Raw genomic sequence first — 41003 nt, 5'->3', positions numbered from 1 at the left:
CCCCCCGCCGTTCTTCAATCAAACGTCACACCGTCACCGGCCGATCCACATAGAAGGGGGCGGTCTCGCCATCCACGGCCAGCAACTCCCCCTCCAGCTCGATCTCGATGGGCTTGTCGCTCATAAAGTCCACCGCCTTCTTGGGGGACAAGCTGGCACGGGGCACCGTCAATTTGATGGCCTCGCCGCTAACGATGCTGCGGCCATCAAGCAGCAGCCGAGCCTTGATCTCCGGCTGGATGTTGCCCGCAATGCGGGTACCGGTCACCGCGTTATAGGTACCGCTGACCGTCAGGCTGCCACCATCGGCTACCGAGCTACCTTTCACCGCCCGCACCAGCCCGAGCGCATAGTTGACCTCGATATCGGTACCCACCACCAGCGCGGTGACCCCTTCCTTGATGGCCAGACCGGTTGACGCAATATTGCTTTTGCCGAGCTGTGCCCACTTCGGCCAGGCGGGCAGAACAACCGGCAGATCAGTCAGCGTCCCGGCCCCCTGATTGATGGGGCTCTCCAGACCCATAAAGGCGGCGGCCAGCAGCACAGGCGGGATCTCGGTGGTCTTGATGGTGACCATGGCAGGCTTGGGAATGTGGTAGTTCTCCCGCGCCTGACCATATTGCCCCTTGCGCTTGCTGGGAATGGAGATCTTCTGGCTGTCGGGTTTCACTTCCAGGCTATCCACATCGATGGGGCCAATCACCCCGGCCGAGACCCCGTTGGTAAAGGTCTCGATAAAGAGATCCCCTTCCAGGTGCAGTGTTTCGCTCATTATCGCTCTCCTTTGAATTTCACTCGGGTAGTAAAGGCAAGCGGCAGATAGGCTGCACCGCCGCTGTAACTGGGTTTGACCGGTGGGGTGACCCGGCGAAAGGTACTGTCACCACATGCTCGCCCACTGACGGCCTGCAGGATGCGGGCAAGCCACACTCCGGCACTGACCTCCCTGGGGCTGGCACGATGCACCAGCACCAGCAACCAGAGCTGATCAAAGCTGCTAGCCCGGCCTGACTGAGTGCCTTCGCTCTCACGTTCACCCTGATAGACCACATGCACCGCCGGACTGTGCTGGCCCAGATTGGCGATGGCTGCCACATCGGTGGCCACAAACACCTCCTTGAGCCCCGCAGATTTGAGGGGGGTCAACAGCTCACGCAGCCGCTCGCCCGCCTGCAGGTAGTCGAGTTCGGTGCCAGACGGGTTGGCGGGTTGGCTCATAGAAAGCCCCCCTTGTCTCGCCCCTGACTCCGGCCAAAGACGCGCCCATCCGAGTGCAGTTGAGCCAGGTTCTGGCTCTCCAGGGTGGCACCATCGGATGCCAACCCCAGCGCTAGCTCCCCCTTGCCAACCGATTTCAGAAAGGCCAGTGCCGCCTCGTTGCGCTTGGCTATCTGCTCCGGTGCCTGTTCACCATAGAGACGGTGACGGGCAATATCGGCGCAGATAGGTACCAGGGCACTCGGGATATGGGCCAGCGGCAAAGGATAGCGACCCGCCAGATAGCCATCGATCAAGGCGCCTGCATCCTGCAGGGCGATGGTGATAGCCGCCTGATCCAGCTCACCGGTCGGCGTCATGGCCAGACGCAGCAACTCGGCCTCGCCAAAGCGGAGCACCATGTCATTGACGCTGGCATACATATCACTGCTCTCCGTTCTGGCCAGATGGCTGCTCATCCTTGACCGGGTATTGCATGTCGGTCGCCGCGATCGCCGTCACCAGTTCGGCCTTTTTGAGCTTGGCCGCCTCCGGGATACCCATCTGCAGCGCCAGCTCGCGCAGCTCATCGACCTTCATCTCGGCCAGCTGCGTGACCTTGCCCGCTTGGGTGGCGTCACTATTCTGGGTGGCAACACCGGCCAGATAGCCCGAACCGGTCAGGACGCCCAGTGTTGAGTCCAGATCCCCAGGCGCCGATGGTGCATCACCTGCCTGAAGGCTGGCGTCTTCAGCCAACCTGACGACCACCAGACGCGGGTCGTTCTCCAGGGTCGCGCACTGCTCAGGCGACACAACCATCTCAGACTTGCCCGGTACAATCGGCAGGCCCGCGCGAAAATAGACCTGACGAACTGTTGACCCTGTTTGGCAAAAAATGCCCACTCGAATAGCCAGTTCCATCTCTTGTTCCATCTCATGTTGTCCTCGTCGAATCTGATAGAGAGGCTGTTTAAACCGAGGGTTAAACAGCCACAACACAGGGTTAGAGGTAGTCAGCCACCACCAGCTCCAACTTGCCTTTCAGCTCGTTGCTGCTGCTGTTCGCCAGCTCTCGCTCCAGCATCTGGGTCGCCAGCTTCTCAAGGGAGGGCGGTACCACCAGCAGAGTGGCCTTCACCCCGAGCTTGCGGCCACCATCGGCTTGAAACTCCCGCATTTTGGAGAAGGAATCCCACAGGTTGTCGGGGGTCAGCGCCCGCTTGTTGGCAAAGGCCAGTTGCCAGAAACCAAAGCCTGCGGCATCACGGCAATCGACCCCGTAACGGAACTCCTTGCGGGTGAATACCGCTTCGTCATCGACCTTGGTCATGGCAATCAGCTGCGGCGACTTGCGATCCTGGAAGATGACCGGCTTGAGGGCGCGGCTGGTATCGAGCAGGAACCAGGGCTCCCCCTGATAACCGGCATCCACCACCACGTTGGCGCTCAGAACAGGGGTACCGGTGCCATCGGCCTTGGGATAGACAGGGTGCTCGGTGTCGAAGAAATACTGGCCGTCATAGCAAGGTGTGGTGAAGCCAGCGCCCAGCAGACCAAAGCAGAGCTCGTCGGGGTGGATCCCCGCCGCCAGGCCCATCTCTTGAAACAGGGGGGCATAGATACCCAGCTCGTCATCTTCGATATCGTTGCGATCGACCGCCACGGTGGCCTCGAAGTCTTCGTTGACGATCTGGTAACCGTGCGCCTTCATCGACTCGATCACCCGATCACCGACCCACTTGCGCAGACTGGGAAACTTGCCCAGCCAGCCATAGGTGTTGGACTTGGTGGTCGATTTGATCACGGTGGCGATCTTGGTGTACTGGGCAGGTGCTTCACCCTTGGCGTCTTCAAAGTTCTTCTTGAAGCCGGTGAAGAGGGCCTGCAACAGCGCGGGAGTAACAATGGCCATACGGGTGTTCCTTCTCTGGTTAAACAGGTTGGTCTGGCGGTCGCGTTCGTCCGATTACGCCGCTACGCGGCTAAGCGAACCTACCGGCCTTTTGCCTTGGCAAACTCTTCGTAACTGATACCGAGTTGATCGGCGGCATACTTGTCATCCGCCGAGAGCACTGCCTCTCCCTTCTTCTCGGGCAGGGTCACCTGAGTGGTCTGGCTGGCGGCCAGGGCGGCAATCGCCGGACGGGGCTCCAGCAACGCCTTGAGGGCAGCCACCCCCTTCTGGGCGGCATAGGCGGTCAAATACTCCTCTTCTGCTGCCACCACCTTGCCCTGGGTACGGGCGTCCTTGATCAAGGTCGCGGTATCCGTGGTCTCAACCTTGGCGCTCAAGGTGGCGACTTCCGTCACCAGGGCGTTATAGGTCTCCACCGGTACATACTTGGCCAGGTCAATCTGGCCACCCTGCACTGTGGAGACGGTCGCCTTGAGCGCAGCCAGCGAGGTGCGCTCAGCAGTGAGAGCTGCCTCCAGCTCCGGCGCCTTTTTGGCAATGGCCTGCAGGGTATCCAGAGCAGCCAGAGCGGCAATCCCCTGCTCGGCAGTAAACTGGCCATCGGCACCCGGCTGGATGCCGAGTTTGCCAAGCAGCGCGATCAGGTGTTCGTTCATGGATTTCTCCTGTTGTGCAACATGGGATGAGGTGGCCAGCTGGCCGGGTTGGGTAGACATAAGGCTTGAAGCGGGTAACGCACTCAAAGCGGCAAGCGCCTGCATGCCCACCACACCGGGGTCATTGGTAATGGCGGTCATCCGCAGTTCCAGCGGGCGGCCCTGGGCGTCATAGGGAAAGACGGCAGACAGGAATCGGTACTCTTTGGCAGCCACCAGGGCGGCAGCCCGCTCCGTCCAGCGCGGCTTGATAAAGAGCCCCTGCCCTTCGCGCCATGCAATCTCGTCACTGTTGTACCAACCGGCCGCAGGGGCTGGCTGGCCGTTCTGGTCAGTCTTGAGGGTCTGGTGGTCGTAATCGATCAGGATGTCTTGCCCAAGGGCTTTGGCTCGAGCAATCAGGGCAGCAGCGATTTGCCCGTCCAGTTGCCAGTGACCACTCGCCACATCGAACGGACGACCATCACGGGCCTTGAACGGGCCGACCGGCAGCAGCTGGTACCAGCCATCGCCTTGGGGGGTGAGCTGCGCATCGAGCACCGCCAGCCGCTCCCCACTGACGGGGTTGGCTTGGAGGATGGCCACGAAGGGCGCGGAGTATGGGGTCTTGGATATGTTCATGCCGCCATAGTGCGGCGGCATGAAGGGGGATGGGGTTTATGGTGGCTTAGAATACATTTCACACACCCCAAAAGCATAACATATTGATATACAAGAAATTTTATTTTAATATTTTTATCAAACACCAATATGTATTTTCTGATTCTGGTACTTACTATGAACGAAAGTGAAAAATGTCGGTTATGCAAAAACCAATCAAAATTACAAGTGTCACATGCAATTGGCAATGCCGTATTCAAAAGAATATCAAGAAAAAGTTCGGGAAAAGCTATTTTATTATCCAATGACATTCATGAAGAAAATAAATATAGCAGTGATAGTTGGGCTGAACACATGCTGTGCAGAAATTGCGAGGCACTATTAAATGATAATTATGAAAAATACGGTTTAGATGTATTAAGGGGAAAAATTGGGAAGTACAACAAAACGGAAGCAGGTATTATGTTTTCAGGGTTAAACCTACAAAAGATGAACATGTACTTTCTCTCCATACTATGGCGCATGGCATGTTCAGGGCATCCCAACCACTCTAACGTATATATAGAGCCATCAATTAAAGAAATATTACGACAAGCCCTTATAAATAATTCACAAATACCAACATGCCAGATCTCTGTAAAATTGAGCAGGCTAATAGATAAAACTCCAACTGGAGGTTTTAGCTTATCTAATTTAAAAGATATAATTCTTGCCCCATTAATAAGGGAAGGCTCAATTTGTTTCATTTACGAAGGGTTTGTAATAGAGTTTTTTATACCTGGATTGAAACGTTCGTTAAGCTCACAAGCAGGAGTTATCAGAAAACGACAAAAATATCTCTTTGTTCCATTTGTTCACTTTTCCGACATTACAGAGCTTTTTGAGGTGATGCTAGTCGCTTATGGAAAGCAGATTGAAGGAAAAACTACTGTCCCTATGGGAAAAAACCAAAATGAATACCAATAAACTAAACGATAAAATCTCATACCCTGAATTGTTCACTTTACAGCAATCTAAAACCACGCTATCAATTGACTGCCGCTGTATCGTAAGGTGAGCGGTGTAAGGCTGATCCGGTTGTGCCGGTCAGTACCCGCTCTGAGCCTATACAGGCCGACGGGACTTCAACTTGAACCGAAGTCCGCCCGGCCATTCTCCAATCCATACCGTCACGGACTTCAATATCAACCTTATTGAGGTCACGACCATGGGTAACATCGCCAAACAACGCCATCAGGCTGCCGTTCGTCAATCCTTTCACTGCTTCTATTGCGGACTGCCGATGTGGGAAGCCTCCCCTGCCGCACTGATGCAGCAATACCGCCTCACCCCTGCCGAAGCCCGGCTATTGCAGTGCACAGGGGAACATCTGCAACCACGCGGCGAAGGTGGCTCGAACCAGACCACCAATATCGTGGCCGCCTGTCGGCACTGCAACGGCACCCGCCACAAAACGCCCAAGGTGCTATCCCCTGAGCTGTATCAGAAAAAGGTGCGGGCGCGGGTGGGTAAAGGCGGCTGGTTTCCTAAAGGGATCACCAGCAAGGTCAAGGGGAACAAAACCAATGGTGTTTAAGGCTGTTTAACCGCGCCAATGGCCAACACCTTGCTATCAGGCTGACCACCCACCCTGGCGGGTGATACCAACGCAGCATGGCGCATCACAAGCGCGCAGTCCAAACAGGGCTCCCATGGGGAGCCCATTTAATGTTCGATGCCTACCACATCTCACATATTATGCTTGCTTTGCCAAAGAGATTAAGACTCTGACAATCTGTAAGACATTGAGTTACTACCAACTTCAATAATCTCAATGGTTACACCATCCATCTTTAACTTTTTATCTGCAGGATTAAATTTAAACTCTGCAGTATTAGGTGGTAGTGCATATATTTGTGCCTCTGGTTTTTGATATTGCGTTACAACAGTATTGCTATTTGTTGTACCAACGGCACTGTAATTATTTACATTGAGCGTTGAAAATGAATTAGTGTTTGCCACAACACTATTCCTACCATATCTGGTGAATACACTCTCATTGGATTGGATTTTTACATCTGTAAATCTCAAGACTGCCATACCGTCAGAGTCAAATCCCATAAAGCGCAACTCTGACATGCCTTCTTGGACTTTCCCACCATAGATGTCAGCTTTGCCAAATACATTTGGCAAATCGCGAGTCTTGTTTACTGCATAGATTTCACCACCTACATACACAGTCTGAGGTTGATGAAATGCTTTTGAGTAATCCTTATAGTGCTGAATTTGAGCACACCCCGCCAAACTCAACATACAGACAAACAAGAATAATATTTTTTGCATTAAAATGGCGCCCCACAACAATTAATCGCCGCCTAATAATGCAATAGCAAGAAAGTAATTAAAATGAAAAGTGCAGACTCACATAAGCACCGTACAGGGATTATTCAGCTTTGTTATAACAACAACACCAATGATGATTAAATGTATCAGGTTAATTGTGCTGGTTCGACATATCCAAATAAAGGCTCAACATATCCAACACACTCTGTTTATCCCCTTCTGACAGCCCCAGAGCACGGCGCTCTGGCAGGTTGATCTCGGGACGGCCGAACTGTTGGGCGGCACCGTATACCATGGGCGTACCGAAGTAGAGAGAGCGGGGATCGGGCTGGGCAGCCAGCAATTCTGGCAAAGCGCTGACCGCCGCCACACCGTTCCCCTGCTCCAGTGCAGCGAGCCGTGCCAGCAAGCTGGCCAGATAGTCGCTCGCCTCCACCAACCCCACCATATTGAGCGCACTCTCGTTATTTGCCATCTGATTCCCCCTGCTGCTTGTTGTGCCAACGACAAACTGACGTTACCGCCCCCTCACCCCAACCCTCTCCCGCAAGGGGAGAGGGGGCTAAAGAAGAGCGGGGGCTAAAGAAGATCGGTCGCTAATAACAGCCACCGCCATCACCCCTCCCCTTTATCAGCTGGCGGTTTGCTGGCCGACGTAGCAGCGACCAGTTGCGGCTCATCGGGTTCAGCCTGCGGGATCTGCATCTTCTTGTGAGCCCAGTCGAGCGGGATGCGCATGCCGCAGGCGGCCAGCTTGGGCAGGCTGTCGGCATAACGGCAGATATCCTCCGGCTCGGTCACATCAAACTCCAACCGGGGGCTACGGCGCGGCCCCTGATAGCTCTTGCCGTTCAGGGCATAGAGGGGATAGACCAGATCGCGGGTCAGGGTGGCGGCCAGCTGGCGGAGATCTGCATCCCGTACCTCCTGACGCACCTCGTTATGGACATTACCCAGAGCATTGGTCGAGCTCTTGCCGTCGGCCTGCGAGGTCAAGGTGCCCCCCAGAATGGCCTTGCTCATGGAGCGCTCGCACCACTCCATCATCACCACAAAGGGATCGGCCTGACCGCTGGCGGCGTTTTGGAACTCAATCTCCATCCCGCGCGGGATAATGCCCCCAGCGTTATGACCGATGGAGAGCACCGCCTGCAGCAGGGTAGCCTTCTCTTTCTCGGTCGCCCCTTCCGGGTATTTGCCAAGGCGCACCGGCAGGCCGTAGATCTCCAGAAACTCGGCAAGATCCCGCACGCTGTAGTTCTTGAACAGAAACGGCCAGATCAGGGTACGGACAAGGCCGGTGCGGGCCAGATACCCCGATTTTGACTTGGCCTTGTGCAGCAGCCAGCCAAAGGGGTTGAGGGCAACCCCTGCCTGGCTGCCGTCTCGCAAGCGCAGCTGATTGCGATCGTCGGGGTGGGTCTGGAACCAGGCAGGGTCGCGCCAGACGATGCCCTTGGGGATCTGCAGCCCCTCGACCATCTCCCAGCCGCTGAACTCCTGGGCACTGAACCCCTTGAGGATCCCGTCGGTGGCGTCAAAGATGGCATCATCCAACCAGGTGAAGTCCTCCAGCAGCTCCCGGATAAGCTCGGCATCGCGCTTCTCGGCCGGGGCCGCGTTGCGGGGCGGCTCGATTGTCCAGCTCACCCCCAGCAGAGCGCGGCGACGTTTGCCGAGTTCACTCTGCAGGTGGGCGTCTTTCTCCTCCATGTCTTCGGCCAGCTCGCACTGGGCGATCAGGTTGCCCTGTTCTGCCTCCTTCAATGCGGCTGCCGCTCTGCTCGGGGTAAGCCCCACCGTGGGGTGTTCGCTGTAGTGACGGCGCAACTGGGCAAGCGCCGCCGAGTTCTCGGTCTGCGGATCCTTTTCAAGCCGCAGGGGATTGCCGTTGATATCGATGATCCTGCCCATTACCAGGCCCCTCTCTCGAACGAATGATGGTTATCGCCCCTTGCTTCATCGCGCTTGTTGGGCAGTGGGGTGAACTCGATAGCGCCCCCCTCCATCCAGCTGGCTCGCACCGCCATGGCCAGCGCCACCGCAAAGTCACCGTGACGCTGTTGACCCCCTTGGCCGGCGTGTTTGGAAAGAGAGCGGCCCTTGTCGATCTTGGGAATGCCATTGATGACCTGGATTTTCCCCAAGTCATCCTGCACGTCTGCATGGCGCGGGATGGTCAGGTTGCCATCCTCAAACTCTGCCTTGAGCTTGGGCATCCACTCCCGATACCAAGGGTCATTGAGCATTACGCACTCAATCATCCCGGCACCCCAACGCAAGCGGGCAGCCTCTGCCAGATAGCCGCCGTTACCGGTGGCATCGAAGGCCGCCGCAGTGAAACGGTGCAGCCCAATCAGCAGGTAGAACAGGATCTGGCGTTGGCTCTCATAAGGGGCATTGACCAGCTCCACCACAAAGGGCACCTGTTTGCGCAAATTGGTAGCGATGGAGAGCGGCACGAACACCGACAAGTCCCCTTTGCGGGCGAAATCTTCTCCCAGCACATGGCGACAACTGCGATCGAGCGCTTCCAGACAGGGCTTAAGGTTCTCCTCGCACCAGATATCCACCACTGCCTTGCGGGTCTCCTCGCTCGAGAGCTCGAAGTCTTTGGGGGCGGTAAAGCGCAGGATAGGGATATCCGGTTGCATCGCCCGCTCGATCAGGGTGCGCTTGATATAGACGCCGCTGCTCTGCTTGGGTACGCAGAAATACTCCTCAAGGGCATCCTCTTCGGTGGCGGTGGCCTTGAGCAGCCCCGCCTTCCAGGCGTCCTCTGCTTCCTGTGTCCAAAGGCCGCCCTTGACCTGGCAGATCCGGCGATAGAGCCCCTGGCGGCAAGCATCGTCCAGGCTGATGGTATGGATGGAATACTCTTTGCGGCCCGCTCGGCTGTCGTTGATGAGCTGGTTAAACAGGTTATCGACGCCGTTATGGGTACTGATCAAGCGCACCTTGGCGCCCCACATGGTCAGCGCCATGGCGGCCTTCAACACCTCGGCCAGTCGGTCGTGGAAAGCAGCCTCGTCGATGGTCACATTGCCCTGCATCCCCCGCAGGTTGGAGGGGTTGCTGGAGAGCGCCTGCACCTTGAAACCCGAGGCGAAATAGACCACGAAGGTGAGGATCGCCTTATCCTCGTCGTCGGTGAATACCTCCTCCTGGATCTCACCGGCTGCCTTGTTGTACGCCTTGGCCCACATCGCTACCGCATCGATAAACTCGCGGGCCATCTCCTTGTTGCTACCCACATAGAAGTGGTGGCAACCCCCGGCCGTCTTGGTCTTGGCGGCCGTCAGAGCAGCATCAGCAGCCTCCGCCCAGGTGATACCGGTACGGCGGCTCTTCTCGGCGATCTTGAGCGGGCTCTCGTCGGCAATCCAGATCCGCTGGTACGGCAGCAACACCTCGTCGGGGTTGTATTCGGTACCCAAGGTCTGGGCCAACTGTTGGGCGATAGGGGTCTGAGCAATGGCAGTCATCAGGCAATCCCCAGGATTTCGCGACGTATCTCGGCGGCGGCTTCACCACTCAAGCCCGCCTGAGTCACAATGGCTTCGGTCTTGGCTGCTATCTCTTCGGCAAATGCCTGGCGGATCTCCTTCTCCCGCTTATGACTCTGCATGGCGGTCGATTCGAGCCGCTGGGCCGCCAGCATGGCGTTTTTCAGCATGTCGATATCCACCGCCTCCTCCGGGTTCTGCACCTGAGCCAGCATCGCCTTGAACAGCTGGGAACGGCCCAGCTCCAGAATAAGCTTGGTGGTCTCCCCCATCGGCTTGTCACCAAGCTGGGAGGTTAAGGCAGCCGTGGTTTCACGCAAATCCCGCAGGTGCTGGCCGACCTGTTCAACCTGGCTGGCATGACGGCTCAACCCGGAGCGGGAGAGCTTGAGATCATCGGGCAGCCCAGCCTCCTCGATCAGGCCGTTGATCTCATCCAGGATGGCGGCCTGACTGTTGCCCTTATCCCGCAGCATCTCGTTGAGCGCGTTGCGGATGGACTCAGGCAGCAGCCATACCTTGCTGGCGCGGCCTCGGGTCGGTTTATCGGCCATGGTCAATCCTCCGCCCTGGGCTTCTTGACGCCGGGCACCGTTGCACGGCCCTCTGCCGCGTCCTGCCCCCGACCGGTCAGGTGAGCCACCTGCACAGTGGCCAGTCGCTCGATGCGTACCAGCCCCTGCTCTTCCAGCCAGGCCAGCAGGGTCTTCACCCGATCCCGCGTCACCCGACCGGTACCCAGCTGGTCGAGGCAGTCATTGAGGATTGACTCGTTGGCGGCACCACCGATATCCAGCAGGGAGCGCAGGATCACCAGCCGCTGCTGCGCGTCCAATATTTGTTGAATGCTCATGGCTTCTCCTTCTGTACGGCGGCGAGCTCATTTTCCAACAGCAGATCGGCAAGGCGGCGGGCTTGGCGCAGCTCCGGCTTCACCTCCCGCAACTCCCCCCGCAGCTCGCTGATCTCCAACTGCAGCTTGTGCAGCTCACGCTCGCTCGGCAGATCAGCCAGTACCTGCTCAACCCGCTGCACTCTCTGCACCAGAGCAGTGAGGTCTTCGCGCTTGGCGTAGGTCTTGGAGAGCAAGATGATGACCACCAGCCCAACCAAACTGGCCAATGCATAAAGAGGCCCCCAGTTCTTAACGATGAAATCCCACACGGGTAGCCTCCTTGCGCTCATACAGGGTCTGGCACTCGATACAGCGCTCGGCACCAGGCTCGGCTGCAAGGCGGGAGGTCGGGATGGCTTCGTCACAATCGCAGCAGATACCATCGCCGTGTGGCCTTGCCCTGTTCTGGTGGGCTTCGATAATGCGCCCAGTCCGATCGGCATCGGCCAGCTGGGCACGGTCTATATGGTCTGTCACATGACCTCTCCCGGAGCCCATCCCATTAGGCTATTTCACTTGCCATTTTGGCCCTGGGCAGTGCTCGAAAGCCTCACGTACTGCGTGTACGCTGCGGTTTCTGCGCGCTGTCAGAGACCAAACTGGCTGCGCCAATCACGCCTACTGGAACAGGCTCATACAGTGTTCTAACGGACGGTATGAGTCGCCTTGATGCGGCCCCAGATGGCGAGCAGGCCACCCACCGCACTGGCCAGATCCACCAGAGTGGATGCCAAGCTGGCTTGGGTACCCGCATCGACCGGCACACCGAACAGACCCGCAATACCGGCCCCCACGGCAATCACACCACCGATCACGGTGCGGCTTTTAAAGGCAGACTTCGCTTGAGGTAACAGGGAATCAGGCATGATGGACTTCCTTCTTTTTGGGGTGAAATAACGGAGGTTGGCAATGACGGGCACGGGCCCGCAGGCGATCCAGTTCGGTCACCGAACGCCAGCCTTTCTCAAACAGGGATTGACGGGTCTGGTGGTGGCTATAGAGCGGGATCGCCTTCGGGTCAGCGATCTGATTGGCCAGAGCGGCCTTGAGATGGGCTTTGCGCCCATCCTTGAAGCAAGCGAGGTAACGGGGGTTCTTGAGCTCAGGAATGCCAAAGCAGCCCGCAGCCTGGATCGCGGCCGCCGCCTTCTGTTGCTTGATGGTCAGCACGCTCATGCCACCACCTCGCCAACCACGTCGGAAAGGAGGTAGCTCTGCAGACGCAGCAGCCGGTTGATCCAGCCATCGGCATTGGCCCATTGACTCGGGTCTTTGCGCACAATGCCGTGCATGAAGCTGGCCCGCTGCATCATCAGCGCCAGCAGGAACGGGCCTTCGCCCTTGGCGCCCAGTTGCTGTTTGAGCCTACCAATCGACACCGGGCCAAGGCGGCCATCTGCCATCACCCCCAAGACCTGCTGCAGCTGTTGGATGGCGCGTTTCGGCCCGTGATGCACCGCTGCATCAAACACGGCGATAGAAAGGGCCGGGCTTAAGCTCGCAATCAGGTCACAGCGGGCGGGAGCCCAGTAGTTCTGGCGGTAAAATGGCTCGGTATGGGCGGGGGTCAGATCACCGATAGCGATATCGGGTACCCCATCCCGATCGAGGTCGGCCATGCCGTCCTTCTTGCCATCGGCGGCATCGGCGATGCCGTACTTGGTATGACCACCACGGTCGGCGGGATGGTTGACTTCGCCCCCTTCCACATCGGGACGAAGCAGCCATTTAAGTGCGAGTGATAACATAAAGGCCCCTCGGTGAACTGCGTTATCAGCAGCGTACCGAGGGGCCTCTATGGCATGGGTTTATGGTGGGTTACAGCTAGCAAGCAACCTTAAAAAATGAGGAATTTCACCTCACTAAGCGCTCACATTTTTCACTCATTTCCTGGCATTTAAGGAAAAAACGCTCAGCAGTTTTGATACTCTCAAGAGCATCACTTTCACTCACATCACGATTCAAGTAGTAATCGGCAATGACTCTTTTCCCTTTCTGCTGCTGAAGCATCGCTGCCAAACCTCGCAATACTGCTTTATCATAAGGCTCATCTTTAGCAGGATTTTTAAGGTATTGAATAAGACCGTCATGTGCATGTGCACTGTAATTTGGAAGCGAAACCATTTTTTCCTGGGCTTCATGAAAGATTGCGTAATATGAGCGAGCTACAGCATTTCTGTATCCAATTTCATCGGCTCTTTTGGCGGAATCAATGGCAAAATCGAGAAAGTTTTTACTCAATACAGACACTTAACTCCCCCTATTCTACCGAGCAGCACAACGAAACCAAGCTGTTGCAGGAATATCTAATAAATTGTCTAGCTCAGCAACTTCCATGGCTAAATCATAATTCATATCAGAGACAACATCAGGCTCACAACGGTCGACTTCGAAACAGACCATAGCTAATCCTTCACCTACACCAAGCCCAGAGCTATTTATAGACTTCCTATACTTGGTAGCAATACGAAGACAAGCCTCTGATAAGCGATGTATATCTGCCGCTTTCACGCCGAGTTCAGCTTCTAAATTTTGTAAGCGACCGATGAAGGCCTCTGAAGTTGTTACGATATTTTCCCCATGTTCATTGGGATAATACTTGCGAAGTTTGCGTGAGAAAGTGCGAACCTTCGCATCATCAAACATCACTTTGGCCGACTCCCAAGCTGTTTGTACCAGATCCGGGTCCTCAAACTGTTCTGCAAACAAGTATGCATGTTGAAGAAAGTCAGTATTGCGGCCAATCCGCTTTAGATAGGTACAGAAATTGATACCTACACGAGGTTCGTAAAATCTCTCCATCGCTACACTGAAGGACTCAATCGCATCATCCTCTTTACCCATTGCACCAAAACACAGCGCTGTAAGCTGTAAGGATGCTACAGGATTTTCAATAGAGCGAATCTCACGCTTAATCTTTGCAGCTTCCCATTCAGGCATGATTTGCCCTGCATCAATGTATGCTGTCAAAGTAGTGTGCAGTTCTGATGTTTTGGGGAGTGGTGCTGCCATAAGACCTATACGATCAGATGATTGGGAGACTAGTTTGTATCTGTTGTACAGTACCCTCTGGGGTAAAGACAACTAAGAATAGGCGAGGATTCTACATAGATCTCATTCGAACAACTACAAAAGTTATCGCAAATGCTGCCGAGACGCCCCGAAACCAAGTTAGATTCTGATGAAGATCTTCAAAGAGCCTGTGGGCTATTGACGATCAAACAAATCAGGTTGAAACCTTCGCCGAGCCAGCACATCAATATTCCGCCCATTGAACTCATCCCAGATGGCTCTGTCCCGCAGTGCAGCCTTGAGATGTTCCCCGGTAGGGAGGTAGTAGGCTCGGCCCCCCATGTAATGGGCCTGTACCAGCGCCAACTTGCGGGCCTGAGCCTTGGCCAGATCCGGCTCCATCCCCCCTCTGACCAACTCGCAGGCCAGCACATCGACCAATTCGGCCAGGGCTTTGGGCCATTTGGCCGTCAATTCGGAGGCAGGGATCTGGTCGAGGCGATCGACCAGTTGCCCCAGTGAGGCGTGATCATCGGCAAAGAGATCCTGATTCTGTTCCATGACTCCCCCGGCAAAACAGAAAAAGCGGTGCGCCGATTAGAACACAGGCCATTTTATGCGCACATTAGTTGCACTGCAGCCAGCCACCATGGAATCAACTGCCATGTGTGAGTCCCTTACCGTGACCGAATTAACAATGTCATCAATTTGCCATTGAACAGGTATGAATTGGGTATACATTACTTCTCTGCGTGTTTTTTTGTAGCCATATGGAGATATGTAATGAGTAAGGAAGCTATCTATAAAAATCTGGAATCTTTGGCACCGGTCGTAAAGGTACTCGGGGAAGTGGACAAAGCCTTAAACGATAAGGAACGAATTGATTCTGACAGTGATGATATCAAGGAAGTGCTGGCTGCCGCTGGCGGTGTCGGTGCCGGTGCGGGTATTGGGTTTGCAGGTCTTTATTTCGGCGGCGTAACTGGTCTCTCCGCTGCTGGCATTACCTCTGGTCTGGCTGCAGCAGGTGGCCTCGTGGGTGGCGGTATGGCTGCAGGTGTAGCTGTTCTGGCGGCACCTGCCGTGCTGCTGGGTGTTGGCGCTTACGCTTTCGTATCACAACGTAACAAACGCAAGTTGAAAGAAAAGAAAGAGATGTTGCTGCAAGAAGCGATGAAAAAGCAGAACGCCATCATTTCAGAACTGCGCAAATCCTCAGACGACAACAAAGCAAGGGCAGACTATCTGACCAAACTCAACACACTCCTGCAATCAATCATCATTGACCTTGAGGGTGACTTGAAGGTGGCTGCCTGATGAGCAATGACAAGGGTGATTATCTCACCGATGGATTGAGGGTTGCAGTTCATCACAAGCAAATGCTTGATCAACTGGGCTCCGAACATGATGAACAGCGTCATAGCCTTGATGCTGCGATCAACTCCAGTGAAGCCTTGCTCCGACGCTTGGGTAAGGCATTACCGGTAAAGGACTCCAGCACGTCAAACTCTTTGCACGTAATTACCCCTGTCAGGACAAAATCATGGGAAGAAATCCTTGCAGAGGCTAAACAAGCAATACCTGCTGAGGTCGATTTTAATGATGTACTGACGCCAGCGGAAATTGATGCTGTATTGGCAAAACATCAGAAACTCGGTGAGCACCTGGGTTGGCTCGGCAGCCTTGATCGATACGATGTTGCACTGGCTGTTTCTGCGGGCATCCTCTCCGGGCTTATCGATATCTTTCTTGTCCAGGTGCCCGCACATCCGGGGTTTTTGGGTAGCCCTGCTTCGGAAGGGGGATGGCTATCCAACAAGGTCAAGGAGCTTTTTGGCGAAGTTCTGCCACCAGAAAAGATCAAAGAGCTTGAGGGGTTGTACAAAGTCTCTTTCGATCCCTCAACTAGCAAAGGTCTGGAAGAAGCGGTTGCTGGATTGGGCCCTCGCACCCATCGTTACCAATCATTGGGACATGACCCCATCCTAGGTTTCATTTTTGGGGTCAAAGATGTGTTGTGCGGTGAATTTACTGCCATTGATAAGTTTGGCAACGTGATTGTCCAACAAACTGCTGCGCCATTACTGGAGGGGGAGCATTTTATTATTAGGCTCCTGGAGGCCATCAGAAAAGTTGGCGGTCATCTGGCATCAGATGTAGCAACATCAGCAGGCCTGCCCGCCCCCCTGATGCCCCTTCTCTCTTTCTTTCAATTCGGAACGATAGGAAAGCAAGGCTACACCATCGCAGAAGTTGCAAGACAGATGTATCGCAGTGGATATGACCTGCGTCATTTCATTGCGGCATCAGTGCCATTGGCGATCAGTGAATTGATTGTTCGGCTTGGCTTTATGGTGAGAAAGCTCAATGCAGGAGCGACACTGGCCGAGGCATTTCCCAATGCAGCGCATCCGCAACTTCGTCGCCAGCTGCTGATTGCACATGGTGTGGCCGGTGTGATCAATGCAGGCAAAGTGACAGTGACCAGCAACCCCTTATCTATTAGCTGGCCACTCGTTTTAACGCTGCTGCGCTATGGTATGCCAGAAATGATGTATTTGATTTATGGCCAAGAAAAAGAGAGAGCAAAGCTGGTTGAGACCGAGATAATGACTGACTACAGAGCCATTCATCAGGAGCTGGATACACAGCTTAAGATGCTCCCTCACATCGTGATATAGGCTTGGTAAAATGCAGCCCCGCATCGCGGGGCTTTCTTAAAGGTAAATATATTATCTTGCAGACCACTTCTTCAGCGCCTCCAGCACTTTGACAGCCAGAGGCGCATCCAACCAGCCCACCTCGGCCACCCCTACCCCACCGTTTAAACGGGCCGTCATCCGTTGCACCCAGTGGTTTAATGCGGTTTCCGAACCATCCCTGATGATGCCAAGGCGGGCCATCTCACACCAGATGGCCCTGATCTTGGCAATTTCATTGACCCTGATGTGGCTACCGGCCGCAGGACTTAATCGTCTGTTGGCTGCATGGCGAGCAGGCTTGGGAATAAAGCCCGCCGCCTTGAAAGCTGCCAACACCTGTTCCAGCTCCTGTTCGCTCAACAGGGCGGCGCTGCGCTTGCCGGTGTGGCTGGCCAGCAAGTCGCGGTAACTCTCATCCTCGAGCGCCAACGCACGGCGCCCTACCTGTACCAACCGGATCAGTCTGCTGCGTTTATCCATCACCTATCCCCTCCCCGTTCTGCCTTGCTGTCATGGTGCTGCCCGGCCACTCTCAGCTGTTGGTAGTGCTCATTGAGGCACCCCCGACACCAGCTGGAGAGCCGAGTGGCATCGCTCGCCACACCGAAAAACTCGGTATCCCATGGCCAGAACTCGCCACAACGGGGGCAGCGCTGCTCCAGCCCCAGTTCGGTGATGCAGGCCCGACCGCTTTGCAGGCGGCGAGCCAGAATATGGGGGGCCAGCAGGGGGCTATAGATGGCCATGGCGATCCCCTGTTCCGTGTACCCCACCACCATCTCTGGCCGATTTGGCCTGCTGCAGTTCGGCCACCAGTTGCCAGCGCATCTGGCAGGCTTCTCCGGCCAGTGCATGAAAGCCACGGGCGCGCGCCTCTTTATCAAACTGCTTGAGCTGTTTGCACACAGCCCGTTTCTCAGCCGCAACCAGTGCAATGGCTGCGCTGCTGAATATCTTGGTAAGCCGAATATCCATCTCTGTTTTGGTCATCGCCGTGCTCCTTGTATCAAGACGGTGAAGACCTGGGCCCAGATCGTTTGGTTGCTCATCAGTACCCGGCCACCACACCGGGTAGACAAGGCGGCATTGCCGCCCTGTTTCGCAGCGGGCCATTACTCGAACTGCAGTGGCGTCACCCCTTGATACTCCTCGGCATTGAGGGGGGCAGGCCCCAGCCCCAGCACCCAGAGCAGGGCTGCCTTGATGCCATCTTCATAGGTGTCGTCGGGGTAACAGGTGCCCTCGGTTTCGGTGATCTGCTCACAGAGCAGCAGTTGCTCTTCGGCTTTTTCCACGTTGATTTCCACCGCGTATTCCTCCTTCACAACTTGGCCAGATCCAGGCTCATCTGGATGTAACGCCCGTGGGCGTCACGCTCATAGAGCCGCAGATATTGGCTGGTACCGGTCACCTGGATGGCATCGACAGCAGCTTGCATGGCCAACAGCCAATCCGGGTCATCGATATTGAGCTGGCGCAGGGAGAGCACCTGATTTACGTCGATATGACCGCTCTTGGATACCCGAAAGGCATGGTCTACCAGGGCTCGGATCTCGCTGCTAGCGCCATCGCTCCAGCGGGCGATGCACTGGTCAATCAGCGCTTTGGCGGCCTGGATCCGTTCATCAAATTTGCGGTGCTCCCCCACCGCCCGAATAAGCTTGTAACGGCCATCAAAACTGAGCAGGGTCACGTTGCCCTTGGTACCGCCCCATGCCACGCCGTACTGCTCTGCGGAGAGATCAACAAAGTCGGCGATCTGTTGCATGGCGCCAATCTTGAAGGCAGCCAGCTGTGCGCGCTGCTCGCGGGCAGCAGCGATAATGGCCAGCACCACTTCATCGCGCAGCTTGTCTGCCGGGGCGATCAGGCTTTCCGGTACCCAGTGCCCCTGAGCGTTCTGGCGCATCGGGGTGGTACTGGCGGTTTGTGCTTCTTGCATGGGCTTCTCCTTAATGGATCTTGTTGCTGCCAGGCACCGGAGGGCACATCACGGCGCTGTACTGCTCTGTTGTCGCGCTCGCCAGCTCCTCCTGATGGGTCGCGCTGCAGAATTCGAGAAACTTGGGTAACTGGCGCAGCACCACCCGCGCCAGCGCCTCGTCTTCTATCTCAAGCTGGATCTTGCTCATTTCATCCCCCTTGCCGGTTTCAGGATTCTTGGCGCCAGTGGAGCAGGCAGCCGCCAAAGCGCACCAGGGCAACTTCACGCACCACGCCCGCCAGACATTCACGGCTCAACACGGCGCGCGCTTGCATCTCTTTGGGCAGTGGCCCGGTGACCGCCAGCAGCGGGGTATGGCAAACCCGACTGGTGCGAACGTCATATCCCTTGGCCGTCAGCCAGTGGCTGAGTTGCTCGGCGGTCTTTTGCAAATTGCTGTGCAGATGCTTTTTCATCCCGTTCTCCTTGTGATCTCGTCACCGGGCCCACCGCGAAAGAGCCCCGCCAACCCTTATTTGCCTTCTTGCTTGTCGAGCAGTCGGTTGTATTTGATGGCCATGATTTTCAGCTCTTCGGCCAGCAGTTCACTTAGAATGCGCAGGCTGCTGCTGGCATTGTCGCCATCGCTTTTGGCCTGTCGGCGCAATCTGGAGAGGGTGGCCTCGGCGTCATAGCGAGCCGTTTTCTGCGCCCCTTTGCCCTGCTCTACCGATAACCGCATCGGGCGACGCAGTTGCTGCGCCTCGGTCAGCTGGCTATGGGGGCAACCGCTGCGGCATGCCTTCCAGAGCTTGATATCCATCGGACTGCTGCCCACTTCGCTGGGGCCACGGCGCTGGTGAGCGAGACACTGATGCGCCGGGATATCCCCCAGGATGGGGCACCTCACCTTGTTGCCCATCAGGGCCCCTTCCACCAGGGTCTGTACCCTTGCCATATCGCCGGGATACTTTTCGTTGCAGACTTGGCTGATGGTGGTGCGAGAGAGCCCGAGCTTCTCGGCCACCTGGGCCAGCGAGCTGGCCGCCACTTCGGCCTGCAACACCTCAAGCCACGTTTCCATGTGTCTCCTCCTCCCGTTGGAACGGGTATAACTGCTGCTGGTTTTGATCCCAGCAACCATGGTCACGACACAGCGGGGCATAACGGCCTGTATCCCTGACCAGCTGATAGCGTCCTGTCAGGCCGTGTCTGGCGGGTACAGGCAGCAAACTGTCAACTTTGAACAGCACTTTGACGTAACCGGCTTTCACCAACCTATCGGTGTAAAACCAGGCTTGTTTCTGACCCGTCTCTGCCGTCAGCATCAGGTCTGTCAGGGTGAAGAAGCGGCTGATCTTCATGGTGTTCCACATTTTCTGTTGATTGGTTTTGCGCTTGTTCCTGCATTTGGGCCGCTTCTGGCCACTGCTTTTGCCAATCGGTGGCACGTATTGAGCGCTAACCACTTTGAAATAGGCCGGGCGGGATACCACGCCGTCCGGGTGTTTAATGAGGTGGCCAGCGGCCAACCAGTCACGCACGACCTTGTAGATATGTGCCTCAGACATTCCCGTCACGGCGATCACGTCCTTGATCAGAAAAGTCTCTTGCTGGCACATCCATTCCCAGGCTTGCAACGTCATTAGCGTTGCTTTTGTATCAACCACTGGAATCCCTCCCGTGCTTTGTTTTTATTGGCTGTAGCCTGACGGCTAGCGACTGCGGCGCACGTCATGGAGCAGTTCGCTGGCGTCCACATCCTCCAACCGGATAATCCGGGCATCAGAGGCCATGGCCATCTTCTCGATCTTGTCGAGGGCCGAGACGATGGTGCGCACCACGCCATTGGAACGCTTGCGAATGAGATCCAGCAGGGCATCGTCGATCTCCACGTCCACCTCCAGCATTTCGCTGGCTATCAGGGACACGTCTTCCAGATCGGCGGGTTTGAATTCAATCCACTGAGAGATGCGGTTAAACAGCTGCTTGCGCTGACTGATACGACGGGCAATCTCTTCCATGCCCACCAGGATCAGGGGTTGTTCGGTGGCATCGTAGATATCGCGCAGTGTCTCCATGATGCGGGCATTGCCGACCACGTAATCCGCCTCATCCACGAAGATGGCCAGCTCTTCGGCACGGACGGATTCAATGATGCTATCGACCTGGGCCCGCAAGTTGTGGCGCTGGGGAATGCCGATCTCTTTGGCGATCTGCTCCAGCAAACTGGTCACAGTGTCGGCCTTGTAGCAGCGGACATAGATGCCGTTCACTTCGTCCTGGTTGAACAGCCATTCCACGGCGGTGGTCTTGCCAAAGCCGGAGGGGCCGTGGATTAGCCCAATACCCGGCACTATGCTGGAGCGGTTGAGCAAGTTGTCGAGCAGCTGCTCGGTCTTGATCATGTTTTTGACTTCAACGATCTTGTGTTTCATCGTGGTTTTGTCCTTTGTTTTTGGGTCTTTTCGGGCTACTCGCTAACCTTTTGCCTGGGTGTGGCGGATCGCCCGAACATCATCCAGATGGCGGTTAATCCGTTTCGCCATCAGCTTGTGGCTGTAGAGGTACCGGGTCAGCCACTCCCTCTCCCGCTCTGTCAACGGGGCATCCAACTCCTTCTCTGCCAAACAGATGGCCTGTTCGTACTCGGTCTTGAGCGCTCTCGATTCCTGCCCTGCCGTTGCTTGCTGGCGGGCGGCTTTCTCTTCTCGCCTGGCCTCAATGGCGGCAAGTTCTGCAGCGCTGAACTGAGCCGGTTCACCGGGGACGGCAACGCCCGATAGTGCAGCCAGGGCCGGGTTATCGAGGGTGAGATCACTGCGTTGGAACTGGGCGATATCCCGCGCCTGGGAGACGAAGTGGCGCACCACATCCTGATGGAGCTGGTCGATGCCAAAGGTCTTGGCCACATTGCGCATCTCGCGGCGAAAACCGGCCAGTGCCTTGGCATCGGCACGTTTGGCGGCACGGAAGGCATCCGGGCTGACACCATTGCCCAGCAGGTCGATGTTGATGGCCTCGATCCGCTCGTTCCAGTCGCCCGTGCGATACAAGATGGCGCGGCCCACATCGCTCGGATCGAGGAACACGCTGACCCGCTGGCTCTTCCAGTTATGCTCCAGCAGTTCTGGGGCCGTGTATTTGAGCCCACCGGCTTTGATGAAGCCTTTGGAGACGGTGGCCTCGCCGATGTGGTTAAGCAGCAGATCCAGCGCCGACTCATCGCCAATGGCCCGCCGCTGATAGCGGGCATGACCATATTTTTCGTTGGGGGTCATCCCTAGGGAGCCATGCTTGCGGTTGTGGTAGCGGGCATCGAGCCAGTTATCGAGCAAGCTCTGCAGCTCACAGGCCGTCATGGCCAGCTCGAAGATCTCCTTTTCGGCATCCGGTTTGCGTTTTTCTTCCAGACGCTGGGCAAAGCTCTTGCGTGCCTCGATCACCTGCCGATCGGCCACGCAGTGGCCGATATAGGAGGGCAGCAACTCGATAAGGCCGTGGCTCAGGGTGCGAAAGAAGCGCTCTATGTGCGGTTTCTCCCACCCCGAATAGGCGTTGGAGCGGCTGACGTTCATGCCGAGCAGGGTGCAGATGGACATGACCCGCTGACTCACGTAGTCAGAGCCGTTATCGGTGCGCATCACGCCGTTATCGTTGAGGGTGCCCCACGCCAGCAGCGTCTTGCGCAGCAGCAGGCAGATCCCCTCGCTCGATGAGGTTTTAGCCACCAGCAGGCGCACCCGACGGGTAAACACGTCGATCACGGCGATGATGCTGTGACGACCATCCACCAACATGGCATCGACCGGGGTGCTGTCGAACTCCCAGACGTCGTTGGGCTGGGCCATCCAGGGGTACATCTCCTCGATCGCGCTGCGATATTTGTTGTTGTAGGCATCCGGGTTGGTTGCATAGGTAAAGGCCACCTTGTTGTCTGCCAACCATTTCACCATCCAGCGACGCAAGGAGGATTGGCTGGGGATCTGCCATCCCAGCTGATTCATCTCGTTGTATTGGCTGGCAAGTTCGTGCAGGGCTCCCCACTTGTTGGCCAGATGGGGTTTGGCGGTGACCAGTGCGGTGAGAAACTGTGCCAGATCCGGGCTCTGCTCGACGGTCGATGGCCGCTCCCGCTGGTAGTTGCCCGCCAGGGCTGCGGGGCCTTCGTCCGCCAACGCACTCTGCCAACGGCGCAGGGTGATCAGGCTGAATGGTTTTTGCCGGTCATAGACGCTCGCAGGGAGTGACAGGCTGCGGGCACGGTAAGCCTCAATAAACGCACGCCGACCCACCTCCCCTTGTTGGCAAGCTTGATAGGGTGCCAGGAAAATATCGGCGGCCTGGAGGATCAGCAGTCTGGCATCGACCTTCTGGCGAGCACCCTCCCCCAATGTCAGCAATTTGCGACCTGCCTCCGGTTTGACCGGCACCTCGCGCGCCAGCAACTTGGCCATGGCCTTGCCACCTGCCGCATGATCGGTCACGGCTTGACCTTGTGCGGCCACGGCTTGCTCTGCCAGATAACGGCGGGTTTCGCTCGGCAGTGAGCTGATGTGGTACTCGGCCCCTTTGCCTTTTTCGCGTTTGCGGCTTTGCCACTCTTCACGCTCGGCCTTTTTGCGCACACCATCGGGGTAAACGGGCATGCCGGCCAACCCGGCCAACGCTTGGGCGGTGTACCAAGTGCTCATTGGTCACCTCCCAGCAGATCGATCCCAAGCGACTCGGAGAGCAAGGCCATAATGCTGCGGCTTTCCCGACGCTTGGGGCTGACCCCCTTGGCTGGGGCATAGTGTTTGATGCAGCGCTGTACGGCTCTGGGATGCAGCCCTTTAGCGCGGGCCCAAGCAGCTTGGGAATATCCGCATTTTATGAGCTCAGCCCTGATCCACTCTGGTGTTTTCCCTGACATACTCACCCCGTTTCGGTATCATCAAGTGTCGCAGTGCGTATCTTAATCATTCATAAAAGAATGATTTTATGTCGCAATGCGTCACATATGAATGATTGATCACCCCAAAAAGATTGACAAGTCTTTTTGTGCGGAATTTTTTGTCTATCGACTCACCAGCATCAGCCACTAGCCGAGAATTCCTTGTATGTCAGAGCGTTATGAAGAAAAACCACAAGCAGTACAAAAAGACGGTGAGGTATCTTTTCTGACGGCGGGAATGGATACTTTGAGTGACCGTCTGGATGAGCTGCGCGGGAGCTTGAGCTACAAGGCATTTGCCGAACTGGTGGGGATGAGTGAGTCGGGGATGCGCAAATACTTCCCCCCGTTTAATTCACTGCCCACCATCGATAAGGCGCTGCGCATCGCGCGGACGTTCAATGTGAATCTGGAGTGGCTGGCCACCGGTCAGGGCCCGAAACACCCCGATGGAGCGGCCGAGCAGATGGTGCAACGTGAGGAGTTTGATGAGGAGTACGCGCTGATCGATGGCTACCATGTCACCGTCAGTACCGGCCATGGTGCGTTTAATGATGATCATGAGGTTAAACGCAAGCTGGCCTTTCGCCGTAAATGGCTCACGTTTCGCAAGTTAAACCCGGATAACCTGGTGGTGGTCTTCGCCAAAGGCGACAGCATGGAGCCCACCATCCACTCTGGTGACTCTATCCTGGTCGATATCAGCAAGAATCAGATCGAAGACGGATCCATCTTCGTGTTGCGCCTGGGAGAAGAGCTCTACGCCAAGCGCCTGCAGAAAAACTTCGATGGCGGGATCACCATCATCAGCGACAACCGCGATGATTACCCCCTGCAGGTCGTTCCAGCCAACCAGCTGGAGAACCTGGCCGTGATCGGCAAGGTAGTCTGGGCCGGGCACGACTTTTTTTAACTGTAACTATCTGATTTTGTGATACCCCGCTGCTGATATTATCTGGCCAGTAATTATTTAAATGGCTCTAGGCAGCAATCACTACATTTTTCATTTTCAGTGCATCGACTCGCTGCCTGACTCTAAAGTTTTCATTTTGCGGTTAAACGGCTTGGTTTAACCGCATCACGCCACAAGCCCCGCCATTCCTGAGTTTGTCCCGCCATCTCCCACTTGTTTTCACCAGCTCCCGGTTTTTCATTCTTGGTGATGGGTTACAAATGGGCATCCGAAGGTGGCCATCATGGTCCATGCCATGGTGCCACCTCACGGCAACTAGCAGGCAATGCGGGTGATGTGGCCATCCTGCAGCTTATAGAAGGCATCTTGCGGCAACTCCTGTGACCAGGTCGCCTCATAGCCGAGATCGGCATAGACGCCGCGCAACATGGCACCGAGCAGACCGTGGGAGATAACAATGGCCCGCTCAGCGATGGCAGGATCCTGCAACCACTGGTGTGCCCGGCGCTGAATGCTCTCGAAGCTCTCGGCCCCCGGTGCCTGCAGATACCAGTCCCCTTTGCCGGTATCGAGCTCGGGATGAGCGAGCCGCAGCACCGGGATCTGGCAGCTCTCCCACTCCCCCATCCCCAGCTCCATCAAGCGATCGTCCCAGACGATGCGATCCGCTGACAGCCCCAGCTGCTCGCACACCAGCAGCGCAGTCTGACGGGCGCGACCGAGCGGGCTGGCATAGACGGTCCAGCGGGCGGGATCCGCCAACTCGTCGGCAAGCCGCCGTCCCATGGCAATAGCTTGTGCCTCGCCCTTGTCGGTCAGATCGGAGTTGCAACGCCCCTGCAGACGCTGCTCGGCATTGAAGCGGGTCTGGCCGTGGCGCAGCAGATAGATGAGTCGAGACATGATTTCTCCAGCACGTTCAGAGAGATAGAAAAATAAAGGGGGGTGATGATAGCAGATGAGCCCGAAGGATGGCCCAAACAGAGAGGCTAAAACGGGCGTAAAAAACGGGTCAGGGCTGACCCGTTTGCTGCCAATTTGGCCCGAGTGAACCGGCTCAGCCCTTCTTGATCTCCCGCAGATAGCGGTAGATGGAGTGGACCGAAATACCGAGCTGGCGCGCCGCAATCTGGGCACTGTCTTTGAGCTCGAAGATCCCCATGTCGTGCAGCTGATTGACGATGACCCGTGTCTTCTGGGACGGGGGCACCGCCTCGTTGCCGCGCACCTCGGCACTGACGGTGTCGATGGTGCTGTTGAGCGCTTCGTCGATGTTGCGGGCGAACACCTCCGGGGTGGCATGGCTCTCGTGGGGATGCATGCACTCCGGCATCATGGTGCGCAGCACAGATTGCAGCGGAGCGTCCATGTCGCTGTTGATGCAGAGCAAGCCGATGGCCCTGTGCTCCCCGTTGCGGATCACGGTCGTGATGGAGCGCAGGGTCTTACCGGTGGCGCACTTGGTCATGTAGGGACTGGAGATATCCTGCCCGCTCTTGAGCTTCATCATCGCCAGGTTGGTGATGGGAGCGCCGACACTGCGGCCAGTGATATGGCCGTTGGCAATCTTGACGATCGAGGGATTGCGCGCATCCAGACTGTGGAGCAGCACTTCGGTGTGCTGACCATACATGGCGGCGATGCCATCCACTATGTTCTCCATCGACTTGAGGATCTCAAAATCGCTCGGACTCAACTCTTGCAGCTTCACAATGGGACCTTCTTGCAAGGGTTGCTGCCGGACAATGGACGCCGGGCAGCAACCGACAGGGACATCAGGCGGACATGATATCAATAATGGTGCTGTCTGTGGCAGACATGCCCTCCTTCACCATCTGGCCGACGTTGCGGATGGTCTGATCCACGTCACCTGCGACGATCCCCTGCTCCGACACCGAGTGGCTGTTGAGGGCCATCAGGAAGCCGCGCACCGCCGCACCGGAGGAGGTACTCACCTTCATGGCGCAGGAGGCTTTCGCCCCGTCACATACCATACCGGCACTGTCGCTCAGTACGTTCTGGATGGCGAAGCAGGATTGCTCGAAGCTGCCGCCGGCCAGATAGACCATGGCCATGGAGGCGGCCGCGCTGGTCACGGTATTGCCACAGAAGGCCGACAGCGGCGGATAGTGGGACTTGATATAGATGGCGCCCAGATGGCTCATGATGAGGGCGCGAGCCAGTTGCTCTTCGCTGGCCGCAAAGCGCTCGGCAATTACCATCACCGGAATGGTGGCGGCAATGCCCTGGTTGCCGCTGCCGAAGTTGCTCATGGCTGGCAGGGTCGCGCCCCCCATGCGGGCATCGGAGGCAGCCGCCGTCATCATCACGATGCGGTTCATCACATCCTCGCCGATAAGACCGGCATTGATGTTCTGCTGCATGGTGCGGCCAATCTCCAGGCCATAGGGGTTATTCATCCCCTCGGCAGAGAGCTTGCCGTTAAGCTCGGAGGCTTTGAGGATGAATCTGATCTGCTCGAACTCCACCTGAGTGGCGAACTCGTAGATGGCGGCGATGCTGATATCGACGCCATCGCAGATGGAACCGGTGGCGCCGCCCTGGCTCTGATCGGCGGTGAAGGTCACCTCGCCATCGCGGCGCTGCTCGACGATGCGGGTATGACCGCCGCACAGGGTCACTTCGGCACTGTGCTCTTCACCCTTTTCATCAGTGCCATAAACGGTCACGCGGCAGAAGATAAACTCGGGGGCGGCGGTGCGGCTCACCTGCACCTTGCCAGCATCGATCAGCTGCTGGGCACGATCCACCTGTTCTGGCTGGATCGCGGCCAGCACCTCCAGCCCGGCATCGGCGTTGCCACCGATGGCACCGGCCGCGGCCGCAATGGCCAGACCGATCTTGCCGGTGCCCGGCACATAAACACCCATCGAGTTTTTATAGAGATTGTCCGACACCGCAACCTCGAGGCGACCGGGCTCACAGCCCAGTTGCCGGGTGGCGACCGCTGCGGCATAGGCGGCGGCAATTGGCTCGGTACAACCCAGCGCTGGTTTGACAACCTGTTGAATAATCTGCAGATACTGCTGCCACGCTTGTTTCATCACTTGAACCTTTTTATCAGCATTAACGAGCGATATGGGCGATCGCTTCCACTTCAACCTTGACGCCCATAGGCAGATCCTTCACTGCGAAGCAGCTGCGCGCCGGACAATCTTTCTGGAAATAGGCTTTATAGACCTCGTTGAACGCGGCAAAATCGCTGATCTCGGCGAGGTAGCAGGTGGTTTTGAGCACGGTATCCAGCGAGCCGCCAGCGGCTTCCAGCACGGATTTCAGGTTTTCCAGTGACTGGCGGGTCTGGGCGGCAATCCCCCCTTCCACCACACCACCCTGCTGCTTGCAGACCGGCAACTGACCGGAGGTAAAGATAAGGTCGCCATAGGCAGTGCCGTGGCTGTAGGGACCGATAGCGTCAGGTGCCGCTGCTGCTGTGATGATGCGTTTCATATAGCCACTCCTGTTTGTGCAATTTTTTTTGCAATCACGAATCTCATTCCGCTCAACATTATTTGCTTTTTATTTTATCCATTCAACAAAAAGATACAAAAATGGCGTTTAAAGGCACCTTTCAGCCTCAATATAAACCGTGATCACCATCCTGATTTGAACAAAAGTACTCTTATGGGCATTGTTTATGACAGTTTCATTCAACTATATTTGCGCCGCTTTCCCACATCCCTACAAAAAAGAAGGTTTTAATGGACGCGCATAGCACTACACTCGCCAGCCCCGTGATGGGCACGCTGGAATGGAAAGAAGCGGTTCGCTTCGACAGCACCGACTGGGGCTGGATCATCATGAGCATCGGCATGGCCATCGGCGCAGGGATCGTCTTCCTGCCGGTACAGGTGGGTCTGATGGGCTTGTGGGTCTTTCTGCTCTCGGCGGTGATCGGCTACCCCGCCATGTACATGTTCCAGCGCCTCTTTATCAACACCCTGGCTACTTCGCCGGAGTGCAAGGATTACCCCAGCGTCATCACCGGCTACCTTGGCAAGAACTGGGGTGTGCTGCTCGGAGCCCTCTACTTCGTGATGCTGGTGATCTGGGTCTTCGTCTACTCCACCGCCATCACCAATGACAGCGCCTCCTTCCTGCAGAGCTTCGGTGTCACCGACGGCCTGCTCTCCGAAAACCCGCTCTACGGTCTGGTGCTGATCTGCGGTCTGGTGGCACTGGCCTCGCGCGGCGAAAACCTGCTGTTCAAGATCTCCACCTTTATGGTGCTGACCAAGATCAGCGTGGTGGCAGTGCTCGGCCTGATGATGGTGGACAAGTGGGATGCGGCCAACATCACCGCCATGCCCGCTGCCGGTGACTGGATGAAGGATGCCATCATCATGCTGCCCTTTACCCTCACCTCCATCCTCTTTATCCAGAGCCTGAGCCCCATGGTGATCTCCTATCGCTCGCGGGAAAAGTCGCTGGAAGTGGCTCGCTTCAAGGCGATGCGCGCCATGAATATCGCCTTCGGCATCCTGTTCGTGGTGGTGTTCTTCTACGCGGTCTCCTTCACCCTGGCCATGGGCCACGATCAGGCGGTCAAAGCCTCCGAAGAGAACATCTCCGCGCTGGCGATGGTAGCCCAGGGGATGCCCGGCCAGACCCTCAAGCTCCTGAGCCTCACCCTCAACATCTTCGCGGTGATGACCGCCTACTTCGGCGTTTACCTCGGTTTCCGTGAAGCCTGTCAGGGTCTGGCGATGAACCTGCTGCGCCGCGTCATGCCGGAAAACCGCATCAACAAAGGATTGGTAGGCAAAGGGATCATGGTGTTTACCGTCATGCTCTCCTGGGGTGCCATCGTGCTCAACGCACCGGTACTGAGCTTCACCTCCATCTGCAGCCCCATCTTCGGCATGGTGGGTTGCCTCATCCCGGCTTATCTGGTCTATCAGGTACCGGCGCTGCACAAGTACAAGGGCACCTCCCTCTACATCATCATCGTCACTGGCCTACTGCTCTGTGTCTCGCCCTTCCTGGCGTTCAACTGATCGGTGTCCCCTTATCGACCGCGGGTTACCTTCGGGTGGCCCGTTTTCTATTGGTGCGGCTGACGGCGCCCACGCCCGGAAGTAAAAAGCCAAGGGGATCACAACTTGCAACCGGCCATCACCCAAGGGAGGCCGCTCGGAGTACTATTCAGGCAACACGACTCACGCCCGCACTCAGGTATCGAGGCTTAACATGAAATGGATTTTCAACCCCGCCATCCGGCTGGGCAACCAGCTCTCCTTCAAATACAAATTCCTGCTCTGGTCCTGCCTGATGCTGCTGCCACTGGCGTACAGCATGACCAATCTGCTGGGGCGGCTGCAGGATGACAACGTCCAGGCCAACCGCGAGCTGGCGGGAGTGGTCAATCTCGCCCCCGTGCCCGCTATCGAGCAAGCCCTGCTCATCCATCGCAATCTGGTAACCCGTCACGCCTATGAAGTGGATCCGGTCGGTGATGATCAGGTCAAGGCAGCCGCACAAGCCGTTGATCAGAGCCTGCAAGCCTTTGCCAACACCCGCCAGAACAACCCCTCCTTTGAGGTGATCCAGCAGGGCTGGGCCGCCCTGCTGAGTGAAGCGGGCAAGCTGGAAGTGGAGCAGAGCAACCTGCGCCACGACAAGCTGCTGACCGAGGTGCGCCATCTCTACAAGCACATTACCGCCAGTAGCAGCCTGATCCAGGATCCGGCGCTCGGTACCTACTACATGGTGATCCTCGCCAGCGAGCGGTTGCCGCAGCTGCGCGACCTGCTGGCTCAGGTGCGGGATCGCGCCGCCACCATCGCCGATTTCGGCCTGTTTCAGGCAGAGGGCTACAGCGGCCTGCGTTTTCGTCTAGACCTGATCAGCGCCACTCTGCAAGAGCTGGAGGCCGATCTGACCCTGCTCTACCAGATTGAACCGGCCTACCGCGCCGAGCTGGGTCAGCAGACCGATGCTCTGATACAGCTGGTGCGTCAGGGGGTCGAGACCATGGAAAACAAGATGATGAAGGATCAGCTGGTGCAACTATCCACCAAGGAGGTGCAAGCGCTGGGAGATAAGATGGACGAGGCCATCACCGCACTGGCAGGCCAGGTACGCCAGCGGCTGGAGGCCGACCTGCATCAGCGGCTGGCCGCCAACCAACGCCACTTCTGGTGGGTCACCGCGCCGCTAACCGCCAGCTTGCTGCTCTACCTCTACCTGATGATCGGTGCCTATCTCTCCCTGCGCGACACCGTAGGGCGGGTGCGTGATATCGCTGCCCGGGTCAACGCCCAGGATCTCAGCCAGCATATCGAGATCGTCGGTCAGGACGAGCTGGCCGCCATCAGCCGGGATTACAACGTGACCCTGGATACCCTGCGCACCCTGATGCTGCGAGTGCGGGAAAATGGCGTCACCGTGGTGGAGAGCGCTACCGAGATCGAAGCGCGCACCTGCCGCTCGCAGGAGGTGATTGCCGATCAGCAAGGGGAGACCCATCAGGTCGCCACCGCCATCAAGGAGCTGGCCGCCACCTCACAAGACATGGCAGGCAACGCTCTGCAAGCCGCCCGCATGACCCAGGAGGCGCAGAACGTGGTCGGTCAGGGCGAGGATGTGGTGGAGCGCACCATCAAGGCCATCGACCATATCAACCGCGAAGTGCTGCGCACCGCCGACACCATAGGCCTACTGGAGCAGCAGTGCAGCCAGATTGGCGGCGTCATCAGCGTGATCCGTAGCATCGCCGAACAGACCAACCTGCTGGCCCTCAACGCTGCCATCGAAGCGGCCCGGGCCGGTGAGCAGGGTCGCGGCTTTGCGGTGGTGGCCGACGAGGTGCGGTCTCTTGCCAACCGCACCCAGGGGGCCACCGTCGAGATCCAGCAGATGATTGAACAGCTGCAATCCGGCGCCCGCGCCTCGGTCACCGCCATGTCGGCGGCTAGCCATGAAGCGCAGGAGGGGGTCGGGCTGGCGCAGGAGGCAAAACAGGCTTTCGGTGCCATCACCGAGAAGGTGGATCGAATGGTCGATACCAACGCCATCATCGCCAGCGCCATCGAGCAGCAGGGCGCCGTGGTCAACGAGATCGAACGCAACGTGGTGCGCATCTCCGATGGCAGCGACGAGGCGCTGCAAGTGGCCAACGCCGCCCGCGATGCCGCCCGCCAGATCCACCAGCTCACCGAACAGCTGCGTGCCATGGTACAGAGCTTCGTGCTGTAACAGAGCGCTGACAAGCCGGGCTCAACGTGAGCTCGGCATTATCCCGGTCTCGCATCTCCCCACAACATCTAGGTTGCTCGGATCATCCAGAAAATCTCTGCGCCCCACTTGCCGGGCAAACGCCAACAAAGTAGTCTCGAACGAAAACAAAATGCGGCATTCCCGACACGCACGGTCTGCGATGTCGAGGCAAGCAAGCCGCCTGCGAGCCACAGATTAAAACCAGCGTCACGTCATTTATCACCCGCTTCAAGCGAGAATTTACCTATGGCCAGATACCAGTTTTTTACCATTCCGGCGTCCAATCGGCAGCAATACACCTTTATCGACATGGCATCTCCGACTTTTCTGAGTGAAAAGGCGGCACTGCTGACCCAAGGATTCGAGGTGGAGGAGGACTTTATTGACGCGACCACTCCACGGGAGGCCGTCGAGAAGTACCAATCCAATTTTCTCTATGTGGCGGATGAGATAGGCAAGTCCGATAGCAGCTACGCCGCGGCCGTCGCCATGCTGGAGATTGGCAAGGGGTTATTGGGCAATAAAAACCGCTGAGATAAGGTACAGCGGTGAAGAGTGGTGGCCATCGTGGCAACGCGCCCGATGGCCATATGGCAAGATATCAATTCGGTAAGTCAGAAGCGTCCCAGCTGCTGGAGCATCTCGATCAGCTCCTCTTCGCTGCTCGGCTCATAGGCCAGCTGAAGGCTCGGCGCGGCGCCTCCCATCAGCATATAGACGTTGGTGCTGCAGTGGTCGTAGTGATACCACTTACCGTCGATACAGACGTCGGTATAGCATCTCGGGTCCCTTTTCAGTTCCATATGCACATCCTTTTGTTACATCCCATTAACATCACTCCTGACCGTAAGACAACCCGTTGCGACCTATCTTGATACAGATCAAGATGTGCAACGGCTGTGCTCCTGAGGGCGCAATTCCTGCTGTTTTCCTCCCGGATGGCGTTGTGTAGCGCAAGTCCCCCCTTTCTTCTCTTCCCTGACTTGAGCCTGACTACACTTAGCCCTGTCGACCCACACCACCATCTGGAGTTATACCGATGAAACCGAGGCTTTCCACCCCCACGATTTTCTCGCTCTTGCTCTGTGGCACACTGCTTGTGCAGCCTGCTCTTGTGCTGTCGGCCAAGGCCGCCATCGACCCCAAACCTGCCAGCGAATTTACCATCAAGGCAAACCAGCAGGTGCTCACCACCCTGCCCTTCAATGACAAACAGGATTTCGAGGATGCCCAGCGTGGCTTTATCGCCAAACCGGAGACCCTGACCATCAAAGATGACAAGGGCAACGTGGTGTGGGATCTGGAGCAGTACAAGAGTTACATCGGCCTCGAAAAGGCCGCGCCGGAGACCGTCAACCCCAGCCTGTGGCGCAATGCCCAGCTCAACATGCAGTACGGCTTGTTCAAGGTCACCGACAAGATTTACCAAATTCGCGGCTTTGATCTTTCCAACATCACCTTTATCGAAGGCAACAAGGGCTGGGTGGTGTTCGATCCGCTAATCTCCCCGCAAACCGCCAAGGCGGCGCTGGCCTTCATCAACAAGACCCAAGGGGAGCGCCCGGTCACTGCGGTGGTCTACAGCCACTCCCACGTGGATCACTACGGCGGTGCCGCCGGTCTTTTCAATTCGCTGGACGAGGTGAAAAAGAACGGCGTCGAGATCATCGCCCCTGAAGGATTTACCGAACACGCGGTGTCGGAGAACGTCATCGCCGGCAATGCCATGGCCCGCCGCGCCGTCTACATGTACGGCGCCCTGCTGCCGCGCAACCCGCAGGGGGGCGTCAACGGCGGTCTGGGGCAAACCACCTCCACCGGCGTGCCCTCACTGCTGCTGCCGACCCGCTTTATCACCAAAACCGGTGAAACGCTGACGGTCGATGGCGTCAAGATGGTCTTCCAGATGACCCCGGGCACTGAAGCCCCGGCCGAGATGAACACCTGGTTCCCGGACAGCAAAGCATTGTGGATGGCCGAAAACACCACCAACACCATGCACAACATCCTCACCCTGCGCGGCGCCCAGGTGCGCGATGCGCTGAAGTGGGCCAGCTTTCTCAACGAGACCATCGAAACCTGGGGAGATCAGGCCGAGGTCAAGTTCCAGAGCCACCACTGGCCACGCTGGGGCAATGCCAATATCGTCGACTACTTCAAAAAGCAGCGGGACCTCTACAAATACATCCACGATCAGTCGGTGCGCCTGATGAACATGGGTTATACCGGCGAGGAGATCTCCGAACAGATCACCCTCCCCCCCGAGCTCAACGACTTCTGGCCGAACCGCGGTTATTACGGCACCCTGCGCCACAACAGCCGCGCCATCTATCAGCGCTATATGGGCTGGTACTCCGGCAACCCCTCCGATCTCGACAACCTGCCCCCAGAAATGGTCGGCCCCAAATATATCGAGTTCATGGGGGGCGAGCAGGAGGCACTGAAAAAAGCCAAGGCCTCGTTCGACAAGGGGGAATATCGCTGGGTAGCAGAAGTGCTCAAGCATCTGGTGTTTGCCAACCAGAACAACACTGAGGGCAAGCTGCTGCTGGCAGATGCACTGGAGCAGCTGGGCTATCAGGCTGAATCCGGCCCGTGGCGCTCCGTCTATCTGCAAGGTGCCTATGAGCTGCGCAATGGCGTTCCTAATGTTGGCGGAACAGTCACCGCCTCACCGGACACCATCCGGGCCATGAGCCCCAGCATGCTGTTTGACTATCTCTCGGTGCGCATTAATCCCGAGAAAGCGGCGGGCAAGAAGATGGTCATCAACATGGCGTTCACCGACATCGGGGAGAAACATACCCTGAGTCTGGAGAACTCGGTGCTCAACCACACTACCCGCTATGCCGCCAAGCCTGATGTGACCATTACCCTGAGCAAGAAGACGCTGGATGATATCCAGCTCGGTCAGGGCACCATGGAGCAGAAGATCGCCAACGGCGAGATCAAGATCGAGGGTGATCAGCAGAAGTTCAGCGACTTCGTCACGCTGCTCGACAAGTTCAACTTCTGGTTCAACATAGTGACGCCATGATGCAACGCACCTTGCGCGCATGCATGGTCCTGCTCTGCCTCATCCCCGGGATGGGGCAGAGCTGTGGTTATGATGCCCTTTATCCCAATCCGTTCGAACAGAGCTGGCCCGGCACGGTCAATATTGCCATGGCCACGGCGACTGCGGTGAGCCGTGAGCAGTTACCCCCCTTGGCAGCCCTGACAGGCGAAGCCGGCTTCTCCCGTAGCCAGGCATGGCTCCAAACCCTCAAAAGTCGACTCCAGCAGGCAGGGGTCGGCGGCGGGATCTCCATCCTGCTGATCGACTCAGGACTCTGGTCCAGAGTACGAGGCAAGGAGTCCCTACTGCTCCAGCTGCACACCAGCGGCCCAAACCCAAAAGACCGGGTGATGCTGCTGAGTGAAGCCGCCATCAACGCCATGTTGAATGGGTCGCTCACCATCGAGCAGGGACTGCAATTGGGTATTGTGGAGCTGCAAAGAGACGACAATCAGCAGTTGCAGCGGGATCTGCACAAGGCGCTGAGCTCGCAGACCTGACCGCCACAGGAGGAACAGATAGAACAAAGGGAGGCAAATGCCTCCCTTTTTTATGCCCTCACGGTGAACGTCAAGCGCGGGCGCTTATTCGTCTTCCAGATAGGCGTAGCCTTGCAGGCCCAGCTCCAGCTCGTCGAGAAGGGCTTTGCGAGTGGCATCGTCCAGCGCCGGGTGAGCGGCGATCCGCTGGTAGTTTTCGCGGATCACGGACGGGTCGATGTTGACGTAACGCAGCAGCTGGTCGACGGTGTCGCCACGCACCACGTTGCGAATGTCCATCTTGCCCTCTTCGTCCAGCCACACTTCCGCGCAGTGGGTGTCACCGAACAGGTTGTGCAGGTCGCCGAGGATCTCCTGATAGGCACCGACCAAGAAGAAGCCGACGTGGCACTCTTCGTTCTCGCCGTAGACCGGCATTGGCAGGGTGCTCTCGACCCCCAGACCGTCGACATAGTGCTCGACCTGACCGTCGGAGTCACAGGTAATATCCATCAGGATACCGCGACGGCTAAGCGGACGATCGAGACCAGCCAGCGGCATCACCGGGAATACCTGACCGATACCCCAGGCATCCGGCAGGGACTGGAACAGGGAGAAGTTGGCAAAGCACTTGTCCGCCAGCTTTTCACTCAGTTCGTCAGCCAGCGCACGGTGGTTGCGGTTGACCGGGTTGAGCATCTCTTTGAGCGCCAGACAGGTGTTCTGGTGCAGCATCTCGGCCCAGGCACGCTGTTCAAGGTTCAAGAGGCCCATGGTGTACTGGGTATTCACGTCACCCAGATCTGCCACCGAGTCATGGAAGATCTCCAGCAGGGAGGGATCTTCGCTGCGCAGATCCAGCCAGCCTTTCCACATGTTCTGCAGAATGGTAGGTGCATCTTCGTCCGGCGCGCTGATGTCGTTCATCTCCACCCCTTCGGCACCAATGATATTGGTAACCAGTACGGCGTGGTGAGCGGTCAGGGCACGGCCAGACTCGCTGATGATGGTCGGGTGCGGCAGGTCGAACTCGCGGCAGACATCGCCGATGCCCCATACCACGTTGTTGGCGTACTCGGAGAGGCTGTAGTTGGCGGAGCAGTGGCTCTGGGAACGGGTTCCCTCGTAGTCCACCCCCAGGCCGCCGCCGACGTCAACGACTTCGATGTTGGCACCGAGGCGACGCAGTTCAGCGTAGAAACGGCCGCACTCGCGGATGCCGCCCTGAATGTCGCGGATATTGGCGATCTGGGAGCCCAGATGGAAGTGCAGCAGTTGCAGGCAATCCAGCTTGCCCAGCCCGCGCAGACGTTCGATCAGCGCCAGGATCTGGGAGGCGGAGAGACCAAATTTGGACATGGAGCCACCGCTCGATTCCCACATGCCGGAGCCGGTGGAAGCGAGCTTGGCACGCACCCCGATGTTGGGCTTGATGTTGAGACGAGCTGACTCGTCCAGCACCATCTCCAGCTCGGAGGGCTTCTCCACCACGATGTAGACCTTGTGGCCCATCAGGTTGCCCAAGAGGGCGTGGCGGATATATTCGCGGTCTTTGTAACCGTTGCAGACGATCACCGAGCCTTGCTCATGGTGATGGGACAGCACGGCCAGCAGTTCCGGTTTGGAACCAGCTTCCAGGCCAAGCCGGGGCTTGTCGCTGTAGGACTGGCTGATGGTCTCGATGACACGACGCTGCTGGTTTACCTTGATCGGGTAAACGCAGAGGTAGTCCCCTTCATAGCCAGACTTCTCGATGGCCTGACCAAAGGCGTTGAACAGCGCATCGACCCGACTCTTGAGAATGTCGGGGAAGCGCAGCAACACGGGGGTGGTCAGCCCGGACTGACGCAACTGTTCGATGGCGTCAGAGAGCACGATATGCGCGTCAGGGCGTGATTTGTCGGGGGCGACGGTCACATGACCGGCATCATTGATATTGAAAAAACCCGCACCCCAGTAGGGAACGTTGTAGACCTTCAAGGAGTCCTTGCTGGACCAGTTAGTCATGGGCTATGCCTCGCAAATGAGCGACCCAAAGTCGCCTTCGTTACCCTCAATCACATCCAGACCATCTAGTGCAGAGTACGGCGAGCGCTGCCATCACGAGACGCAGCCACCCAAACCAACCTTTTGCACATCGCGGCAAGCCAGAGGCTGCCTGGTGGATCTTGGGGAAGTAACGAGTCTTGATGTGGGGCTGGTGGCTTTACATCAAGCTCAACGGTATGCGGTGCCACTATGCCGTGGCGCCGCGGTACTTTGATGACAGACGACATCAGCCACGCCGTCAGTTCATCATTCGGCAGCGATCCCGACAGAAGGAGAGGGTTCCAAGGAAGAGAAGCGAAGGCGCCAGCACGCATGCGTGTTGATAGACGACAACAACCACAGCCCACCTCACCGTCAGTGACCGCCCATGACAAGGGAAGATGATGAGCCGGTGGCCCACTCGGTCAAATGAAGGATGAGAGTCTGTTGTTCTCCCTGATACCGGAGCCTAACCGGTATTAAAGAAACCATTCCCCAGCAGTGTCTGTCGTTTCTGCGTGCCTCGCCCTATAGGCGTATGATCGGTCGGGTTTCTGGCGGCTCTGCCTGCTTCAGGGTTGCCCTTGGATCGGCGCGGAGTGTACACACTTACCGCGGGCAGTGACAATAAAAAATAGTGTTCAAAATCCCCTTTTAATAAGTCGATCAAATCTTGCTGGCGAGCAGGCGGGCTCTGGGATGACGCAGGTTATGCGACAGCCCGGTTTCCCATTGAAAAGTGTGCGAAAACGCCATGGTTGGGCTGACGCCTTGCTGTGCGGTGGCTGAGGGGAATTTGGTCGCCACCGCCAGCGCCTAAATATCGCAATAAATGCCACATTTATGCGATCTCCCTCCCGGACGTTGCCCCGCGCGCCGCACATTCGCCGCTCTTCCCTTGCGTCAAAAAATGGGAAAAACCTGCGCTGACGCAATGAGTGCCCCGCACGGATTGGCCACAATGGCCGCTCACAATCGGTTAGAGGCTGACTAATGGATACCCTGCTTGAGCGTTTTCTGCGTTACGTAACTTTTCATACCCGCTCCGATGAGACCAATCCAGCCTGCCCCAGCAGCGAAGGCCAACTGATCTTTGCCCGTGCCCTGCAAGAAGAGATGAAGGCGCTGGGGCTAACCCGGGTCACCCTGGATGAACACGGCTACCTCACCGGCTGCCTGCCGGGCAACCAGCCGGACGCCCCCGCTATCGGCCTGATTGCCCACATGGACACCGCCGACTACGAGGCGGAGCACGTAGTACCGCAAATCATCGAAAACTATCAGGGCGGCGACATCTGTCTTGGCAAGGGTGACGAGGTGCTCGCCATTCGTGACTACCGCTTCCTGAAAAACTACCTGGGTCAGGATCTCATCACCACCGACGGCACCACCTTGCTTGGCGCCGACGACAAGGCGGGGATCGCCGAGATCCTCACCACCATCGACCACCTGCAGGCCCACCCCGAGATCCCACGTGGCGATATCTGGGTCGGCTTTACCCCGGATGAAGAGATTGGCCGTGGCGCCAACCTGTTCCCGCTGGAGAGATTCCCGGCCAAGTGGGCCTATACCGTGGATGGCGGCGAACTGGGCGAGCTGGAGTATGAAAACTTCAACGCCGCCAGCGCCACGGTGCGTTTTATCGGCAATAACGTCCACCCCGGCACCGCCAAGGGGAGCATGATCAACAGCCAGACCCTGGCCGCCCGCTTCCACGCCGCCATGCCTGCCGAGCAGACCCCGGAGTGCACCGACGGGTATGAGGGCTTCTTCCATCTGGCCCAGATGAGCGGCACCGTGGAGGAGAGCACCCTGCACTACATCATCCGTGACTTCGACGACGAGCACTTCGCCGCGCGCAAGGCCGAGATGCAGAACCGGGTGGCCGCCCTGCAGGCCGAGTATCCCAAGGCCCGCATCGAGCTGACCCTGACCGACAGCTATCGCAACATGCGCAGCCAGATCGAGCCGCACATGCATATCGTCGAGCTGGCCAAGGCCGCCATGGAGGCCGCCGACGTGGTGCCGAAGATCAAGCCCATTCGCGGCGGTACCGATGGCGCCCGCCTCTCCTTTATGGGTCTGCCCTGCCCCAACCTCTTCACCGGTGGCCACAACTTCCACGGCAAGCACGAGTTCATCCCGCTGCAATCCATGGAGAAATCGGTCGCCACCCTGGTGGAGCTGGTGCGCCTCACCGCAGCCTGGCGCGGTTAATCGATTACCATGACCACCAAGGGGGGAGCCTGTTTACCGGCTCCCCCCTTGCTATCTGGCCATCACCCATCAACAAAGGGAAACCGGGGGAGGGTCGCTCAGGAGCAACTGGCTGCCACTGCCATCAAACTGTCATCCCGCTGACATGTCGCGGGAACAGTGCCACATCATGCTGGGAGCAACGGATCGCCGGAGCCCTCCAGATGTTCACTATCGATACCCTGCTGACCCAGCACTTCCCCCGCCTGCTTGGCTACCCCCTGCTTACCCCGTTGTTCAAGCGGCTGCTGGGCTGGCTGCTCAACGAACGTGCCTTTGCCGACTTTGCCGCCCGCTACCCGCACCTGCGCGGCCTCGACTTTGTCGAGCAGGCGCTGACCCAGCTCGATTTCGACTATCGGGTCAGCGAGGCGCAGCTGGAGCATATTCCCGCCAGCGGCCGGGTCATTCTTGTTGCCAACCACCCCATCGGCTCGCTGGACGGACTGGCGCTGCTGCAACTGCTCGGTCGCATCCGCCCCGATGTGAAGATCGTCGCCAACCAGCTGCTGGCCCAGCTCGCGCCGCTGCGCCCTCTGCTATTGCCGGTGGACAATATGGAGGGCAAGACCGATCGGCAAGCCATCCTCGCCATGAACGAACACCTCGCCCATGAAGGGGCGCTGGTGATCTTCCCCGCTGGTGAAGTCTCGCGGCTTGGCCTCAAGGGGGTGAAAGACGGCCCCTGGCAGGCAGGCTTTATCAAGCTGGCCCAGCGCACACGCACCCCGCTGGTGCCCATCCATCTGGGGGGGCGCAACAGCCTCTGGTTCTATCTCGCCTCCTGGCTCAACAAGCCCGCCTCCGCCCTGTTGCTGGTACGCCAGCTGTTTCGCCAGCAGGGGCAAACCCTGCCGGTGACCATAGGGGCACGCATTCCGCTCGGCAGTTTTCAGGAGCTGCCCGCCAAGACGGCGGCGCGGCTGGTGCGCAACCACCTCTACCGGATTGGCCGTGGCAAGGCGGGGCGCCTGCAGACCGAGGCCCCCATCGCCCTGCCAGAGGATCGCCGCCAGCTCAAACAAGCCATCGAAAGCTGCGAACAGCTCGGCACCACCCCGGATGGTCAGGGGATCTACCTCTACCGCCGCCACGAACTGAGCCACTCGGTGATCCTGCGCGAGCTGGGGCGACTGCGGGAGATCGCCTTTCGCGCAGTGGGGGAAGGATCCGGCAAAAGGCGGGATCTCGATGGCTTTGACAACGACTATCACCACCTGATCCTCTGGGATCCGGCCCGGCTCGACATTATCGGCGCCTACCGGTTCGCCCCGGTGGCGGAACTGCTGGCCAGCAAGGGGAAGGATGGCCTCTATAGCCACACCCTGTTCGGCTTTGAGGATAAGCTGCTGCCCCGGC

At 57.5% G+C, this 41003-nt stretch carries 49 protein-coding genes and 1 other RNA gene (1 of these 50 only partly in view); 12 read left to right on the top strand and 38 right to left on the bottom strand.

Features of this window, described 5'->3' with window-relative positions; genetic code table 11:
• Nucleotides 1–25 precede the first annotated feature (25 nt).
• The 6 genes from BN1139_RS08615 to BN1139_RS08590 all read right to left on the bottom strand — a co-directional run bounded on the left by BN1139_RS08615 (nucleotide 26) and on the right by BN1139_RS08590 (nucleotide 4416).
• A complete protein-coding gene (locus BN1139_RS08615; RefSeq protein ID WP_005353340.1) occupies nucleotides 26–775 on the bottom strand; it encodes a phage tail tube protein in 750 nt (249 codons plus the stop codon).
• A complete protein-coding gene (locus BN1139_RS08610) occupies nucleotides 775–1221 on the bottom strand; it encodes a phage tail terminator protein (protein WP_005353343.1) in 447 nt (148 codons plus the stop codon). Before BN1139_RS08610 ends, BN1139_RS08615 begins: the two co-directional genes overlap by 1 nt.
• Nucleotides 1218–1643, bottom strand: coding sequence for a gp436 family protein (locus BN1139_RS08605; RefSeq protein WP_005353345.1), 426 nt, complete (start codon nucleotides 1641–1643; stop codon nucleotides 1218–1220). Before BN1139_RS08605 ends, BN1139_RS08610 begins: the two co-directional genes overlap by 4 nt.
• Before the next feature lies 1 nt (nucleotide 1644).
• Nucleotides 1645–2136, bottom strand: a complete 492-nt coding sequence (locus tag BN1139_RS08600) for a Rho termination factor N-terminal domain-containing protein (protein WP_005353347.1) — start codon at nucleotides 2134–2136, stop codon at nucleotides 1645–1647.
• A gap of 70 nt (nucleotides 2137–2206) precedes the next feature.
• Entirely contained in the window at nucleotides 2207–3115 is a 909-nt protein-coding gene (locus BN1139_RS08595) for a Mu-like prophage major head subunit gpT family protein (RefSeq protein WP_005353349.1), read from the bottom strand.
• An 80-nt stretch (nucleotides 3116–3195) separates the two neighbouring features.
• Nucleotides 3196–4416, bottom strand: a complete 1221-nt coding sequence (locus tag BN1139_RS08590; protein ID WP_005353352.1) for a phage protease — start codon at nucleotides 4414–4416, stop codon at nucleotides 3196–3198.
• 135 nt (nucleotides 4417–4551) lie between these two features.
• Between BN1139_RS08590 and BN1139_RS20950 the strand changes: the two genes are divergently transcribed.
• Together BN1139_RS20950 and BN1139_RS08585 are read left to right on the top strand one after the other, a co-directional pair.
• Entirely contained in the window at nucleotides 4552–5340 is a 789-nt protein-coding gene (locus tag BN1139_RS20950; RefSeq protein ID WP_013723582.1) for a hypothetical protein, read from the top strand.
• A 163-nt stretch (nucleotides 5341–5503) separates the two neighbouring features.
• Nucleotides 5504–5950 carry an HNH endonuclease gene (locus BN1139_RS08585; RefSeq protein ID WP_232297619.1) on the top strand — a complete coding sequence of 149 codons (447 nt, stop codon included), beginning with the start codon at nucleotides 5504–5506 and terminating at the stop codon, nucleotides 5948–5950.
• Nucleotides 5951–6132: 182 nt separating this feature from the next.
• Here BN1139_RS08585 and BN1139_RS20945 read toward each other — a convergent pair whose 3' ends face one another.
• From BN1139_RS20945 to BN1139_RS08520, 14 genes are all read right to left on the bottom strand, one after another.
• Nucleotides 6133–6696, bottom strand: a complete 564-nt coding sequence (locus BN1139_RS20945; protein WP_074045153.1) for a hypothetical protein — start codon at nucleotides 6694–6696, stop codon at nucleotides 6133–6135.
• Between the two features lie 151 nt (nucleotides 6697–6847).
• The gene (locus tag BN1139_RS08580; protein WP_005353356.1) at nucleotides 6848–7171 is read right to left on the bottom strand and encodes a phage virion morphogenesis protein; all 324 of its coding nucleotides are present in this window, start codon (nucleotides 7169–7171) and stop codon (nucleotides 6848–6850) included.
• A gap of 140 nt (nucleotides 7172–7311) precedes the next feature.
• Entirely contained in the window at nucleotides 7312–8610 is a 1299-nt protein-coding gene (locus BN1139_RS08575) for a DUF935 domain-containing protein (RefSeq protein ID WP_005353357.1), read from the bottom strand.
• The gene (locus BN1139_RS08570) at nucleotides 8610–10181 is read right to left on the bottom strand and encodes a terminase large subunit domain-containing protein (protein ID WP_005353359.1); all 1572 of its coding nucleotides are present in this window, start codon (nucleotides 10179–10181) and stop codon (nucleotides 8610–8612) included. The genes BN1139_RS08575 and BN1139_RS08570 overlap by 1 nt, the downstream gene beginning before the upstream one ends.
• Nucleotides 10181–10756: a DUF3486 family protein gene (locus tag BN1139_RS08565; RefSeq protein ID WP_005353368.1), complete on the bottom strand. Its 576-nt coding sequence runs from the start codon at nucleotides 10754–10756 to the stop codon at nucleotides 10181–10183. The genes BN1139_RS08570 and BN1139_RS08565 overlap by 1 nt, the downstream gene beginning before the upstream one ends.
• A gap of 2 nt (nucleotides 10757–10758) precedes the next feature.
• Nucleotides 10759–11055 (bottom strand): VpaChn25_0724 family phage protein, encoded by a 297-nt coding sequence (locus BN1139_RS08560; protein WP_005345917.1) that lies wholly within the window; start codon nucleotides 11053–11055, stop codon nucleotides 10759–10761.
• On the bottom strand, nucleotides 11052–11366 hold the full coding sequence (locus BN1139_RS08555) for a DUF2730 family protein (protein WP_005345918.1): 315 nt from the start codon (nucleotides 11364–11366) through the stop codon (nucleotides 11052–11054). The genes BN1139_RS08560 and BN1139_RS08555 overlap by 4 nt, the downstream gene beginning before the upstream one ends.
• On the bottom strand, nucleotides 11347–11574 hold the full coding sequence (locus BN1139_RS20940) for a TraR/DksA C4-type zinc finger protein (protein WP_005353371.1): 228 nt from the start codon (nucleotides 11572–11574) through the stop codon (nucleotides 11347–11349). Before BN1139_RS20940 ends, BN1139_RS08555 begins: the two co-directional genes overlap by 20 nt.
• A gap of 167 nt (nucleotides 11575–11741) precedes the next feature.
• Entirely contained in the window at nucleotides 11742–11963 is a 222-nt protein-coding gene (locus BN1139_RS08545) for a hypothetical protein (protein WP_005353373.1), read from the bottom strand.
• Nucleotides 11956–12273, bottom strand: a complete 318-nt coding sequence (locus BN1139_RS08540; RefSeq protein WP_005353375.1) for a hypothetical protein — start codon at nucleotides 12271–12273, stop codon at nucleotides 11956–11958. Before BN1139_RS08540 ends, BN1139_RS08545 begins: the two co-directional genes overlap by 8 nt.
• On the bottom strand, nucleotides 12270–12845 hold the full coding sequence (locus tag BN1139_RS08535) for a glycoside hydrolase family 108 protein (protein WP_005353376.1): 576 nt from the start codon (nucleotides 12843–12845) through the stop codon (nucleotides 12270–12272). The genes BN1139_RS08540 and BN1139_RS08535 overlap by 4 nt, the downstream gene beginning before the upstream one ends.
• 106 nt (nucleotides 12846–12951) lie before the next feature.
• Nucleotides 12952–13347, bottom strand: coding sequence for a hypothetical protein (locus BN1139_RS08530; RefSeq protein WP_041202725.1), 396 nt, complete (start codon nucleotides 13345–13347; stop codon nucleotides 12952–12954).
• 15 nt (nucleotides 13348–13362) lie between these two features.
• On the bottom strand, nucleotides 13363–14109 hold the full coding sequence (locus BN1139_RS08525; RefSeq protein WP_143231912.1) for a hypothetical protein: 747 nt from the start codon (nucleotides 14107–14109) through the stop codon (nucleotides 13363–13365).
• Between the two features lie 195 nt (nucleotides 14110–14304).
• Nucleotides 14305–14670 (bottom strand): Mor transcription activator family protein, encoded by a 366-nt coding sequence (locus tag BN1139_RS08520; RefSeq protein WP_005353384.1) that lies wholly within the window; start codon nucleotides 14668–14670, stop codon nucleotides 14305–14307.
• Between the two features lie 222 nt (nucleotides 14671–14892).
• Between BN1139_RS08520 and BN1139_RS08515 the strand changes: the two genes are divergently transcribed.
• Entirely contained in the window at nucleotides 14893–15426 is a 534-nt protein-coding gene (locus BN1139_RS08515; protein ID WP_005353386.1) for a hypothetical protein, read from the top strand.
• Nucleotides 15426–16790 carry a hypothetical protein gene (locus tag BN1139_RS08510; RefSeq protein WP_005353388.1) on the top strand — a complete coding sequence of 455 codons (1365 nt, stop codon included), beginning with the start codon at nucleotides 15426–15428 and terminating at the stop codon, nucleotides 16788–16790. Before BN1139_RS08515 ends, BN1139_RS08510 begins: the two co-directional genes overlap by 1 nt.
• Nucleotides 16791–16841: 51 nt before the next feature.
• Here BN1139_RS08510 and BN1139_RS08505 read toward each other — a convergent pair whose 3' ends face one another.
• From BN1139_RS08505 to BN1139_RS08450, 12 genes are all read right to left on the bottom strand, one after another.
• Nucleotides 16842–17291, bottom strand: coding sequence for a gp16 family protein (locus tag BN1139_RS08505; protein ID WP_005353390.1), 450 nt, complete (start codon nucleotides 17289–17291; stop codon nucleotides 16842–16844).
• Nucleotides 17291–17557, bottom strand: coding sequence for a hypothetical protein (locus BN1139_RS08500; RefSeq protein ID WP_013723579.1), 267 nt, complete (start codon nucleotides 17555–17557; stop codon nucleotides 17291–17293). Before BN1139_RS08500 ends, BN1139_RS08505 begins: the two co-directional genes overlap by 1 nt.
• Nucleotides 17544–17801, bottom strand: a complete 258-nt coding sequence (locus BN1139_RS08495) for a hypothetical protein (RefSeq protein WP_005353395.1) — start codon at nucleotides 17799–17801, stop codon at nucleotides 17544–17546. The genes BN1139_RS08500 and BN1139_RS08495 overlap by 14 nt, the downstream gene beginning before the upstream one ends.
• A gap of 45 nt (nucleotides 17802–17846) precedes the next feature.
• Nucleotides 17847–17916, bottom strand: an RNA gene (locus BN1139_RS20935) — hammerhead ribozyme type II.
• 7 nt (nucleotides 17917–17923) lie between these two features.
• Complete coding sequence (locus BN1139_RS08490; RefSeq protein ID WP_005353397.1) at nucleotides 17924–18118, bottom strand: hypothetical protein; 195 nt, start codon at nucleotides 18116–18118, stop codon at nucleotides 17924–17926.
• Between the two features lie 14 nt (nucleotides 18119–18132).
• Nucleotides 18133–18753 carry a DUF3164 family protein gene (locus BN1139_RS08485; RefSeq protein WP_005353399.1) on the bottom strand — a complete coding sequence of 207 codons (621 nt, stop codon included), beginning with the start codon at nucleotides 18751–18753 and terminating at the stop codon, nucleotides 18133–18135.
• A 10-nt stretch (nucleotides 18754–18763) separates the two neighbouring features.
• Nucleotides 18764–18943 carry a hypothetical protein gene (locus BN1139_RS08480; RefSeq protein WP_005353400.1) on the bottom strand — a complete coding sequence of 60 codons (180 nt, stop codon included), beginning with the start codon at nucleotides 18941–18943 and terminating at the stop codon, nucleotides 18764–18766.
• A gap of 19 nt (nucleotides 18944–18962) precedes the next feature.
• The gene (locus BN1139_RS08475) at nucleotides 18963–19211 is read right to left on the bottom strand and encodes a hypothetical protein (RefSeq protein ID WP_005353401.1); all 249 of its coding nucleotides are present in this window, start codon (nucleotides 19209–19211) and stop codon (nucleotides 18963–18965) included.
• A gap of 56 nt (nucleotides 19212–19267) precedes the next feature.
• A complete protein-coding gene (locus tag BN1139_RS08470) occupies nucleotides 19268–19819 on the bottom strand; it encodes a transcriptional regulator (RefSeq protein WP_005353402.1) in 552 nt (183 codons plus the stop codon).
• Nucleotides 19803–20405, bottom strand: coding sequence for a hypothetical protein (locus BN1139_RS20635; protein WP_005353403.1), 603 nt, complete (start codon nucleotides 20403–20405; stop codon nucleotides 19803–19805). The genes BN1139_RS08470 and BN1139_RS20635 overlap by 17 nt, the downstream gene beginning before the upstream one ends.
• Nucleotides 20406–20450: 45 nt before the next feature.
• Nucleotides 20451–21173, bottom strand: coding sequence for an AAA family ATPase (locus BN1139_RS08455; protein WP_005353404.1), 723 nt, complete (start codon nucleotides 21171–21173; stop codon nucleotides 20451–20453).
• Nucleotides 21174–21215: 42 nt separating this feature from the next.
• Entirely contained in the window at nucleotides 21216–23429 is a 2214-nt protein-coding gene (locus BN1139_RS08450; RefSeq protein WP_005353405.1) for a DNA-binding protein, read from the bottom strand.
• Nucleotides 23430–23837: 408 nt separating this feature from the next.
• Here BN1139_RS08450 and BN1139_RS08445 point away from each other — a divergent pair, with 408 nt between their 5' ends.
• Entirely contained in the window at nucleotides 23838–24584 is a 747-nt protein-coding gene (locus tag BN1139_RS08445) for a LexA family transcriptional regulator (protein ID WP_005353407.1), read from the top strand.
• A gap of 315 nt (nucleotides 24585–24899) precedes the next feature.
• Here BN1139_RS08445 and BN1139_RS08440 read toward each other — a convergent pair whose 3' ends face one another.
• The 4 genes from BN1139_RS08440 to BN1139_RS08425 all read right to left on the bottom strand — a co-directional run bounded on the left by BN1139_RS08440 (nucleotide 24900) and on the right by BN1139_RS08425 (nucleotide 28055).
• Nucleotides 24900–25487: a histidine phosphatase family protein gene (locus BN1139_RS08440; protein WP_005353409.1), complete on the bottom strand. Its 588-nt coding sequence runs from the start codon at nucleotides 25485–25487 to the stop codon at nucleotides 24900–24902.
• 154 nt (nucleotides 25488–25641) lie between these two features.
• Nucleotides 25642–26295 carry a helix-turn-helix transcriptional regulator gene (locus BN1139_RS08435; protein ID WP_005334376.1) on the bottom strand — a complete coding sequence of 218 codons (654 nt, stop codon included), beginning with the start codon at nucleotides 26293–26295 and terminating at the stop codon, nucleotides 25642–25644.
• A gap of 64 nt (nucleotides 26296–26359) precedes the next feature.
• Nucleotides 26360–27649: an L-cysteine desulfidase family protein gene (locus BN1139_RS08430; RefSeq protein WP_005353411.1), complete on the bottom strand. Its 1290-nt coding sequence runs from the start codon at nucleotides 27647–27649 to the stop codon at nucleotides 26360–26362.
• 22 nt (nucleotides 27650–27671) lie between these two features.
• Entirely contained in the window at nucleotides 27672–28055 is a 384-nt protein-coding gene (locus BN1139_RS08425; protein WP_005344164.1) for a Rid family detoxifying hydrolase, read from the bottom strand.
• A gap of 251 nt (nucleotides 28056–28306) precedes the next feature.
• Here BN1139_RS08425 and BN1139_RS08420 point away from each other — a divergent pair, with 251 nt between their 5' ends.
• The 3 genes from BN1139_RS08420 to BN1139_RS08410 all read left to right on the top strand — a co-directional run bounded on the left by BN1139_RS08420 (nucleotide 28307) and on the right by BN1139_RS08410 (nucleotide 32357).
• A complete protein-coding gene (locus BN1139_RS08420; protein WP_005334398.1) occupies nucleotides 28307–29602 on the top strand; it encodes an SLC5/6 family protein in 1296 nt (431 codons plus the stop codon).
• Nucleotides 29603–29795: 193 nt separating this feature from the next.
• Nucleotides 29796–31802: a methyl-accepting chemotaxis protein gene (locus BN1139_RS08415; protein ID WP_005353414.1), complete on the top strand. Its 2007-nt coding sequence runs from the start codon at nucleotides 29796–29798 to the stop codon at nucleotides 31800–31802.
• Nucleotides 31803–32069: 267 nt separating this feature from the next.
• The gene (locus BN1139_RS08410; RefSeq protein WP_005334401.1) at nucleotides 32070–32357 is read left to right on the top strand and encodes a hypothetical protein; all 288 of its coding nucleotides are present in this window, start codon (nucleotides 32070–32072) and stop codon (nucleotides 32355–32357) included.
• An 80-nt stretch (nucleotides 32358–32437) separates the two neighbouring features.
• Here the strand turns inward: BN1139_RS08410 and BN1139_RS08405 are convergent, their stop codons facing one another.
• Nucleotides 32438–32626: a hypothetical protein gene (locus BN1139_RS08405; RefSeq protein WP_005334402.1), complete on the bottom strand. Its 189-nt coding sequence runs from the start codon at nucleotides 32624–32626 to the stop codon at nucleotides 32438–32440.
• Nucleotides 32627–32862: 236 nt separating this feature from the next.
• Here BN1139_RS08405 and BN1139_RS08400 point away from each other — a divergent pair, with 236 nt between their 5' ends.
• Both BN1139_RS08400 and BN1139_RS08395 read left to right on the top strand, forming a co-directional pair.
• Entirely contained in the window at nucleotides 32863–34860 is a 1998-nt protein-coding gene (locus BN1139_RS08400; RefSeq protein ID WP_005353416.1) for an alkyl/aryl-sulfatase, read from the top strand.
• Complete coding sequence (locus BN1139_RS08395) at nucleotides 34857–35381, top strand: hypothetical protein (RefSeq protein WP_005353417.1); 525 nt, start codon at nucleotides 34857–34859, stop codon at nucleotides 35379–35381. Before BN1139_RS08400 ends, BN1139_RS08395 begins: the two co-directional genes overlap by 4 nt.
• Nucleotides 35382–35465: 84 nt before the next feature.
• On the opposite strand, the gene speA is transcribed toward BN1139_RS08395, so the two are convergent.
• Nucleotides 35466–37367: a biosynthetic arginine decarboxylase gene (speA, locus tag BN1139_RS08390; protein ID WP_005344160.1), complete on the bottom strand. Its 1902-nt coding sequence runs from the start codon at nucleotides 37365–37367 to the stop codon at nucleotides 35466–35468.
• A gap of 1014 nt (nucleotides 37368–38381) precedes the next feature.
• Here speA and pepT point away from each other — a divergent pair.
• Together pepT and olsF are read left to right on the top strand one after the other, a co-directional pair.
• Nucleotides 38382–39605 (top strand): peptidase T, encoded by a 1224-nt coding sequence (pepT, locus tag BN1139_RS08385; RefSeq protein WP_005353418.1) that lies wholly within the window; start codon nucleotides 38382–38384, stop codon nucleotides 39603–39605.
• A 203-nt stretch (nucleotides 39606–39808) separates the two neighbouring features.
• Nucleotides 39809–41003: the 5' portion of a bifunctional ornithine lipid synthase OlsF gene (gene olsF / locus BN1139_RS08380; protein WP_005353420.1), read on the top strand. The gene runs 515 nt beyond the window's last position; 1195 of the gene's 1710 nt are visible here — the first part of the coding sequence; its start codon is at nucleotides 39809–39811; its stop codon lies off the right edge, out of view.

The sequence above is a fragment of the Aeromonas veronii bv. veronii genome (assembly GCF_000820225.1).
Taxonomy (GTDB): Bacteria; Pseudomonadota; Gammaproteobacteria; order Enterobacterales; family Aeromonadaceae; genus Aeromonas; species Aeromonas veronii.
The sequence above is the reverse complement of the archived record's forward strand: the minus strand, read 5'-3'. Positions and strand labels throughout refer to the sequence as shown.

Excerpts from the sequence above, each read along its gene's own strand:
- speA (WP_005344160.1), bottom strand. The coding sequence starts at position 37,367 with ATGACTAACTGGTCCAGCAAGGACTCCTTGAAGGTCTACAACGTTCCC.
- BN1139_RS08610 (WP_005353343.1), bottom strand. The coding sequence starts at position 1,221 with ATGAGCCAACCCGCCAACCCGTCTGGCACCGAACTCGACTACCTGCAG.
- BN1139_RS08500 (WP_013723579.1), bottom strand. The coding sequence starts at position 17,557 with ATGGCCATCTATAGCCCCCTGCTGGCCCCCCATATTCTGGCTCGCCGC.
- BN1139_RS08395 (WP_005353417.1), top strand. The coding sequence starts at position 34,857 with ATGATGCAACGCACCTTGCGCGCATGCATGGTCCTGCTCTGCCTCATC.
- BN1139_RS08475 (WP_005353401.1), bottom strand. The coding sequence starts at position 19,211 with ATGAAAAAGCATCTGCACAGCAATTTGCAAAAGACCGCCGAGCAACTC.
- BN1139_RS08515 (WP_005353386.1), top strand. The coding sequence starts at position 14,893 with ATGAGTAAGGAAGCTATCTATAAAAATCTGGAATCTTTGGCACCGGTC.
- pepT (WP_005353418.1), top strand. The coding sequence starts at position 38,382 with ATGGATACCCTGCTTGAGCGTTTTCTGCGTTACGTAACTTTTCATACC.
- BN1139_RS08405 (WP_005334402.1), bottom strand. The coding sequence starts at position 32,626 with ATGGAACTGAAAAGGGACCCGAGATGCTATACCGACGTCTGTATCGAC.
- BN1139_RS08590 (WP_005353352.1), bottom strand. The coding sequence starts at position 4,416 with ATGCCGCCGCACTATGGCGGCATGAACATATCCAAGACCCCATACTCC.
- BN1139_RS20945 (WP_074045153.1), bottom strand. The coding sequence starts at position 6,696 with ATGCAAAAAATATTATTCTTGTTTGTCTGTATGTTGAGTTTGGCGGGG.
- BN1139_RS08510 (WP_005353388.1), top strand. The coding sequence starts at position 15,426 with ATGAGCAATGACAAGGGTGATTATCTCACCGATGGATTGAGGGTTGCA.
- BN1139_RS08505 (WP_005353390.1), bottom strand. The coding sequence starts at position 17,291 with ATGGATAAACGCAGCAGACTGATCCGGTTGGTACAGGTAGGGCGCCGT.
- BN1139_RS08560 (WP_005345917.1), bottom strand. The coding sequence starts at position 11,055 with ATGAGCATTCAACAAATATTGGACGCGCAGCAGCGGCTGGTGATCCTG.
- BN1139_RS08540 (WP_005353375.1), bottom strand. The coding sequence starts at position 12,273 with ATGAGCGTGCTGACCATCAAGCAACAGAAGGCGGCGGCCGCGATCCAG.
- BN1139_RS08535 (WP_005353376.1), bottom strand. The coding sequence starts at position 12,845 with ATGTTATCACTCGCACTTAAATGGCTGCTTCGTCCCGATGTGGAAGGG.
- BN1139_RS08615 (WP_005353340.1), bottom strand. The coding sequence starts at position 775 with ATGAGCGAAACACTGCACCTGGAAGGGGATCTCTTTATCGAGACCTTT.
- BN1139_RS08525 (WP_143231912.1), bottom strand. The coding sequence starts at position 14,109 with ATGGCAGCACCACTCCCCAAAACATCAGAACTGCACACTACTTTGACA.
- BN1139_RS08485 (WP_005353399.1), bottom strand. The coding sequence starts at position 18,753 with ATGCAAGAAGCACAAACCGCCAGTACCACCCCGATGCGCCAGAACGCT.
- BN1139_RS08450 (WP_005353405.1), bottom strand. The coding sequence starts at position 23,429 with ATGAGCACTTGGTACACCGCCCAAGCGTTGGCCGGGTTGGCCGGCATG.
- BN1139_RS08495 (WP_005353395.1), bottom strand. The coding sequence starts at position 17,801 with ATGACCAAAACAGAGATGGATATTCGGCTTACCAAGATATTCAGCAGC.
- BN1139_RS08480 (WP_005353400.1), bottom strand. The coding sequence starts at position 18,943 with ATGAGCAAGATCCAGCTTGAGATAGAAGACGAGGCGCTGGCGCGGGTG.
- BN1139_RS08580 (WP_005353356.1), bottom strand. The coding sequence starts at position 7,171 with ATGGCAAATAACGAGAGTGCGCTCAATATGGTGGGGTTGGTGGAGGCG.
- BN1139_RS08470 (WP_005353402.1), bottom strand. The coding sequence starts at position 19,819 with ATGGAAACGTGGCTTGAGGTGTTGCAGGCCGAAGTGGCGGCCAGCTCG.
- BN1139_RS08545 (WP_005353373.1), bottom strand. The coding sequence starts at position 11,963 with ATGCCTGATTCCCTGTTACCTCAAGCGAAGTCTGCCTTTAAAAGCCGC.
- BN1139_RS08420 (WP_005334398.1), top strand. The coding sequence starts at position 28,307 with ATGGACGCGCATAGCACTACACTCGCCAGCCCCGTGATGGGCACGCTG.
- BN1139_RS08415 (WP_005353414.1), top strand. The coding sequence starts at position 29,796 with ATGAAATGGATTTTCAACCCCGCCATCCGGCTGGGCAACCAGCTCTCC.
- BN1139_RS08445 (WP_005353407.1), top strand. The coding sequence starts at position 23,838 with ATGTCAGAGCGTTATGAAGAAAAACCACAAGCAGTACAAAAAGACGGT.
- BN1139_RS08605 (WP_005353345.1), bottom strand. The coding sequence starts at position 1,643 with ATGTATGCCAGCGTCAATGACATGGTGCTCCGCTTTGGCGAGGCCGAG.
- BN1139_RS20950 (WP_013723582.1), top strand. The coding sequence starts at position 4,552 with ATGAACGAAAGTGAAAAATGTCGGTTATGCAAAAACCAATCAAAATTA.
- BN1139_RS08410 (WP_005334401.1), top strand. The coding sequence starts at position 32,070 with ATGGCCAGATACCAGTTTTTTACCATTCCGGCGTCCAATCGGCAGCAA.
- BN1139_RS08430 (WP_005353411.1), bottom strand. The coding sequence starts at position 27,649 with ATGAAACAAGCGTGGCAGCAGTATCTGCAGATTATTCAACAGGTTGTC.
- BN1139_RS08400 (WP_005353416.1), top strand. The coding sequence starts at position 32,863 with ATGAAACCGAGGCTTTCCACCCCCACGATTTTCTCGCTCTTGCTCTGT.
- BN1139_RS08595 (WP_005353349.1), bottom strand. The coding sequence starts at position 3,115 with ATGGCCATTGTTACTCCCGCGCTGTTGCAGGCCCTCTTCACCGGCTTC.
- BN1139_RS08425 (WP_005344164.1), bottom strand. The coding sequence starts at position 28,055 with ATGAAACGCATCATCACAGCAGCAGCGGCACCTGACGCTATCGGTCCC.
- BN1139_RS08575 (WP_005353357.1), bottom strand. The coding sequence starts at position 8,610 with ATGGGCAGGATCATCGATATCAACGGCAATCCCCTGCGGCTTGAAAAG.
- BN1139_RS08565 (WP_005353368.1), bottom strand. The coding sequence starts at position 10,756 with ATGGCCGATAAACCGACCCGAGGCCGCGCCAGCAAGGTATGGCTGCTG.
- BN1139_RS08440 (WP_005353409.1), bottom strand. The coding sequence starts at position 25,487 with ATGTCTCGACTCATCTATCTGCTGCGCCACGGCCAGACCCGCTTCAAT.
- BN1139_RS08520 (WP_005353384.1), bottom strand. The coding sequence starts at position 14,670 with ATGGAACAGAATCAGGATCTCTTTGCCGATGATCACGCCTCACTGGGG.
- BN1139_RS08455 (WP_005353404.1), bottom strand. The coding sequence starts at position 21,173 with ATGAAACACAAGATCGTTGAAGTCAAAAACATGATCAAGACCGAGCAG.
- BN1139_RS08600 (WP_005353347.1), bottom strand. The coding sequence starts at position 2,136 with ATGGAACAAGAGATGGAACTGGCTATTCGAGTGGGCATTTTTTGCCAA.
- BN1139_RS08570 (WP_005353359.1), bottom strand. The coding sequence starts at position 10,181 with ATGACTGCCATTGCTCAGACCCCTATCGCCCAACAGTTGGCCCAGACC.